The organism is Bacteroides ovatus (genome assembly GCF_001314995.1).
Taxonomy (GTDB): domain Bacteria; phylum Bacteroidota; class Bacteroidia; order Bacteroidales; family Bacteroidaceae; genus Bacteroides; species Bacteroides ovatus.
In genome coordinates this window covers 57,672-115,342 of sequence record NZ_CP012938.1, presented here as the reverse complement: position 1 = coordinate 115,342, position 57,671 = coordinate 57,672, and the positions used below count along the sequence as shown (strand labels likewise).

The 57,671-nt window shown below is 41.8% G+C and carries 46 protein-coding genes (2 of these 46 cut by a window edge); 21 read left to right on the top strand and 25 right to left on the bottom strand.

Features of this window, described 5'->3' with window-relative positions; all coding sequences use genetic code 11:
* From Bovatus_RS00400 to Bovatus_RS00390, 3 genes are all read right to left on the bottom strand, one after another.
* Positions 1-3,408: the 5' portion of a TonB-dependent receptor gene (locus Bovatus_RS00400; protein WP_004296921.1), read on the bottom strand. 36 nt of this gene lie to the left of the window's left edge; 3,408 of the gene's 3,444 nt are visible here — the first part of the coding sequence; it begins with the start codon at positions 3,406-3,408; the stop codon falls past the left edge of the window.
* A 208-nt stretch (positions 3,409-3,616) separates the two neighbouring features.
* Positions 3,617-4,606, bottom strand: coding sequence for a FecR family protein (locus Bovatus_RS00395; protein ID WP_004296923.1), 990 nt, complete (start codon positions 4,604-4,606; stop codon positions 3,617-3,619).
* A gap of 86 nt (positions 4,607-4,692) precedes the next feature.
* Positions 4,693-5,295: an RNA polymerase sigma-70 factor gene (locus Bovatus_RS00390; RefSeq protein ID WP_004319547.1), complete on the bottom strand. Its 603-nt coding sequence runs from the start codon at positions 5,293-5,295 to the stop codon at positions 4,693-4,695.
* A 195-nt stretch (positions 5,296-5,490) separates the two neighbouring features.
* On the opposite strand from Bovatus_RS00390, the gene Bovatus_RS00385 reads away from it, so the two are divergent.
* Positions 5,491-6,195, top strand: coding sequence for a pirin family protein (locus tag Bovatus_RS00385; protein WP_004296925.1), 705 nt, complete (start codon positions 5,491-5,493; stop codon positions 6,193-6,195).
* Positions 6,196-6,300: 105 nt separating this feature from the next.
* Here Bovatus_RS00385 and Bovatus_RS00380 read toward each other — a convergent pair whose 3' ends face one another.
* Together Bovatus_RS00380 and Bovatus_RS00375 are read right to left on the bottom strand one after the other, a co-directional pair.
* Positions 6,301-8,358: a protein-disulfide reductase DsbD family protein gene (locus tag Bovatus_RS00380; protein WP_004296926.1), complete on the bottom strand. Its 2,058-nt coding sequence runs from the start codon at positions 8,356-8,358 to the stop codon at positions 6,301-6,303.
* Positions 8,359-8,373: 15 nt separating this feature from the next.
* A complete protein-coding gene (locus Bovatus_RS00375; RefSeq protein WP_004296927.1) occupies positions 8,374-8,673 on the bottom strand; it encodes a Dabb family protein in 300 nt (99 codons plus the stop codon).
* 108 nt (positions 8,674-8,781) lie between these two features.
* On the opposite strand from Bovatus_RS00375, the gene udk reads away from it, so the two are divergent.
* The gene (udk, locus tag Bovatus_RS00370) at positions 8,782-9,393 is read left to right on the top strand and encodes a uridine kinase (protein WP_008648370.1); all 612 of its coding nucleotides are present in this window, start codon (positions 8,782-8,784) and stop codon (positions 9,391-9,393) included.
* A gap of 24 nt (positions 9,394-9,417) precedes the next feature.
* Positions 9,418-10,809, top strand: coding sequence for an MltF family protein (locus Bovatus_RS00365; protein ID WP_004305959.1), 1,392 nt, complete (start codon positions 9,418-9,420; stop codon positions 10,807-10,809).
* 36 nt (positions 10,810-10,845) lie between these two features.
* On the opposite strand, the gene Bovatus_RS00360 is transcribed toward Bovatus_RS00365, so the two are convergent.
* The 9 genes from Bovatus_RS00360 to Bovatus_RS00325 form a co-directional block, all read right to left on the bottom strand.
* Complete coding sequence (locus tag Bovatus_RS00360) at positions 10,846-12,393, bottom strand: sodium:solute symporter family protein (protein ID WP_004296930.1); 1,548 nt, start codon at positions 12,391-12,393, stop codon at positions 10,846-10,848.
* Entirely contained in the window at positions 12,390-12,515 is a 126-nt protein-coding gene (locus Bovatus_RS25590) for a symporter small accessory protein (RefSeq protein WP_004296931.1), read from the bottom strand. Before Bovatus_RS25590 ends, Bovatus_RS00360 begins: the two co-directional genes overlap by 4 nt.
* Before the next feature lie 71 nt (positions 12,516-12,586).
* Complete coding sequence (locus Bovatus_RS00355; protein WP_004296933.1) at positions 12,587-13,186, bottom strand: nitroreductase family protein; 600 nt, start codon at positions 13,184-13,186, stop codon at positions 12,587-12,589.
* Between the two features lie 11 nt (positions 13,187-13,197).
* On the bottom strand, positions 13,198-15,945 hold the full coding sequence (gene metH, locus Bovatus_RS00350) for a methionine synthase (RefSeq protein WP_004296934.1): 2,748 nt from the start codon (positions 15,943-15,945) through the stop codon (positions 13,198-13,200).
* Between the two features lie 89 nt (positions 15,946-16,034).
* Positions 16,035-16,487 carry an SsrA-binding protein gene (smpB, locus tag Bovatus_RS00345; RefSeq protein ID WP_004296935.1) on the bottom strand — a complete coding sequence of 151 codons (453 nt, stop codon included), beginning with the start codon at positions 16,485-16,487 and terminating at the stop codon, positions 16,035-16,037.
* A 9-nt stretch (positions 16,488-16,496) separates the two neighbouring features.
* Positions 16,497-17,042 carry a Yip1 family protein gene (locus Bovatus_RS00340; protein WP_004296936.1) on the bottom strand — a complete coding sequence of 182 codons (546 nt, stop codon included), beginning with the start codon at positions 17,040-17,042 and terminating at the stop codon, positions 16,497-16,499.
* Between the two features lie 32 nt (positions 17,043-17,074).
* The gene (locus Bovatus_RS00335) at positions 17,075-17,830 is read right to left on the bottom strand and encodes a hypothetical protein (RefSeq protein ID WP_004319551.1); all 756 of its coding nucleotides are present in this window, start codon (positions 17,828-17,830) and stop codon (positions 17,075-17,077) included.
* An 82-nt stretch (positions 17,831-17,912) separates the two neighbouring features.
* Complete coding sequence (locus tag Bovatus_RS00330) at positions 17,913-18,413, bottom strand: DMP19 family protein (RefSeq protein ID WP_004296938.1); 501 nt, start codon at positions 18,411-18,413, stop codon at positions 17,913-17,915.
* A gap of 601 nt (positions 18,414-19,014) precedes the next feature.
* Positions 19,015-19,419, bottom strand: a complete 405-nt coding sequence (locus tag Bovatus_RS00325) for an HsmA family protein (protein WP_004296941.1) — start codon at positions 19,417-19,419, stop codon at positions 19,015-19,017.
* 238 nt (positions 19,420-19,657) lie between these two features.
* Between Bovatus_RS00325 and Bovatus_RS00320 the strand changes: the two genes are divergently transcribed.
* The 5 genes from Bovatus_RS00320 to Bovatus_RS00300 all read left to right on the top strand — a co-directional run bounded on the left by Bovatus_RS00320 (position 19,658) and on the right by Bovatus_RS00300 (position 23,878).
* On the top strand, positions 19,658-20,359 hold the full coding sequence (locus tag Bovatus_RS00320; protein WP_004296942.1) for an iron-sulfur cluster assembly scaffold protein: 702 nt from the start codon (positions 19,658-19,660) through the stop codon (positions 20,357-20,359).
* Positions 20,360-20,379: 20 nt separating this feature from the next.
* Positions 20,380-21,390, top strand: coding sequence for a GGGtGRT protein (locus Bovatus_RS00315; protein WP_004296943.1), 1,011 nt, complete (start codon positions 20,380-20,382; stop codon positions 21,388-21,390).
* A 341-nt stretch (positions 21,391-21,731) separates the two neighbouring features.
* On the top strand, positions 21,732-22,085 hold the full coding sequence (locus Bovatus_RS00310) for a DUF1622 domain-containing protein (RefSeq protein WP_004296944.1): 354 nt from the start codon (positions 21,732-21,734) through the stop codon (positions 22,083-22,085).
* Positions 22,086-22,213: 128 nt separating this feature from the next.
* Entirely contained in the window at positions 22,214-23,326 is a 1,113-nt protein-coding gene (locus Bovatus_RS00305) for an AraC family transcriptional regulator (protein ID WP_004296945.1), read from the top strand.
* Between the two features lie 165 nt (positions 23,327-23,491).
* Complete coding sequence (locus Bovatus_RS00300) at positions 23,492-23,878, top strand: LytTR family transcriptional regulator DNA-binding domain-containing protein (protein ID WP_004296947.1); 387 nt, start codon at positions 23,492-23,494, stop codon at positions 23,876-23,878.
* A gap of 24 nt (positions 23,879-23,902) precedes the next feature.
* Here the strand turns inward: Bovatus_RS00300 and Bovatus_RS00295 are convergent, their stop codons facing one another.
* Positions 23,903-24,304 carry an FKBP-type peptidyl-prolyl cis-trans isomerase gene (locus Bovatus_RS00295; RefSeq protein WP_004296948.1) on the bottom strand — a complete coding sequence of 134 codons (402 nt, stop codon included), beginning with the start codon at positions 24,302-24,304 and terminating at the stop codon, positions 23,903-23,905.
* Between the two features lie 99 nt (positions 24,305-24,403).
* Here Bovatus_RS00295 and Bovatus_RS00290 point away from each other — a divergent pair, with 99 nt between their 5' ends.
* The 7 genes from Bovatus_RS00290 (at position 24,404) to Bovatus_RS00260 (ending at position 37,145) form a co-directional block, all read left to right on the top strand.
* A complete protein-coding gene (locus Bovatus_RS00290) occupies positions 24,404-30,034 on the top strand; it encodes an alpha-2-macroglobulin family protein (protein WP_004296949.1) in 5,631 nt (1,876 codons plus the stop codon).
* 14 nt (positions 30,035-30,048) lie between these two features.
* Entirely contained in the window at positions 30,049-32,472 is a 2,424-nt protein-coding gene (gene pbpC / locus Bovatus_RS00285; protein ID WP_004296950.1) for a penicillin-binding protein 1C, read from the top strand.
* A gap of 26 nt (positions 32,473-32,498) precedes the next feature.
* Positions 32,499-33,674 carry an MFS transporter gene (locus tag Bovatus_RS00280; RefSeq protein WP_004296951.1) on the top strand — a complete coding sequence of 392 codons (1,176 nt, stop codon included), beginning with the start codon at positions 32,499-32,501 and terminating at the stop codon, positions 33,672-33,674.
* Positions 33,675-33,720: 46 nt separating this feature from the next.
* A complete protein-coding gene (locus Bovatus_RS00275) occupies positions 33,721-34,155 on the top strand; it encodes a hypothetical protein (RefSeq protein ID WP_004296952.1) in 435 nt (144 codons plus the stop codon).
* Positions 34,156-34,311: 156 nt separating this feature from the next.
* Positions 34,312-35,739, top strand: a complete 1,428-nt coding sequence (nhaC, locus tag Bovatus_RS00270; RefSeq protein WP_004296953.1) for a Na+/H+ antiporter NhaC — start codon at positions 34,312-34,314, stop codon at positions 35,737-35,739.
* Positions 35,740-35,806: 67 nt separating this feature from the next.
* Positions 35,807-36,397 carry a DUF4251 domain-containing protein gene (locus Bovatus_RS00265; protein ID WP_004305931.1) on the top strand — a complete coding sequence of 197 codons (591 nt, stop codon included), beginning with the start codon at positions 35,807-35,809 and terminating at the stop codon, positions 36,395-36,397.
* 88 nt (positions 36,398-36,485) lie between these two features.
* Positions 36,486-37,145 carry a response regulator transcription factor gene (locus Bovatus_RS00260; protein ID WP_052587863.1) on the top strand — a complete coding sequence of 220 codons (660 nt, stop codon included), beginning with the start codon at positions 36,486-36,488 and terminating at the stop codon, positions 37,143-37,145.
* Between the two features lie 42 nt (positions 37,146-37,187).
* Here Bovatus_RS00260 and mnmA read toward each other — a convergent pair whose 3' ends face one another.
* Complete coding sequence (gene mnmA, locus Bovatus_RS00255; RefSeq protein ID WP_004296956.1) at positions 37,188-38,255, bottom strand: tRNA 2-thiouridine(34) synthase MnmA; 1,068 nt, start codon at positions 38,253-38,255, stop codon at positions 37,188-37,190.
* A 180-nt stretch (positions 38,256-38,435) separates the two neighbouring features.
* Between mnmA and Bovatus_RS00250 the strand changes: the two genes are divergently transcribed.
* Together Bovatus_RS00250 and Bovatus_RS00245 are read left to right on the top strand one after the other, a co-directional pair.
* Positions 38,436-39,872, top strand: a complete 1,437-nt coding sequence (locus tag Bovatus_RS00250) for a S41 family peptidase (protein ID WP_004296957.1) — start codon at positions 38,436-38,438, stop codon at positions 39,870-39,872.
* Positions 39,873-39,878: 6 nt separating this feature from the next.
* The gene (locus tag Bovatus_RS00245) at positions 39,879-40,673 is read left to right on the top strand and encodes a DUF4595 domain-containing protein (RefSeq protein WP_004296958.1); all 795 of its coding nucleotides are present in this window, start codon (positions 39,879-39,881) and stop codon (positions 40,671-40,673) included.
* Between the two features lie 408 nt (positions 40,674-41,081).
* Here Bovatus_RS00245 and Bovatus_RS00240 read toward each other — a convergent pair whose 3' ends face one another.
* Both Bovatus_RS00240 and Bovatus_RS00235 read right to left on the bottom strand, forming a co-directional pair.
* Entirely contained in the window at positions 41,082-41,900 is an 819-nt protein-coding gene (locus Bovatus_RS00240) for an alpha/beta hydrolase (RefSeq protein ID WP_004296959.1), read from the bottom strand.
* Between the two features lie 25 nt (positions 41,901-41,925).
* Positions 41,926-42,360 carry a putative signal transducing protein gene (locus Bovatus_RS00235; protein ID WP_004296960.1) on the bottom strand — a complete coding sequence of 145 codons (435 nt, stop codon included), beginning with the start codon at positions 42,358-42,360 and terminating at the stop codon, positions 41,926-41,928.
* A gap of 181 nt (positions 42,361-42,541) precedes the next feature.
* Here Bovatus_RS00235 and Bovatus_RS00230 point away from each other — a divergent pair, with 181 nt between their 5' ends.
* The 4 genes from Bovatus_RS00230 to Bovatus_RS00215 all read left to right on the top strand — a co-directional run bounded on the left by Bovatus_RS00230 (position 42,542) and on the right by Bovatus_RS00215 (position 47,817).
* Positions 42,542-44,920, top strand: coding sequence for a TonB-dependent receptor (locus tag Bovatus_RS00230; protein ID WP_004296961.1), 2,379 nt, complete (start codon positions 42,542-42,544; stop codon positions 44,918-44,920).
* 33 nt (positions 44,921-44,953) lie between these two features.
* A complete protein-coding gene (locus Bovatus_RS00225; protein ID WP_004296962.1) occupies positions 44,954-45,739 on the top strand; it encodes a M48 family metallopeptidase in 786 nt (261 codons plus the stop codon).
* Positions 45,740-45,990: 251 nt separating this feature from the next.
* On the top strand, positions 45,991-47,283 hold the full coding sequence (locus Bovatus_RS00220) for a hemolysin family protein (RefSeq protein WP_004296963.1): 1,293 nt from the start codon (positions 45,991-45,993) through the stop codon (positions 47,281-47,283).
* A 57-nt stretch (positions 47,284-47,340) separates the two neighbouring features.
* Positions 47,341-47,817, top strand: a complete 477-nt coding sequence (locus tag Bovatus_RS00215; protein WP_004296964.1) for a copper resistance protein NlpE N-terminal domain-containing protein — start codon at positions 47,341-47,343, stop codon at positions 47,815-47,817.
* An 88-nt stretch (positions 47,818-47,905) separates the two neighbouring features.
* On the opposite strand, the gene Bovatus_RS00210 is transcribed toward Bovatus_RS00215, so the two are convergent.
* The 7 genes from Bovatus_RS00210 to Bovatus_RS00180 all read right to left on the bottom strand — a co-directional run.
* Positions 47,906-48,463, bottom strand: coding sequence for a TlpA family protein disulfide reductase (locus Bovatus_RS00210; RefSeq protein WP_004296965.1), 558 nt, complete (start codon positions 48,461-48,463; stop codon positions 47,906-47,908).
* A gap of 64 nt (positions 48,464-48,527) precedes the next feature.
* Positions 48,528-49,748, bottom strand: a complete 1,221-nt coding sequence (locus Bovatus_RS00205; RefSeq protein WP_004296966.1) for a glycoside hydrolase family 88 protein — start codon at positions 49,746-49,748, stop codon at positions 48,528-48,530.
* Positions 49,749-49,836: 88 nt separating this feature from the next.
* Positions 49,837-51,486, bottom strand: a complete 1,650-nt coding sequence (locus Bovatus_RS00200; RefSeq protein WP_004296967.1) for a glycoside hydrolase family 43 protein — start codon at positions 51,484-51,486, stop codon at positions 49,837-49,839.
* A gap of 252 nt (positions 51,487-51,738) precedes the next feature.
* Positions 51,739-53,142: an alginate lyase family protein gene (locus Bovatus_RS00195; protein ID WP_004296968.1), complete on the bottom strand. Its 1,404-nt coding sequence runs from the start codon at positions 53,140-53,142 to the stop codon at positions 51,739-51,741.
* Positions 53,143-53,147: 5 nt separating this feature from the next.
* Positions 53,148-54,674 (bottom strand): Ig-like domain-containing protein, encoded by a 1,527-nt coding sequence (locus Bovatus_RS00190; RefSeq protein WP_004296969.1) that lies wholly within the window; start codon positions 54,672-54,674, stop codon positions 53,148-53,150.
* Positions 54,675-54,705: 31 nt separating this feature from the next.
* On the bottom strand, positions 54,706-56,439 hold the full coding sequence (locus Bovatus_RS00185; protein WP_004296970.1) for a RagB/SusD family nutrient uptake outer membrane protein: 1,734 nt from the start codon (positions 56,437-56,439) through the stop codon (positions 54,706-54,708).
* A 3-nt stretch (positions 56,440-56,442) separates the two neighbouring features.
* Positions 56,443-57,671, bottom strand: the 3' portion of a protein-coding gene (locus Bovatus_RS00180) for a SusC/RagA family TonB-linked outer membrane protein (RefSeq protein WP_004296971.1). Its footprint extends 2,071 nt past the window's final position; 1,229 of the gene's 3,300 nt are visible here — the last part of the coding sequence; the start codon falls outside the window, past its right edge; the stop codon is at positions 56,443-56,445.

Sequence of the window (57,671 nt, the reverse complement as noted above, 5' to 3'; positions counted from 1 at the left end):
AGCTAATGGATAAGTTCCATAATCCTCACCCGGTGAAAGAGAATTACTCGGACGTGCATTTACTTCCGGATTATATCCGCTATAATTAGTCGAAGTCCATAAATTTTGTCCGGAAACGTAAACTCTTAATTTTTCCACGAAAAAGCATTGAGTCAAGTTCTTCGGCAAAGTATATCCTAGTGTCACATTCTGCAGTCGCAGATAAGAACCATCTTCAAGATGCCAAGTTGAAGTACGACCATTATAACCCTTTGACTTACGATTGGCACGGTTCACCTGACCGTTTCCCGGATCTTCCGGACTTTTCCAACGATTCAAGGCTATAGTGGTGCCATTGGTATTACCTTCCAGATTATCAATGTAACGACGATTCAGATTCAGAATCTCATTGCCATATACTCCTTGAAAATTAAAATCAAGGTCAAATCCCTTAAACCAGACTTTACCACCAAACCCATAGGTAAAATCGGGCATATAGTTACCCACGATTGTACGATCTTTATCCAAATCCATCACTCCATCCCCGTCTACATCCACAAAGCGGAAATCTCCCGGCTGGGTATTGCTGAAATGAGGATACTTTTTTAATTCTTCTTCATTGGAGAAAATTCCATCCTGCACCAACAGATAATAACATCCGATGGGTTCACCGACTTTCGTTATGTAATAAGCATGATCTACGCTACCGGTAGATATGATAGGAGCATTACCCGGACCGAGTGCCTTCACTTCGTTCGTATTAGTGGCATAATTAGCATTAAACGAATAACCGAAATCTTTAGTTATATTCTTCTGTGAGGTCAAAGCAACTTCCCATCCCCTATTATTCACTTTACCGATATTCATCAATGCAGTGCTATATCCGGTCAGGTGGGGAACTGGTACATTCAACAACATATTAGAGGTATTGGTATTATAATAATCCACAGTTAATCCCAGCAATCCTTTGAACATCTGCAAATCAACACCCACATTCACCATCGCATTCTTTTCCCAACTCAAATCCTCATTCTTTATGGTACTAGGTTTATATCCATTCACCAACTGCCCATTGCCTGTACCGAGTATATAGTTATCGGAAGCCATCAGAGACAAATGATCATAATTGCCAATCTGGAAGTTACCGGTCACTCCATAACTCGCTCTTAACTTCAAATCATCAACAAACGACAGACACTTAGCCTTCATAAAGAAGTCTTCTCCGCTTATTCTCCACGCCAAAGAAGCTGAAGGAAAATATCCCCACCGGTTATTCTTGCCAAAACGGGAAGAACCGTCTGCACGAATAGCTGCCGAAGCCATATATTTACCTTTATAGCTATACTGCATACGCGCCAGATAAGAAGCAATCGTCCATTGGGTTTTATCAGATGCACCTTTCGTCACCGTACCTCCGGAAATTGTTTGTATATAGTCGTTCGGGAAATCGGTCGCCGTCACATTATCTCCTTTATATGTCTCTTTTTGAGCCGACTGTACTAAGACCACATTGATAGAATGAGCATCTTTAATCGTTGTGTTATAATTGATTTTATTCTCCACCAACCAGTTGAAATAAAAACCTGATGAACTGTAGGCTGTCGGATTTGACTTTACATCATAATACTTTTGTCCCAATAAAGGAAGTTCCGAAGAACGATATTGGTCATTATGCGAACCATAATAATCGCCACCAAAAGAAATGTTATAAGTAAGCCCCTTATACAACTCCAATTCAGCAAAAACTTTTCCGACAATCGCCATACGGTCTACGACATCCGATTGTAAGTTTGCCATGGCTACCGGGTTCAATACGGCATTATGCTGATAGTCATTCCCAATTCTCCAATAGCCATTTCCCTGATAATTATAGCTGCCATCCGCATTATACACCGGCCATACCGGAGGCATCATCAATGCCGATTGCACAATACCATTAGATCCGGAAGCATCTACCCGATTGGAAGTAGAATAGGAAGGAGAGAAATTCAGACCGAATTTCAGTCTTTTATATTTCCCGTCCAAATTCATACGCATACTATATTTCTTAAAGTCGGAATTAATTATAATACCTTCTTTATCATAATAGTTGGCTGAAATGAAATAGCCGACTGTCTTTCCTCTGCCGGAAATAGAAACATTGTGGCTGGTAGTAGCAGCAGTACGAAAAATAGCATCTTGCCAATCCGTATCCGTCAACCCCTTATCACCATTCAGATAGGGAAAGAGTTCGGTAGGAATACGTTCCCATGAATTCGGGCGCATTCCATTCGGGTCATCCGGTGAACCTCCGGGATTAGCATCCAGATAAGCGTTGTCATGACCATCCTTTGCAAATTCGGCAAACTGATATGCATTCATCATTGAAAGTTTCTTCGAAACACTCTGGATACCATAATATCCATCATACTGCACTTTCATCTTTTCCGACTGTCCCTGCTTGGTCGTGATAATAATTACACCGTTGGAACCGCGACTACCATAAATAGCTGCCGACGAAGCATCTTTCAAAACTTCCACAGATTCGACATCATTATTATTCAGATTGGCAAATCCACGTTCCACCGGCACGCCATCAATAATATAAAGAGGATCACTACCGGCATTAACCGTACTGATACCACGAACACGGATACTTACACTTCCCTCCGGATCACCACTTGGCTGTGTAACCTGTACCCCCGGCATCTTACCTGCCAACGCCTGACGAAAGTCTGAAGCAGAAACATCCGCAATTTGTTCAGCTTTCACGGAAGAAATAGAAGTAGAGACGTCTCTTTTTCTCTGAACTCCATATCCCACCACTACTACCTCATCAATCATCTTACTATCTTCTACCAACGTGATTTTCGCCGTATTTTTATCCTTTGCAGAGATATTTACCGTTTTATATCCAATATAAGAAATAGTCAATGTTGCAGACTCCGGTACATTCATTAATGAATAACGTCCGTCAATATCGGTAATCGTACCACTGCCTTCTCCCTTAATCTGCACACTGGCACCAATCACCGGTTCTCCTTTATCATCTGCAACTATTCCCTGGATAGTGCGTGCACGTTGAGCAGTTTCTTCTTTCTTAAGCGGCTGTTTGCTGACAGCAATTGTATGATCGGTCCTATTGAAATAAAGCTTGGCCTGGGAAGTAATTTCTCCCAGAATCTGTTTTAATGAAGCATTTTTAATGTCGAAAGAAACTCTCGGAGCCTTGTTCACCGTCTCCTGATCATAGAGAAACTTAAAATTAGTCTGTTTGCTGATTTTATTGAAAACACTCTCTACCGGCTCGTTTTGCACACGAAGCGTAATATCATGCTCTTTCAATGTCTGAGCAGCAGCCGGAGCTATTAAAATGAAGGTGAATAGTAAAAAAGCTAAAAACGAACAGCTATTTTTACTTATCCCTTTACAAATAAGAAGATTATTCATAAATTTGTGCGTTTTAGTAATTGACTAAAGTTATTAAAAACAAGCAATGCGCGATACGTTATTCATTTGGGTCGAAGCTTATGAATATCCGTCCGGATTGCGGATAGAGGCATTCCTTTGGAGTGCTTCTATCATTTTGGGGAGGTTCATGAAGGAGCTGTTTTCATCTATTATTTTTTAAAAGGTTGAACATTATCTATTATTCATCTCATTCTTTATAAAGAAGTACATTGATGCCCTCTTTCTTATATTTGATATCACCGCTGATAAATTCAATGGATTTAAGTACCGCTTCCAGACTCTTGTTATCATGTTCGCCGGTAATCAAGTTGTTGAAATCCTGACCGGGAGCAAAAGTAATCCGGCAATTATATACCCGTTCCAGTTCTTTTGCCACATCGCGGATAGGTGTACTGTAAAAGCGTAACCCACCTTTCATCCAGACAGCCACTCCCCTATCCTCTGTTTTCTTACTATATTCTCCGGAAACAGTATTGATAAGCACCTGTTCTTTAGCAGTCAACCTCATCATCGCTTCCGGCAAATCGACCTGCACCTTACCACTCTCCACACTCACAGACACTATTTCATCTGTTGAATAGGATTTTACATCAAACCGGGTACCTAACACCTGAACATCCAGTCGCTTCGTCCTCACAACAAATGGCATCTTTTCATTACGGGCAACACGGAAATATCCCTCTCCTTCAAGTTCCACTTCACGGAGATCTCCAACAAAACGATCCGGATAACGCACTTGCGAACAAGAGTTCAGAACCAAAAGAGTCCCGTCCGGCAAAGTCACTTGTCTTTTCTCACCAAAGGAAGTGGTAATTTCAGCCAATGTGACCTGTTGTTCATTCATATACCGGAAAAAGTTGACACTCCCTATGATAATGGCTATTACAGCCGCTGTACTGACTGCCACCACAGAAGCCCGGCGGAACCATGTACGTTTTTTGTGTTCAATACGCTTCAGTAATTGGCGTGCCTCTCTCTTATATTTTTCCCGCTCCAAATCATTACCAGGTTGCAGGTTCCCGGATTCTTCCCAAACCTCTGCTGCCAGTTCGTTCAATATATCTTGGTTTTCTGAATCCTTAATACTTTGCAACAACTGTGAAGCATCATCCCGGGTATAAAGATCATCCAGGTAACGATGCAATTTATCTTTTTCTGTTTTAGTATCTTTCATCATATATTCAATATAAGGATATTAATTTCCTTCCCTTTGTATAAGTAATACACAAAAGTAAGAAAGAGCTAGGGTGTGATTAACATTTATTATAAATTCAAGCACAATAGAATCAAAAGTACATCGGCTGATGTACTTGAATATTTAGTCAAATAGGAACGAATCACTTTTAGAGAAAGAGAAATATGTTCTTGCACTGTATGAACTGAAACGCCCAATGCTTCGGCTATTTCTTTATGAGACATCTGTAGTTCACGGCTCATTTTAAATACCTCACGCTGGCGGGGCGTTAATTGCTCCAATGCACGGGCAATAATCTCTTTCAAATCATTGAGCAGAATATGATTATTCGTTTCGTTCGCTGAATCGATCGCTTGAGAAAGAATCTGCTCTTTCAGCTGATCTTCATTAGCCATATCCCGCAACTGATTCAAAATACGATTACGTACAATAGTATAAAGATAGGAAGAAAAAGAGGCTTCGGGATTGATGAAACGACGGGTTTGCCAAACTACCGTAAACGCATCCTGAAATATATCCTCCGCAAATTCATGCGACTTGACGAATTTCAGGGCGAAGTAGAGCAAACGATTCTTATAAGCGGCATAAAGTTCGCAAAAGGCCTCTTCATCTCCGTCTATCAGACGGAGAACCACTTCCCGTTCATCCATTAGAGTGTCTGTTGCGTACATACTTTCTTTATTTTTGGCCACAAAGGTATTGTTATGATGTTACAAACGTATGTATTTTTTCTGAAATAAAAAAATAAAGCTCCCTTCTTATTAAATCTCCCGTTAAGAACTTTATCTACCTTTCCATTGTTATTAGTAATAGTAAAGTGCAAATAAGACGCACACCAAAGTTCTATTAAAAAAGAAAGGAAGATTATGAAAAAAGTAATCGACAGAGCTTCATCAAGAGGCTATTTCAATCACGGCTGGCTCAAGACCCATCACACATTCAGTTTTGCCAACTATTATAATCCGGAAAGAATTCATTTCGGAGCATTACGAGTGCTGAACGATGACAGTGTAGACCCGTCTATGGGATTCGATACACATCCGCATAAAAATATGGAAGTGATTTCCATCCCTCTGAAAGGTTACCTGAAACATGGTGACAGTGTACAAAACACAAAAACCATCACTCCGGGTGATATTCAGGTTATGAGTACAGGCAGCGGCATTTATCACAGTGAATACAATGGCAGTGATAAAGAACAACTGGAATTCCTGCAGATATGGGTATTTCCACGAGTTGAAAACACCAAACCGGAGTATAACAACTTCGATATTCGTCCGCTCCTGAAACCAAATGAACTGGCGCTAATCCTGTCTCCGAACGGGAAGACTCCAGCTTCTATCAAACAAGATGCATGGTTCTCTATGGGAAGTTTCGATACGGAAAAAACAATCGAATATAAGATGCATCAGGAAGGTAACGGAGTATATATCTTCGTACTTGAAGGAGAAATCACAGTGGCGGAAGAACGGCTGTCCAAACGTGATGGTATCGGTGTTTGGGATACAAAAGAATTCCCGATACATATATTAAAAGGAACCCAACTTCTATTAATAGAAGTACCCATGTAATTTTCGCTAAAATTTCAATTTATTCTATTCAAAAAGCGGCCTCATCGAAAAGATGAAACCGCTTTTTTATTCATTGTCCAAGATTGGTCATTATCGGAGAAATCGTTATTTTCCTTTCTTATAATTCTCCAATCCGGTCTGTAAGAATTCAATATACTTAGGAATATCTTCGTTATAAGCATACGACTTATTCAACGGTTTACCCTGATTGTCCAGCAATACATAGAAAGGCTGGGCATTAGCTCCGAATTTCACACGTTGCAGATAGCTCCATTTATCACCGACAGTACGCAAAGTACGTTCTGTACCGTTTTCGATAATCTTCACAGGTTCAGTCAACGGAGTTTTATTATCTACATAAAGTGTAATCAATACGTAGTCGTTATTAATCAAATCACTCACTTTCGGGTCAGTCCATACCGCTGCTTCCATCTTACGGCAGTTTACGCAACCATATCCGGTAAAGTCGAGCATAACCGGTTTTCCGTTCAGACGGGCATATTCCATTCCTAAATCATAGTCATCGAATTTCGCGTGTACATCATTCTTATGCAGATTGAAATCTTGCGTCTGCATAGGCGGAGCAAATGCAGATACGGCTTTCAATGGTGCTCCCCACAAACCGGGAACCATATATACGGCAAATGCTAAAGAGATTAACGCCATAAAGAAGCGGGTTACTCCCACCTTATTATCATCGTCATCGTGCGGGAATTTGATCTTGCCCAACAGGTAGAATCCAAGCAAAGCAAAGATGACAATCCATAAAGCCAGGAATGTTTCGCGGTCAAGCAATCTCCAACCATAAGCCAAATCAGCAACTGACAAGAATTTAAGTGCAAATGCTAATTCGAGGAAACCCAGCGTAACCTTGATAACATTCATCCATCCGCCGGATTTTGGCATCGATTTCAGCCAAGACGGGAACAGGGCGAAGAGTGTGAACGGCAATGCCAAAGCGATGGCAAATCCTAACATACCGATTGCCGGAGCAACTACGCTTCCTGTTGTAGATACCTGTACCAGCAAGAAGCCGATAATCGGACCTGTACAAGAGAAAGATACCAATGAAAGCGTGAAAGCCATCAGGAAAATACTTAGCAATCCGGTCGTAGATTCAGCTTTGCTATCTACTGCATTTCCCCACTTCGACGGCAGCCTGATTTCAAACGCTCCAAAGAATGAAGCAGCAAAAATCACCAGCATCAGGAAGAAGAGAATGTTGAAAATAGCATTGGTAGATAAAGCGTTTAATGCACTGGCTCCGAAAATCAAAGTAATAGCCAAGCCCAATGCCACATAAATCACTACAATAGATGCACCGTATGTCCACGCATCACGAATTCCTTTCTTTTTGTCTTTACTACGTTTTAAGAAGAAACTGACTGTCATCGGAATAATCGGCCATACACAAGGGGTAAACAATGCCAATAATCCACCCAGAAAACCAGTAATGAAAATATATATCCAGGACATATCTTCCTGACCATGTTCTTCTCCTAAAGCTTGTAAATCACTGATTACCGGTTTCCAAAGATCACCCGATGCAACAGCAGGCTGAATATCCGTAGCAACTTCGGTTGTAGTTGCAGGCACCAGTTCCATCATCGCAGAAGAATCTTTCGTAACAGCAGGAACGGGTTCTTCTTTTTGCTTATCCACTACCTTTTGTTCCGGTTGCTCTGTTTTTGTTGCAGCGGCATTTCCGGCTTTTGCTACTCCGGAATACTTAAACGGCACCTGAGTAGGAGGCAGACAACTCTCGTCATCACAAGCTCCATATTCCAGATAACCTTCGATTGCGTAAGCTCCACCCGTGAATTTTACTTTCTGCACAAACTTTGCTGTATTCTCGAAATAGCGTACCTTCATTTCGAACAATTTATCGAAAGTAGATACTTCTTTGCCTACAGGCTTCAGTTTGCCTACAAGCTCGACACCCGATTTATTATCAACATTGAATGTTGCGGAAATAGGGCCGCCATCTCCCAGATCGGTAGAATAAACATGCCAACCTTTATCCATGGTAGCTGTAAACACCACCTCTGCCTCCGTATCGGAGAGAGCTGTCAGCTCTGTTTTAAACTTTACCGGATCTTTGATCTGCGCTTGCAATGCATATACAACAAAGCTTAAAAGCAGGAAAGAAATTATTTTTCTCATCTTTATTTTTGGGGTTTATAATTCATAGTCTACGCACGCACGACTCTCCTTCGTTTCAGCCAGAATCTTTCCGGCAGCTACGTGATCGGGATGTGTTGCGTAGAATTTAACATCTTCTAGTGTATCAAACTCACTGTAAAGCGCAATATTCCATGTTTCACCAGGATTCATATTCAATCCGACCTCCACTTTGCGAATTACAGAAATTTTAGCAGGAAGAGCTTCTATCGCTTCCTTGAATTTAGTCATGACTTCCAGTTTCTCTTCAGCAGGAACTTCGTCTTTTAACTTAAATAATACAATGTGTTTTACCATTACGTTGTTATTTTAATGAATTGTTTCTATATTTGTCTTGTTAATGCGTTTACCACATTAATAGTAATGCAAAAATACTCTATTTGGTTCAAATATACATTTAAAGAGATGTTAATTATAGGAATAGCAGGCGGAACGGGCTCCGGAAAGACCACCGTCGTACGGAAAATTATAGAAAGCCTCCCCGCAGGAGAAGTAGTACTCTTACCACAGGATTCATACTACAAAGACAGTAGTCATGTCCCGGTTGAAGAACGCCAGAATATCAATTTTGACCATCCGGATGCTTTTGAATGGAGTCTGCTATCCAAGCATGTCATGACGCTGAAAGAAGGGAAGAGTATCGAACAGCCCACCTATTCTTATCTCACATGCACGCGCCAGCCCGAAACCATTCATATCGAACCTCGTGAGGTGGTTATCATTGAAGGAATCCTTGCCTTATGTGATAAAAAGCTGCGCAATATGATGGACCTCAAAATATTTGTTGATGCCGATCCCGACGAACGCCTGATTCGTGTCATTCAGAGAGATGTCATTGAGCGCGGACGTACTGCCGAAGCTGTAATGGAACGCTATACACGGGTTTTAAAACCTATGCACCTGCAATTTATCGAACCTTGCAAACGATATGCCGACCTTATTGTACCGGAAGGAGGCAGTAATAGGGTAGCTATTGATATACTGACTATGTACATCAAGAAGCACCTTAAGAATTAAAAATTGAAAATTAAAAATTAAGAAATGAATGTCAAGACACTGAGTATTCCTTTATTTCTTATTCTATTTTGTTGTATGCTCGGATGCCGGAATAAGCATCATAACAAGATGGATGAGACAGCGCGTGATCTTCCACAAATAAAAGATAGTGGCGAACTCGTTGTATTGACATTATATAGCTCTACTTCCTATTTCATTTACCGGGGACAAGAAATGGGGTTCCAATATGAACTTAGTGAACAGTTTGCCAAAAGCCTGGGACTAAAACTTAGGATTGAAGTAGCCAACAGCGTCGACGAAATGATCCAAAAATTATTGGCAGGTGAAGGAGACATGATTGCCTATAATCTGCCAATCACCAAAGAGTGGAAAGACAGTCTTCTTTATTGTGGCGAAGATGTAATTACTCACCAGGTAATTGTTCAGCAAGGAAGAGGAAAACAGAAGCCGTTGAAAGATGTAACCGAACTGGTAGGAAAAGATATATACGTAAAACCAGGGAAATATTATGACCGCCTCGTCAATCTGAATAGTGAATTAGGAGGAGGTATCCGGATTCATGAAGTCACCAATGACAGTATCACTATTGAGGACTTGATTACGCAAGTAGCGCAAGGAAAAATTCTGTATACGGTGGCCGACAATGATTTAGCCAGACTTAATAAGACCTATTATCCCAATTTAAATATCGGCCTGTCCATCAGTTTCGATCAACGTTCTTCGTGGGCGGTACGAAAAGACAGCCCCGAGCTCGCAGCCGCCGCTACCCAATGGCATCAGGAAAACATGACTTCTCCTGCTTACACAGCCAGTATGAAACGTTATTTTGAGAATAGTAAAATGATGCCGCACTCTCCTATCCTCTCCTTAAAAGAAGGAAAGATATCTCATTATGACCATTTATTCAAAAAGTATTCCAAAGACATCGGTTGGGACTGGCGTATGCTTGCATCATTAGCGTATACAGAATCCAATTTTGACACTACCGCTGTATCTTGGGCAGGTGCCAAAGGACTCATGCAGTTAATGCCTGCCACAGCACGTGCAATGGGAGTACCTCCCGGCAAAGAGCAGAATCCGGAGGAAAGTGTGAAAGCGGCTATCAAATATATTACTGCCACCGACCGGAGTTTCAGCATGATTCCCGATAAGCAGGAACGGCTCAATTTTATTCTGGCATCTTACAATGCCGGTTTGGGACATATATATGACGCAATGGCACTAGCCGAAAAATACGGGAAAAACAAATTAGTATGGAAAGATAATGTAGAAAACTTCATCTTGCTTAAAAGCAATCAAGAATACTTCAACGATCCTGTCTGCAAAAACGGATATTTCCGTGGCATCGAGACTTACAATTTCGTTCGAGATATTATGTCGCGCTACGAATCCTACAAAAAGAAAATAAAAGCATGAGATAAAGTATTAAGTATTAGGTGTAATACCTAATACTTATTTCCTATAGGTCATCAGACTGATTACGACAATAGCCAATACAGATAATGGTAAGGCAAATAATATCGGGTCAATCACAGGGAAAGGATAAGTGGTAATCAACACATCCCGTCCGAATAACGCTTTACAGATACCTAATGCTTCAGATTCTTTCTGATGAAGAAACACAAGAGCAAACAGACTGCCGATTGTTCCCACCCAAAGACTTGCCATGACACCTTGTTTAGTAGCTTTCTTCCAATATAAAGCACAGAAATAGGCCGGAAGAAAAGCGGCTGCACAAATTCCCATAAAGATAGAAGTTCCGCGGGCTATAATATCATGAGGCAACATATAACAAATAATATAGCTGACCAGGATAGAGAATAATACGCCCAGACGGATCACATTGGTAAGTTTATTCCGTGAACGGGGTTTATAAGTTCCGTAAATATCAGAGCCTACCGAAGCACCCATCGTATGGAACTGCGAACTTAACGTAGACATACTGGCTGAAAGGATGCACAACATAAAGAGTGCGGCAAACCAGTCGGGCATCGCTTTATTAATAAAATATGGAATTATCTTATCAATATCCTGCACAACTTCGGTAGCAACCGCTCCTTCTGTTTTCAGGAAGAAAAGATTACTCAAGGCTCCAGCATGATAGATAGCCCCTACTGTTATAATCAGAAAGAAACAACCGATAAATACACCGCGGTTCAACTGCTTGCTACTCTCCACGGTCATAAAGCGAACCACTAACTGCGGCTGTGCAAGACAGCCGATTCCTACTCCTAAAATGAGAGAAGTTACCAGCGAATACCATTGTGGAGAACCTGTGATGGGCATTGCAGTCCATCCTTGATGTCCTAGCGCTTTAAACTTTTCCGGAACTAGCGGAGCAATGGCAGTCAATTCTTTATTAGCTTCGATAAAGTTCATATCAAGCACCTGATACAAAGAAAACAACAGAAATAACATACAGCCAAACATGATAACTCCTTGCAAAGCATCTGTATACATTACTCCTTTCATTCCCCCTGCTATGACATAAGCAGCAATAACCAAGGTAAATATCAATAAGGAAACATTGAAATCAATCTGAAAGATTTGTTCGATGAATACGGCTCCACCTTTCATTACAACCGCTGCATAAAGCGGCATTCCGATGAAAATAACAGCAGCAATAAATACCTGTATATTACGGGAACGGAAATGACGGCCTAATAATTGAGGGAAAGTACTCACATTCAACTTCGCCCCCATACGCCGGGTACGCAAACCGAAAAAGATAAAAGCTATAACCACCCCAACAAACATATTGAGGAAACAGAGCCACTGAATACCCATTCCAAAAGCAGCCGCCACTCCTCCAAAACCTACAATAGCAGATGCAGAAATAAACGTAGCACCATAAGAAAGTGCCATTACGATAGGATTCATCTGACGTCCGCCTACCAAATAGTCACTGGTATTCGTTGTTTTCTTATATCCCAAAAAGCCGAGGTAGGCCAGTGACAGCAGATAAGCTACCACAATTAGTCCAAGAGTAAATGTATTCATCGGGTTTCGTCTTTTTCGTCGTCCTTATTCCAATATTTCAGCCCAAACCAGGCAGCAAAAATCACACATACCACCGAAAGCAGGTAAGGCAGAATAATAAAAGGGTCGTCTATTCCAAACATTTGCGTATCAGATTTTAATCAATTTAGACGCAAATGTAAGGAAATTATTGAAAAGACAAAACTTTTGTTTACTAATACTGATTATAATGTATCTTTTTCTCGTCAAATTTCTGTTTCGGGTTCTCTTTTGTAGCCGGATAGCCAAAAGGAATGACACAAAGCGGAAGAATATTATCGGGCAGGTTAGTATATTTACGCACTACTTGCATACGGTCTTCATAAGGATAGGCCGCTGTCCATACAGCACCCAATCCCAGACTTTCAGCAGCCAACAAAATATTCTGTGCTGCTGCAGAACAATCTAAATACCAATATGACGAGCGTACTGAATCTCCACAGACGATGATGGCGTTACGGGCCTGCGTCAGCATTTTGGCATAAGGAAGTGCTGCTGCCATTGAATCTAGTTTGGCACGATCAGATACTACCACAAATTCCCATGGACGGATATCCCTACCCGTAGGAGCAGCCATTCCGGCACGAAGCATCAAGTCGATTTTCTCTTTCTCTACTCCTTTATTCAGATAAGCACGCACACTTTTGCGCTCGAAAATATTATCCAACACAGCATTTCCGGTTCCGGATGTTCCTTTTTCTTCTTTTGCAGAAGAACAGGAGGTCATAGCAGTGACTGCTACAATCAGACATAAGAAAGAGAAAATCTTTTTCATTGTGACAATGTTTAAAACAGGTTCAACTTATTTTTCTGTGCTTCTTCCAACGAAACAGTTTCACGCTTCATCAGCCCACTCTTTTCACGGAGTGCTTCATATTCTGTTTCCAATTCATTCACCAGCTCGGCTTTTGCCTGCGGGTTGAGCAATTTGGAAGCGACACTTGCATTTTGGGAAGCATCTTTCAGGTGTACTACCGGAGCATGATAAACAGGAGCAATCTTTAATGCCGTATGCATCTTCGATGTAGTGGCTCCACCAATCAAAAGAGGAATATCCAAACCTGCTTTTTCAAGTTCAACAGCCACGTGAGCCATTTCTTCCAAAGATGGAGTAATCAGTCCACTCAACCCGATCATATCTACCTTTTCTTCAATAGCACGCTGAACGATGGTTTCTGCAGGAACCATTACTCCTAAATCTACAATATCATAACCATTGCAGGCCATCACTACAGCTACAATGTTTTTTCCGATGTCGTGCACATCCCCCTTTACAGTTGCCAGTAGCACTTTACCTGCCGAAGCACTTCCTTCCACTTTTTCCGATTCAATGATCGGTTGCAAGATAGCTACGGCTTTCTTCATGGTGCGGGCAGTCTTCACAACCTGGGGAAGAAACATCTTACCGGCACCAAACAGTTCACCAACATGGTTCATTCCATCCATCAGCGGTCCTTCAATTACATCAACTGCTTTATCATAAAGAGGCAATGCCTCTGCCAAGTCCTGTTCCAGAAAATCTCCGATTCCTTTCATCAAGGCATACTTCAAACGTTCCTGAACAGTTCCTTCTCTCCAGGCATCTTGCTTGACAGCCGGTTGTCCGGCAGTTTCGCTCATGTTTGCTTTCAGAGATTCCGCTAATTCGATAAGCCGTTCCGCCGCATCCGGACGACGGTTTAAGACAACATCTTCTATCTTTTCCAAGACATCAGCCGGAATATCAGTGTACAATACGGAAGTTCCCGGATTCACAATCCCCATGTCCATTCCTTGTTGGATGGCGTGATAAAGGAACACTGCATGCATGGCCTCACGGATATAATTGTTGCCACGGAAAGAGAAAGAGAGGTTGCTGACTCCTCCGCTGATGTGTGCACCAGGGAGATTTTTCTTTATCCAAGCGGTAGCTTCAATAAAATCTACAGCATAGTTATTATGTTCTTCAATCCCCGTAGCTACAGCAAGCACATTGGGGTCAAAAATAATATCGTGAGGATTAAAACCAATTTTGTCAACCAAAAGACGGTAAGCCCGTTGGCAAACTTCGATTTTACGGGCGGCTGTATCTGCCTGTCCTTTCTCGTCGAACGCCATGACCACAGCAGCGGCTCCATATTGCCGGATGATTCGGGCATGTTCAAGGAAAACTTCCTCTCCCTCTTTCAAAGAAATAGAATTGACGATTGATTTGCCCTGAAGACACTTCAGTCCGGCTTCAATAACTTCCCATTTGGAAGAATCGATCATAATCGGAACACGGGCTATTTCCGGTTCGGACATGATAAGATTCAGGAAAATAGTCATCTCTGTCTTTGCATCCAGCAATCCGTCATCCATATTGACATCGACCACTAAAGCACCGTCCTCCACTTGTTGGCGGGCGATAGAAAGAGCCTCATCGTATTTTTTTTCATTGATGAGACGAAGGAACTTGCGCGAACCGGCTACGTTGCAACGTTCGCCGACATTCACAAAGTTTATTTCCGGCTTCACCTCCAACAGTTCAAGTCCGGAGAGCCACATACAATCCGGCGCAGAGGCAGGAACGTGTGGTTTAGCTCCTTCTACAAGGGCGGGATATTCAGCAATATAAGCATCTGTCGTACCACAACAGCCACCAATAATATTGATTAATCCTTCTTCAATATATTCTCTCACTTCATGAGCCATATCCGCAGGTGTCTGGTCATACTTACCCAGATTATTCGGTAACCCGGCATTCGGATAGGCACTAATATAATAAGGTGCACGGGATGCCAGCTGTTCCAGGAACGGCTTCAACTGACGGGCACCGAATGAGCAATTCAAACCGACTGAAAATATATTGGCATGTTGCACAGAAGCCAGAAATGCATCCAATGTTTGTCCGGACAATGTTCGTCCGCCAATATCAGACACTGTTACAGATAACATGATCGGCACTTCTATGCCTGTCATTTTCATGGCTTGTTCGGCAGCAAAAATTGCAGCTTTGGCATTTAGGGTATCAAAGATTGTCTCAATCAGAATGGCGTCTACCCCACCTTCGAGCATTGCTTCCATTTGTTGCTGATAGGATGCAGCCAGTTCGTCGTAACTCAAAGCACGATAAGCCGGGTTGTTCACGTCCGGGCTCATAGAACAGGTTTTATTGGTAGGTCCTACGGAGCCGGCCACAAAACGTGGTTTATCTGGATTCTTGGCTGTATACTCGTCAGCAAGGTCACGAGCCAATTTTACGGCTGCAAGATTCATCTCACGTACGTATTCTTCTACGTGATAATCAGCCATAGAAACTGTGGTTGAGCTAAATGTATTGGTCTCGATGATATCCGCACCCACTTCCAGGTATTTACGATGAATATCCTGAATCACGTCGGGACGTGTCAGACACAACAAGTCATTATTCCCTTTCAGCTGTCCGGGAATATGCGCAAAACGTTCACCACGAAAATCTTCTTCTTTGAGATTATATTGTTGAATCATTGTACCCATTGCCCCATCCAGAATAAGGATGCGTTCGGATACGATCTGAGAAATTGTCTTTTTCATTACCCTATCACATTAATACCTAATTACCACTCTGCCAACATCTGCCAGACCTCTCGTAGTCCGGCGTTTTATCTTATAGCGTTTTTTACTTACCGCTTGAACATTCTTGCCATATCTCTACGGTCGTCTTTCTCCTTAATGGATTCCCGTTTATCATACTCTTTCTTACCTTTCGCCAAAGCTATGACCAGTTTCGCCAAACCTTTCTCATTGATAAACAAGCGTACAGGGACAATCGTAAAGCCGGGATTTTTCATCTCCCGCTGAAGTTTTTCCAATTCTTTTTTATTAAGCAACAACTTCCTCTCTCTACGTGCCGTATGATTATTGTACGATCCATAGAAATATTCGGCGATGTGCATATTCTTCACCCACAATTCGCCTTTCGTAAAATAGCAAAACGTATCTACCAGACTGGCTTTTCCCAAACGAATGGATTTTATTTCCGTACCGGTCAATACGATACCTGCTGTGTAGGTATCTATCAACTCGTAATCAAACGTAGCCCGTTTATTCTTTATATTTACAGGAGGTTGTTTCATCTTTACTCATTAATTAAGTATAGCCGTCAGTCTATTAAACACGATCTGTATCACCGCCGGACATAGTATTAACAATACAGACGACAAAAGGGTGTATTTTAATCGTTGTTTTTCTTCTACTCCCATCAGTACAGGAACTCCCTCCCATACCACATAGACGATGTAGAACTGCAGCAACCAAGCAATAATTCTAAAATCAGGTAACAGTCCGGTTACTATCTGAAGCAGGAAAGGCACAACCAATGCATATCCTGCAAACTGTTGTGTCAACGGCATATTACTATGCATACCAAACATTCTTGTTCCCATTTCATTAATGGCATAAGCTGCCAGAAAATAGCCACCGAACAGGGCTACAGCTACGGCACAACAATTGGTCATAGCTATCTGGAAACTTTGCGGACCTCCCCATCCATTCGTCAATAACGAACCGACGAATACGGACAGACCGCATAAACCAATCATAGGATAGACAAAAGCTATATATACTTTTCGCCTATCCTCTTCCATAGAAATTTCCTCCCAGGCCTTGGCCGGAGAGGAAATCAATTTCATTGCTATGTTAAATAGTTCTTTGTAGTTCAATGTTATTGTGAAATCTTTGAATAATCTATTTCAAATTTCTCTTCTCTTGTACTAGAATTATCCAATTTATTAGACGAAGTATTTACTTGAGCATGCACTATAATCTTTTTCAGATTTGTAAATTGATGTAATACTGATGACAAATCATAAGCCTGATAGCTTACTGTGTAAGATGTACGAGTTTCATCTTTATCTTCAGTAATAATATGATTCACATACAAATCTAATGTTTCACCACCTTCAGCGACTTTTTCCGCATCATATGAAAGAATAAATTTATGTTTCTTCAACTCTGCTTCTAATTCAGTTGATACTGATGAGTTTTTAAAATGAAACATTGCAGGAAGAATTAATGTATTCTTATCAAAGAAATAAGGATAATATGTATTCTCATAATTCAAAGCATACATTGTTGCATCGGCATCATCCGGTGTAGAAGTTACGCTCGGTCCATCAATATTGGTAGGAGTTGAAGTCAATGTAAAAGTTATAGAAGCTGCATTAACATTCACATCTTCTACATTATACTGACCATTAACAATGTACATTCCTGAATTCAAAAGCATAATGCTAGTCGGATCAGTAGGAACCAACTTAGTCCCATCTATCATTTTAAAATTACTACCATAAGAATCCAGTTTTGCAATGACACTCAAAGTTCGTGGTCCACTATTATCATCTCCATTCATACATGAAGTAACCGACACACCCATAACCACAGCCATCAAAGCCACCAAGAAAAATTTCATCTGTTTCATAAACATATTTTTTAGATTTTGCAAAGATATAAATTCTAATTCATAATTAATAAATGCAAGTACTTAAAAAATACTGCATCCTTTACTTTATTATTTTTGCAAAAAGTTCCAAATGTTCATCTACGTAACTCGCAATCAATGCTGTTACTTGCTCTTCTGTCTCCAAATAAGTCTCTTCCAATTCATCAAAAGCTTCATATTGCTCATACATAGCCATAAATTCATCATTCGTCCGTTCCTTTTCCAAGTCTTTCCGGTTGGAATCAAAGATTTTCTTAGCCTTATAAACTAATTTAGAGAATTCTTCCGCTCCCCACAAACGCATCACTTTCGCAAACGGATTATCAAAGATATAGCCACCATAGCCATTCTGAATTAATTGGCAAAATCCACCAACCATTATTTCATCACGAAAAATCTGATATGCCAGCAAAGAATGTTGTTCTCCTGTCAGCAGAGGCATTGTTTCGGCAGTTAGTTCGCCACCGACAATCTCTTTATATTTATCTGTAAACGCTTGGATAAATTCATCCATTCCTTCACCCGCAGCCTTCTGTAAAGCAGACTCTAAAACTTCGATCATATCTTCATTTAATATTTGAAGCAACAAAGTTACAACTTTAATCCCATATCTAATAATGATACGCCTACAATCTTACTAAAAACAATTATCAATCCGTTTCATTCCTTCCGGTACGGTTTTGAAGCAAATGATACTTTAGCAAACAAGTATTGAAACGGTAGCCCGTGAAATAATATTGAATTTACCTAACGTACAAACGTAGGTTATCTACCGTGTGAATGTCCGTTACCTACCGGGCGAGCATCAACAACCTACCAGACAAAAGTCGGTCATCTGCCGGACGAACAGTTCATGAGGGACACGGGAACAGAAACGGTACCGACGAAGTGATCCGAACCGACAACGGCAGCATCCAAAGCCATCTTCTCTGCCCAGTATTATTGCTGTTGTTTATAACAGAAATAATACTTTTACTTACTCTTCTTTACTCTTCTCTTCTCTACTCTACTGGTTTTCATTGGCTTTTCCCCCTTTACTGGTGGGCGTTTCAGCGCTTTGTACACCCCTCTCCGAACACCCTCATTTTTGTATCCTTTTGAACTAAATAACGTAAGCTTTTAGCGGAATAATCCCTCTCCCCCTATTTATCTGCTGCCTAATCCTATACGTGTAATCGCATCCCCAAATAAACCCCTATTAAATAAGGTATAAGCCAAATGCACCAAACTACAATGCTGAAACGATTAAAATGTCTCTTTTCTATAGGCGTTCCCTTCACATAGGTCCATATCGCCCATAACGCATGTACAAACATCAGAAGAATAGCAATTGCCCCTGTCACCGTATGCATTTCGTCATGCAGATGAGTCAGTTCGGCAATATGCTCCATCAGGCTTGTACCCACCGTATCAGCCAACAACCCGAGAAGAAAGAAAATGAGATGCCAAAACTTTAATTTCCTTTGAAGACGTTCTCCCCAAACACCTATCGTATAAAAAATAAGTGCAGATGAAATAACGCAAATTGCCGCTATTAAATAATGTATATCTACTTGATTCAGTTCCATAAATTTTCTTTTTCTAATAACAACAAAGCAAAGAATAGATAGTTCTCCCGGTCTCAATCTTTCACAAATGCAATCCCGACTTTACAAACGACAAAAAAACGTAAACAGATTTGTCACTTTTCACAAAAAAGTAATAAAAGGCGATTTGCAGAAACAAATAAATCGACTACCTTTGTGGGCGATTTAGAGAATCGTGACTACGTATTTTTAATTATATCACTTAAAAAAAGAGCTAATTATGACTTATTCACACGAAGTGGAACACATGTGTGTTGTAAAGAAGGGTCCTAACCATGGACCGGCTCCCATACCCGAAGAAGGCAAATGGGTAAAATCTAAAGAAATCGTTGATATTTCTGGTTTGACACACGGTATCGGTTGGTGCGCTCCTCAACAAGGTGCTTGTAAACTGACACTGAACGTTAAAGAAGGTATCATCCAGGAAGCCTTGATCGAAACAATCGGTTGCTCTGGTATGACTCACTCAGCTGCTATGGCTTCTGAAATCCTTCCGGGTAAAACAGTTCTTGAAGCATTAAACACTGACCTTGTTTGCGACGCTATCAACACTGCAATGCGCGAACTTTTCTTGCAAATCGTATACGGACGTACTCAATCAGCTTTCTCTGAAGGTGGCTTGATTATCGGTGCAGGTTTGGAAGACTTGGGTAAAGGTCTGCGTAGCCAGGTAGGTACTCTTTATGGTACTTTGGCTAAAGGTCCTCGTTACCTTGAAATGGCAGAAGGTTATATCAAACAAATCTTCTTGGACAAGAACGACGAAATCTGCGGATACGAATTCGTACACATGGGTAAGTTCATGGACGAAATCAAGAAAGGTACTGATGCTAACGAAGCTTTGAAGAAAGTTACAGGTACTTATGGACGCGTAACAGCAGAACAGGGAGCAGTTAAATCTATTGATCCACGTCACGAATAATATAAGGAGGAAAGAAAACTATGATTAGAGAAGTAAAATTCGAAAGCCAAGACCGTCGTATCAAAGGTATCATTGAAGCCTTGAACGCTAACGGCATCAAAGACATCGAAGAAGCTAACGCTATCTGCGAAGCTGCCGGACTTGATCCTTATAAAACGTGTGAAGAAACTCAGCCTATCTGTTTTGAAAACGCAAAATGGGCTTATGTAGTAGGTACTGCTATTGCTCTTAAGAAAAACTGCACAAACGCTGCTGAAGCTGCTGAAGCTATCGGTATCGGTCTGCAAGCATTCTGCATCCCGGGTTCTGTAGCTGACGACCGTAAGGTTGGTATCGGCCATGGTAACCTCGCTGCTATGTTGCTGCGCGAAGAAACTAAATGTTTCGCTTTCCTAGCAGGTCACGAATCTTTCGCTGCTGCTGAAGGTGCTATCAAAATCGCTGCAAAAGCAGACAAAGTACGTAAAGAACCGTTGCGTTGCATCCTGAACGGTCTTGGAAAAGACGCTGCTCAGATCATCTCTCGTATCAACGGCTTTACTTATGTTCAGACTCAATTCGATTATTTCACAGGTGAACTGAAAGTTGTTCGCGAAATCGCTTACTCTGACGGCCCTCGTGCAAAAGTAAAATGTTATGGTGCTGACGACGTTCGCGAAGGTGTAGCTATCATGTGGAAAGAAGGTGTAGACGTATCTATCACAGGTAACTCTACTAACCCGACTCGTTTCCAACACCCAGTTGCTGGTACTTACAAGAAAGAACGTGTTCTTGCTGGCAAACCTTATTTCTCTGTTGCTTCTGGTGGTGGTACAGGTCGTACTCTTCACCCGGATAACATGGCTGCCGGTCCTGCTTCTTATGGTATGACGGATACGATGGGTCGTATGCACTCTGATGCACAGTTCGCTGGTTCTTCATCAGTTCCTGCTCACGTAGAAATGATGGGATTCCTGGGAATTGGTAACAACCCGATGGTAGGATGTACAGTAGCTTGTGCGGTTGATGTTGCTCAGGCTTTAGGTAAGTAATTCAGGTTACTTTATATAGATAAAGAACTCCTGTAATCTTAACGATTACAGGAGTTCTTTTTATTTGTAATAATTTGATATGGATAAATTTATTCAGAAATGTATTACTTCATATAAACCATATCATCTTTTCTTTCTCCTTTGTACCAATCAGTGTTTGATTTACATCCACTTTCAACCCACTTTGAATACCCTCCAGACACTATTTAAACTGGACAAATAGGTAGCTTTTAACTTGAATATACAAATATAAACCTGTAAGAGCAAATAATGTAGCTAATTCGAGAACTTTTGTATGACTTCGCCTGTTTACATAACAGATACTAAAACATTATACAACAATGCTACTCACATTCTTAAATACACTTGCCACTATTATCAGTGTTATTAGTCTGCTAATTGTCACTTACGGAGTATTAGTCTGCTTCATCGCCTTTTTACGCAATGAAATAAAACGATTCAACGGAACATATACGGTTAACAATATACGGCAGTTGAGGGCGGATTTTGGCACTTACCTTTTGCTTGGATTGGAATTTCTAATTGCTTCCGACATACTAAAAACTGTGGTTGATCCAACGTTGGACGAATTGGCAATCCTGGGTGGAGTGGTTGTAGTAAGAACTGTGCTTTCTGTATTTTTGAATAAAGAGATCAAAGAATTGGCCGAAAATGATTCAGCGAAAGAAATATAGCATATCGCCGCACAACTAAGTTTCTCCAAAGCCATATCTTTTTTATTGCCTGATATTTCTATTTTGCCTACCTTTGTACGGGAAACATTTACACACTGACTGGCAAGGAATAGAAACACGTCAAAAAAATGGGAATTACACATCTATCTATTGAGCTTACACTTGATCTGATTGCGTTAATTATAGGAATCATCCTTATTATACGTGCTAAAGACAATTATCCGAAATTATATTGGGGAATTATAGCAACCGGCATCGGCATTATGTTTTCATGGGAAAATATCGGATGGTTGACAATTGTCACAGACACTCCGGAATACAACTTCACAGAATTGCTCAACATAGAGAAAATGCTCAAATGGTATGCTTTAGCAAATATTGTAGCCCTGTTCCCTATCGCTTCTTTATCACCGGGCTATCTGAACCATTTCAGAATATTTACTTTTCTATTATTACCCATCATTACGATAACTGTAGGAATCAGTTATTTAGGTTTCAATGGGAATATCACTCCCATCCACTCCATAGATGAAATTATTCCGAATATCCATCAAATAGATGTCAAGCTTAGGGTTTGCATATTCCTGTTATCCGTTTTTACCCCACTCGTTCTTCTTATTTATCCGATGATGAATAACAAGACCTACCGCAGGATAAATAATAACATGTATCTATTCATCGGTTTTCTATTCGTATTTTTAGGGATATACATTTTGTTCACTCTAAATATCAATGAATTTGTTTTCAATCTGTTCGGCATTATGGCAATCGTTTTTACGGTCTTATTCTCCATACAATATTTACGTTATGAGAATCCGTTTTCGAACCATATAAACATGATTCATAATGCAAAGAATACGGAAAGCACTATAATGCTACAAGCTGGAAAGCCATCTCCTACTCTCCCGCTCTTCTCAACGATTGAAGCCTATCTTCAGGAACAGCATCCCTATACCGATCAACGGTATAATATAGAACTTTTAGCCAAGTCCCTGAATAAACAGGAACATGATATTTCAGCAGCAATCAAAAGTCAGGGCTTTACAGGTTTCCGGGAATACATTAATTATCTTCGACTGGAATATTTCAGACAGTTAGCCGCCGAAAATCCAAAGAGTAATGTAAAAGAACTGATGTTTGCATGCGGTTTCACCTCCCGGGCAACTTTCTATCGTAACTTTTCAGAAAAGTATGGTGTATCACCCAGTAAATTCATTGAGAATCAAAGAGTAGAACAATAATTTCTTTTTTTAAAAGCACAATTCTTAATAGTAAAAAGTGTCTCATTTCAGGAATGAGACACTTTTTATTTTTATAGCTAAAAGCAATCCGTTACTTTTGATGCAAAATAAAACTACGACGTTGGCATCATCAACAGATTAATCGAATACTAAGATAAATAGAATATGAATATTGACAATTGTAATCACACCGACACAGAAAAACATCAAGAAGAAAAGATCTTTTTATATACTACCATTACTGGAAACTTGCAACTAATCCATTTAGAACAGATTGGCTATTTCCGGTATAACTCCAAGAGTAAACTATGGGAAGCTGTATTAAATAATAATCATACCCTGGCACTCAAAAGAAATACAAACTCACAAAAGATATTGAGTCTGCATCCCTATCTTATCCAGATTAGCCAGTCACACATTATCAATATAAGCTATCTGGTTTCGATTGAAGACAACAATTGCATATTGCTTCCTCCATTTAATGAGATGGAACTTTTACAAGTAAGCAAGTCTTTTATGAAAAAGCTAAAAGAAAAATATCCATGTATCTGATTGTATATAGCTCATCTTTATGCTCTATGCAACACCAAGCAATTCCACTTCGAAGATCAATGTCGAGTAGGCAGGAATAGAATCAAAAGATTTGATACCGTATCCCATTGCATAAGGAATATAAATAATCCATTTATCACCAACATGCATTTTCTGAAGTGCCACCTGCCACCCTTCTATTACATCACTAAGACGTAGGGCATCGGGACAAGTACGCTCATAAGAATTATCAAACACCTGGCCATCAATCAGACTTCCTTTGTAATGCACGGTAACAATGCTCCGTGCACCCGGAGAAATCGTACTTTCGCCAGTTTCCAAAACTTTGTAATAGATTCCACACGGCAACGCGAAAACACCTTCCTGAAAAGATAGTTTTTTCAAAAATCGCCGATTGGCCTCTTTGTATTCTTTCTTTTTCCCCATAAATAAATTGATTAAGAACTTGCAAAAATAATCAGAATAACAAAGGATTTAGCATAAAAACTGTATATTTGTTTGTTGAACTATAAAAAACTTCTCACTATGGGACAAACAAAGACTACACGTAGCATCAGTGCTACCGGACTATTCTTACTTATCATGATGACTGTGGGCCTATATTCATGCACACGCACTCAAAAAGACATCATTCCTTCTGCCGATTATGCACCGTATGTAAATGCGTATACGGGAGGAGTCATCTCGCAAAATTCGACCATACGTATAGAACTGACCCACGACCAACCCATGGTGGATATGAACAATGAGTTAAAAAGCAATCCGTTCAGTTTCTCACCTTCATTAAAAGGAAAAGCATATTGGGTTAGCAACAACACCATTGAATTTGTGCCCGAAGAAGGAGCGCTGAAACCGGGAACACTTTACGAAGGAACTTTCCGGCTCGGAGACTTCATCGAAGTGGACAAAAAGCTGAAAGAGTTCAACTTCTCATTCCGTGTACAGGAACGTAACTTCACCCTGCAACTGGAATCATTGCCGATTACAGCTACCCGACCGAATGAAATAAATATTAAAGGAGAGATACGTTTCAGCGACGTAGTGAAAAAGGAAGAGGTAGAAAAGATGCTGACTGCCAGTGACGGAAAAAAGAGTTATCCGGTGGAAGTCACCGCAACCGACAATCATACCCGGTATTTGTTTAGTATCAGACAAATCCCCAGAGAAGCTGATGATTACCCCTTGACTATCACAGCCAACGGCAACGCAGCCGGCATCGACCGTAAACAAAGCGAAGAAGTACTGATACCGGCGAAAGATTGTTTCCGTTTCATGTCTGCCGAACGCATCGACCAACCGGAAAATGGAATCGAGATTGTTTTCTCCGCTCCCTTATCCACTACTCAAGATTTAAAAGGACTGATTGAGATCCCGGAAATCTCCTCATCGATCTTCCAAATCAGTGAGAACAGAGTTTTTATCTATTTCGAAGCAAACACACAGAACAAACTGACGTTGAATATCCATGAAGGAGTCAAAGACTGTCAAGGTAAAGCATTGGGAACTTCTCATACGATCTCATTCAGTGAAGTAAGTCTGAAGCCACAAGTGGAAATGTCTACTACCGCCGCTATCCTGCCCGATTCGAAAAGTCTGATTATTCCTTTCAGGGCTGTCAACCTATACGCTGTGGATTTGAGCGTGATCCGCATTTTCGAGAACAATGTATTGATGTTTATGCAAACCAATTCACTGGCCTCGGCCAATGAGCTACGCCGTTCGGGAAGACTGGTTTACAAGAAAACATTATGGCTTGCCAAAGATGCTTCCAAAGACATTCATCATTGGGGAGATTACTCGATAGACCTTGCCGGATTAATCCACCAGGAACCGGGTGCCATCTATCGTGTCATACTTTCATTTCGTCAGGAATACTCCGCTTATCCTTGTGGAGGAGGCGAGAATCAGGATATGAAATTCGCCGACAGCAGCACCTCCGACGGGCTGACCAAAGTAAGTGGAAGTGTTTTGTCCGAAGAAGATGAAGCAATCTGGAATACCCCCGAAGCCTACTATTATTACAATGGCGGAACAATGGACTGGAGTGTGTACCGATGGACGGAACGCGACAACCCCTGCCATCCGTCTTATTATATGGATTCAGACCGGGCAGCTGCCTGCAACGTTTTTGCTTCCAACCTGGGAATGATTGTAAAACGGAACTCACTGAATAAACTGTGGATTGCCGTTAGTAATATTTTGGATACAAAACCGATAGGGAAAGCACAGGTAACAGCGTATAATTTCCAGTTACAACCCATAGGGAAAGGAGAAACCAATGGAGAAGGATTCGTTGAAATCACTCCGAACGGTGTGCCTTTCATTATCGTGGCAGAATCGGACAAGCAAAAAGCGTACGTCCGCGTTGTGGACGGTGAAGAACAGTCCGTCAGCAGATTCGACGTGGGAGGAAAAGATATTCAAAAGGGACTGAAAGGATTTATATATGGCGAAAGAGGAGTATGGCGCCCGGGAGACACGCTGCACATTTCCTTTATATTGGAAGACCGCGAAAAGAGAATCCCCGACAAGCATCCCGTAGCACTGGAGATTTACAATCCGAGAGGACAGTTCTACACAAAAATGATTTCAACACAAGGAATGAACGGATTCTATACATTCGACGTTCCGACACAGGCAACAGACCCGACCGGACTTTGGAATGCGTATATTAAGGTGGGAGGAACCACCTTCCACAAAGGTCTGCGTATCGAAACCATAAAGCCCAACCGCTTGAAAATAAATCTGGCATTGCCGAAGGTGCTTCAAGCCACGGACAAGAATTTCTATGCCCCACTCACTTCAACCTGGCTGACAGGAGCAACTGCCTCCAAACTGAAAGCCAAAGTAGAAATGTCTTTATCGAAAGTGAATACACAGTTTAAGAATTACGGACAATATATCTTTAACAATCCGGCTACGGATTTCACGACTATCAAAACAGATATATTTGACGGCACACTGGATGCAGAAGGAAAAGCAAATGTCATGCTGAAAGTTCCGACCGCAACGGAAGCGCCGGGTATGCTGAACGCCACTTTCACCACCCGCGTGTTCGAACCGGGAGGAGATGCCAGCATCTACACTCAAACAATTCCATTCTCACCATTCACCTCTTATGTCGGTATCAATCTGAACCAGCCAAAAGGCAAATATATTGAAACTGACAAAGATCATGTATTCGATATTGTAACTGTAAACACGCAGGGACAGTTAGTGAACAGTTCTAATCTGGAATACAAAATATACCGCATCGGCTGGAGTTGGTGGTGGGAAAACAGTGGTGAATCTTTCGGAACGTATATCAACAACAGTTCCATCACTCCTGTTGCCAGCGGCAATTTACAGACAAGAGGCGGAAAAGCATCTTTCAAATTCCGTATCGATTATCCGTCATGGGGACGCTACCTGGTTTACGTGAAAGATAAAGAGAGTGGACATGCCACCGGAGGTACAGTTTATGTTGACTGGCCGGAATGGCGGGGACGTTCGAGCAAGACTGATCCCAGCGGTATCAAGATGCTTGCTTTCTCGCTGAACAAAGATTCTTATGAAATAGGAGAAACAGCCACAGCAATCATTCCTGCAGCAGCGGGAGGACGTGCACTGGTATCCATAGAAAACGGTTCTACCGTATTACGACAAGAATGGATAGAGGTTTCCAACGGAGGAGATACGAAATATACATTCAAGATTACACCGGAGATGACTCCGAATGTATATCTGCATATCAGTCTGTTACAGCCTCACGCGCAAACAGTCAATGACCTGCCTATCCGTATGTATGGCGTCGTTCCGGTATTCGTGACTAACAGTCAGACGGTGTTGCAACCGCAGATACAGATGCCGGAAGTGTTACGCCCGGAAACCAACTTCAATGTGACCGTCAGCGAAAAGACCGGAAAACCGATGACTTATACATTAGCTATTGTAGACGACGGTTTGCTGGATCTTACCAATTTCAAAACCCCGGACCCATGGAATGATTTCTATTCACGCGAAGCACTCGGCATCCGGACATGGGATATGTATGATAATGTATTGGGAGCTTCCGCCGGAAGTTACAGTTCACTTTTCAGTACGGGTGGAGACGCCACATTAAAACCTGCCGATGCAAAAGCAAACCGCTTCAAACCGGTAGTCAAGTTTATAGGTCCTTTCTATCTGGGAAAAGGTAAGAGCCAGACGCATACGCTGAAACTTCCGATGTATGTAGGTTCGGTACGTGCCATGGTGGTTGCCGGACAAGAGGGAGCGTACGGCAATGCGGAAAAAACGGCTTTCGTGCGGACTCCGTTAATGATGTTGTCCACCTTGCCCCGTGTGCTTAGTATTCAGGAAGAAATCACCGTTCCGGTAAATATCTTTGCGATGGAAAATCAAGTGAAGAATGTAACCGTATCACTTCAGGCATCCGGTGGAGGAGTACAGATTGTAGGGGCCAACCAACAGTCGCTCAAATTTAGCCAACCGGGTGACCAGCTCGTGTTCTTTACCTTAAAAACAGGTAGTAAAACAGGAAAGGCTACCATCCATCTGACAGCCAATGGTGGCGGACAACAAACTAAAGAAACCATTGAAATAGAAGTACGCAACCCGAATCCGATAGTAACCCTGCGCAACAGTCAATGGGCAGAAGCCGGACAAAGCAAAGAACTTTCATACAATCTAAGCAGTTCTTCTGCAAATAACCAGATAAAGCTGGAAGTATCACGCATACCTTCGGTTGATATCAGCCGCCGGTTCGACTTCTTATACAACTATCAGCACCATTGTACGGAACAGTTGACTTCCAAGGCTTTGCCTCTTCTGTTTGTCGGTCAATTCAAAACAATAGATAAGATAGAAGCCGAAAAGATAAAGACAAATCTACAGGAAGCTATCCGGCAGATTTATGGTCGTCAACTCCCCAATGGCGGATTTGTATATTGGCCGGGAAATGCTGTTGCCGACGAATGGATCAGTTCTTATGCAGGAATGTTCCTGACACTGGCACAAGAAAAAGGATACGCCGTTCATTCGAACGTATTGAACAAGTGGAAGCGTTTCCAACGTGCTGCCGCACAGAACTGGCGGATGCCGCAGGATGCAAGCGGCTGGCAACAATGGCAGTCGGAATTGCAACAGGCTTTCCGTTTATATACGCTTGCATTGGCAGGAGCACCGGAATATGGGGCCATGAACCGGATGAAAGAACAGGCAGGATTATCCATTCAGGCTAAATGGAGACTGGCAGCAACCTATGCACTGACCGGAAAGATGAAACCGGCTGAAGAACTGGTGTATAATGCGGAAACAACAGTAAGCCCCTACTCTTCCATGAATCAGATTTACGGTTCCTCCGACCGTGATGAAGCTATGATTCTGGAAACACTGATCCTGATGAACCGGGAACGGGATGCTTTACAGCAGGCAAAAGTCGTTTCAAAGAATCTGTCACAAGAGGAGTGGTTCAGTACACAATCCACCGCTTTTGCTCTTATGGCAATGGGACGTCTGGCTGAAAAGCTGTCAGGCACATTGGATTTCGTATGGACATGGAACGACAAACAACAACCTGCCGTGAAATCGGCTAAAGCTGTGTTTGAAAAGGAAATCGCCACCACTCCCAAATCCGGTATGATTGCTGTGAAGAATCAAGGAAAAGGAGCGCTTAGCGTAGACCTTATCACACGCACACAGTTGTTGAACGATACATTACCGGCCATCAGCGACAATCTTCGCATGGATATAAGATATGCCAACCTGAACGGTACACCGATCTCTGTCAATGATATTATACAGGGAACTGACTTTATGGCTATCACCTCCATATCCAATATTAGCGGAACTTCCGATTACACCAATCTGGCACTGACGCATATCATACCGTCCGGTTGGGAAATATACAACGAAAGAATGGTTGCCCCCGAAACGGAAAGCGGAGCAGCCGACGGTTCCGGTAAATCCGTCAGCAAATATAATTATCTGGATATACGCGATGACAGGGTATTAACTTATTTCAATTTGCGTCGTGGTGAAACAAAAGTATTCACTGTCAGACTGCAAGCGACTTATGCAGGTAACTTTATTCTTCCTGCCGTTCAATGTGAAGCAATGTATGATGTAAACGTACAGGCACGCAGCAAAGCGGGAAGAACAACTGTCAGTCGATAGCTTTTAACATTTAAATGAATCCTATATATAAATTCTTCAAACGATTATCTGTTACTAAGAAAGTAATGACAATAAGCATTGCTCTTTTGATGATAGGATACATCTTTTGCCTTCCCCGGCAACTGTTTCATGTACCCTACTCCACCGTTGTGACTGATCGAAACGAAGAATTACTGGGAGCACGTATCGCTTCGGATGGTCAATGGCGGTTTCCTCCCCGAAAGACAACACCTGAAAAAATCAAGCAATGTCTTATTACCTTCGAAGATAAACACTTTTACCACCATTGGGGAGTTAATCCGCTATCTACCGGAAGAGCACTCTATCAGAATTTAAAGAATAAACGTGTTGTAAGCGGAGGCAGTACCCTTACCATGCAGACCATCCGTCTCGCCCGGAACAAACCCAGAACTATCGGAGAGAAAGTCATCGAAATGATCTGGGCTACCCGTTTGGAGTTTCGGACTTCCAAAGAGGAAATCTTATCCATGTATGTCTCCCATGCACCATTCGGAGGAAATGTAGTAGGACTGGATGCTGCTGCCTGGCGCTACTTCGGTCATTCTGCCGAAGATTTATCATGGGCGGAATCAGCCATGCTGGCCGTCCTGCCCAATGCCCCCGCCATGATTCATCTATCCAAAGGACGAAAAACACTACTTTCCAAACGCAACCGTTTATTGAAACAACTTTTTGAAGAAGAGATTATTGATGCGTCCACCTATGAATTGGCTATCAGCGAACCGTTACCCGACGAACCACATCCTCTTCCTCAAATAGCCCCCCACCTGGTTACCCGCTTTTATCAAGAAAGAAACGGATTATATACCCGCTCAACCATCGATAAAGGAATACAAACCCATATAGAGAGTTTGGCGGAACGGTGGAGCAATGAATTTAATCGAAGTGATATCCGTAACCTGGCTATCCTAATTATAGACATTCCCACCAATCAAGTGGTAGCATACTGCGGAAATGTACATTTCGACCGTAAGCAAGGGGGGAATCAAGTAGACGTGATTCAAGCTCCCAGAAGTACAGGCAGTATTTTAAAACCCTTTCTCTATGGTGCCATGCTACAGGAGGGAAGTCTATTACCGCAAATGCTGTTACCGGACGTACCCGTTAATATCAACGGCTTTACTCCACAAAACTTCAGCCTGCAGTTTGAAGGAGCCGTCCCCGCTTCCGAAGCTCTTGCCCGCTCATTGAATATCCCGGCTGTCACCATGTTACAAAGATATGGAGTACCCAAATTTCATCACATGCTGCAACAAATGGGGTTCAAGACTATCAACCGATCAGCCTCCCATTATGGATTATCACTCATTTTAGGAGGTGCCGAAGCTACTTTATGGGATGTGACGAATGCTTATGCACAAATGGGACGAAGCCTCTCCAACAGTCATTCCAACGACCTTCCCCAAGAAAAGGAAGTGCAGATACTACTGGGAACAGAAGAAAAGACAGTTTCGGAAAGAGATGGTTCAAGAAAAGTTACTTCAGGAAAGACCATTTCAAGAAAAACAACTTCGAGAAAGGATATATCAGAAGGAGTTATTTCAGAAGGAGTCATTTCGGCAGGAGCGGCCTGGCTCACCCTTTCCGCCTTAACAGAAGTCAACCGCCCTGAAGAAATTGACTGGAAATCAATCCCCTCGATGCAGACTATCGCATGGAAGACCGGAACGAGTTACGGATTCCGTGATGCCTGGGCCGTTGGCGTGACTCCCCGCTATGCAGTAGGCGTATGGGTAGGAAATGCAACCGGAGAAGGAAAACCCGGATTGGTCGGTGCACAGACAGCCGGTCCCGTATTATTCGATATATTCAATTATCTCCCATCTTCACCCTGGTTTGAACGTCCCACAGGAATTTTTGTTGATGCAGAGATATGCCGTCAATCCGGTCATCTGAAAGGACGTTTCTGTGAAGAAACCGACACCGTACTGATCCTTCCCGTCGGATTACGGACAGAGGCTTGTCCTTACCATCATCTCGTCACACTATCCGCCGACGAAAGCCACCGCATCTATGAAAACTGTGCAAACACGGAACCTACCATTCAGAAATCATGGTTTGCCCTGCCGCCCGTATGGGAATGGTACTATAAACAACACCATCCGGAATATAAACCGCTGCCACCTTTCAAAGCCGGCTGCGGAGAAGATTCTTTCCAACCCATGCAGTTCATCTACCCTCCGATGAACGCCCACATCAAGCTGCCCAAGCAACTGGATGGCAGCAAAGGCTTTATCACGGTGGAACTGGCACACAGCAATCCCAATGCCACTATCTTCTGGCATCTCGACGACACCTATCAGACACAGACACAGGATTTCCACAAAATTTCCCTGCAACCTGCTCCCGGCAAACATTCCCTGACGGCAGTAGACGGAGAAGGCAACACAGTTTCCACCACTTTCTTTATCGAATAAACATCTTATTTTATTATCTTTGCCGCATGAAACAGCCATTAAAAGAAAACGGTGGACTACCGGCATCTATCCTCTGGACACTTGCTATTGTGGCCGGTGTCTCGGTAGCCAACATCTATTATATTCAACCTCTATTAAATATGATACGCCATGAACTTGGCATATCAGAGTTCAGAACTAACCTGATTGCCATGGTCACGCAAATAGGCTATGCGGCAGGATTGTTGTTTATCACCCCTCTGGGAGATTTATATCAGCGTAAGAAAATCATCCTGGTCAACTTCACCGTTCTGATATTCTCTCTATTGACTATCGCCCTGACGCACTATTTTCATTTGATACTTATCGCTTCATTCCTCACGGGAGTTTGTTCGATGATTCCACAAATATTCATTCCGATAGCCGCCCAGTTCTCCCGTCCGGAAAATAAAGGCAGAAATGTAGGGATTGTCTTATCAGGACTATTGACCGGCATTCTGGCTTCACGTGTCGTCAGCGGATTTATCGGTGAACTGATTGGCTGGCGGGAAATGTATCACATCGCTGCAGGCATGATGTTTATCTGCGCAATCGTTGTATTAAAAGTCCTTCCTGACATTCAGACCAACTTTCAGGGAAAGTATAGCGGCCTGATGAAATCTCTGTTAGCCTTAGTGAAAGAATACCCGCAACTGCGCATTTATTCGATCCGGGCGGCACTGAATTTCGGTTCCCTCCTCGCCATGTGGTCCTGTCTGGCTTTTAAAATGGGACAAGCCCCGTTCTTCGCCAACAGCGACGTAATCGGTATGCTAGGACTTTGCGGAGTGGCCGGAGCATTGACTGCTTCTTTCGTAGGAAGATACGTAAAGCAAGTAGGTGTACGCCGCTTTAACTTTATCGGTTGCGGATTGATTCTCTTTGCCTGGTTACTGTTCTTCATCGGTGAAAACACTTTTATTGGTATCATTGCCGGAATCATCATCATTGACATAGGGATGCAATGTATCCAACTTAGCAACCAAACAAGTATCTTCGAACTAGACCCGCGCGCTTCGAACCGTATCAATACAGTTTTCATGACTACTTACTTTATTGGCGGTTCAATGGGAACATTTCTGGCGGGCAGCTTTTGGCAACTGTATGGTTGGCACGGAGTTATCGGTACCGGAGTCGTTTTAACCGGAATTTCTTTATTAATTACGACTTTCTACAAGAAGTGAGTCAACAAAACAGACGGTCAAACCGTTTATTACAATAAAAAAGCCAATGAAATACGGAGTTAACAGACAAATCTTACTTATCACAGCCGGCACCGTCTGGATTATAGCCGGTGCCAATATTCTGCGAATAGGAATTGTAACCTGGTTAAACACCTCCCAAGATTGGATGTTCAAAATAGGAGAAGCTACCGTCGTTTTCTTGTTATTCTTCGTTCTGGTGTTCAGAAGGCTTTATTATAAACATACCCAGCGAATCGAACAAAAGAAAGAACACAGAAATTGCCCGTTCTCCTTTTTCGATGTGAAAAGTTGGATTACAATGATCTTCATGATTTCTCTGGGAATTACCATACGTAGCTTCCATCTTCTGCCCGAAACGTTCATTTCTGTTTTCTATACCGGATTATCCATTGCCCTCATCCTGACAGGGGTACTTTTCATCCGTTACTGGTGGATAAGGCGTAAGACTTTCGCTAATTGAGCCGGTCTTATACATATTCCAATCAAATACAAACTTATAATAATTTTTATTGCCTGACGTTTTGAAGCAAAAGATTTCATTCTTTTTTGTTGTATCTTTGCGCGGCTATAAACAAAACAGTAGCCGGAAAACAAATAAAAGGTTATAAGAATCAACATGAAGAAAGCCCCCTCTCCCATTGTATCATTGATACCGATCATTGTACTGGTGTTATTATTGTTTGCCACTATCCGCACATTTGGCAGTGATGCCCTAAGCGGCGGAAGCCAAGTGTCACTACTCACCACTACAGCTATTTGTATCCTTATCGGTATGGTGTTCTATAAAATTCCCTGGAAAGATTATGAGCTCGCCATCACCAACAATATTGCCGGAGTGGCAACAGCCATTATTATTCTATTGATAATCGGTGCGTTGAGCGGGATCTGGATGATTAGTGGAGTAGTGCCTACGCTAATCTACTACGGGATGCAAATTATCCATCCCAGTTTCTTCCTGGCATCTACCTGCATCATCTGCGCATTGATTTCCGTTATGACCGGAAGTTCGTGGACTACCATTGCTACCATCGGTATCGCCCTGATGGGTATCGGAAAGGCGCAAGGTTTTGAAGACGGTTGGATTGCCGGAGCCATTATTTCAGGAGCATACTTCGGAGATAAAATATCTCCTTTATCCGAAACCACCATCCTGGCCTCTTCTATCACAGACACTCCCTTGTTCCGTCACATCCGTTATATGATGATTACTACGGTTCCATCTCTTGTCATTACGCTAATTATTTTCACCGTAGCAGGATTCTCTCATGATGCCAACAATACACAACACATCGCAGAAGTGGCAACAGCTCTGAATGAAAAGTTTCATATCACTCCGTGGCTACTGATAGTTCCCGTAGCAACCGGGATATTGATAGCGAAGAAAGTGCCGTCTATCGTTACGCTGTTCCTGTCTACCCTGCTGGCTGCTGTTTTTGCTTTGATCTTTCAGCCGGATTTGTTGGAAGAAATTTCAGGAATTGCCGCTTCCGGATTCGATTCACTGTTTAAAGGACTAATGATGACTATCTACGGAGAGACAAATTTACACACGGATAATGCCGTTCTGACAGATTTAATTGCCACACGTGGCATGTCAGGAATGATGAATACGATTTGGTTGATACTATGTGCCATGTGTTTCGGCGGAGCAATGACAGCAAGCGGCATGGTGGGAAGTATCACTTCCATCTTTGTGCGCTTTATGAAGAAAACAGTCAGCGTGGTCAGTGCGACGGTTTGTTCCGGTCTGTTTCTTAATCTGACCACTGCCGATCAATATATCAGTATTATTCTGACGGGAAATATGTTTCGCGATATTTATGCCAAGAAAGGGTATGAAAGTTGCTTACTAAGCCGTACCACGGAAGATGCAGTAACCGTTACATCCGTATTGATCCCGTGGAACAGCTGTGGAATGACTCAAGCCACTATCTTGAGTGTACCCACACTTGTGTATCTCCCTTATTGTTTTTTCAACATTATCAGTCCTTTAATGAGTATCACCGTGGCAGCCATCGGATATAAAATTGCACGACGTTCGTGAACAATCTGGCATACACTTTGTTTTTGCAATAAACGAACAACATATTAAACCTAAACAAAAAAAAGTTATGAAAAAGTTTATTGCATTAGTAGCATTAGTATTAGTGAGTGCAAGCACAATGATGTATGCACAAGAAAGTAACGCAGCAGCACGCCGCGCAGAAAGAAAAGCTCAAAGAGATGCAGAGAGAGCGAAACTCCGTGCCGAAGAAGAGGTGCAGGACATGGCAGCCTATCAACAAGCTGTACAGGCTTTGAAAAACAAGCAATTTGTATTGGAAGCTAATCAGGTTGTCTTCCGCAACGGTATGAGTGCTTTTGTTACTTCAAATACCAACTTCGTCCTGATGAACGGCAACAGAGCTACCGTACAGACTGCTTTCAACACTCCTTACCCAGGTCCTAACGGAATCGGTGGTGTTACAGTAGATGGTAATTCTTCGGATATGAAGATGAATATCGACAAAAAAGGAAATGTGAACTGTTCATTCAGTGTTCAGGGTATCGGCATCTCCGCTCAAGTATTTATTAATATGAGCAGTGGAAACAATACAGCTTCGGTTAGTATCAGCCCGAACTTCAGCAACAACAACCTGACATTGAACGGAAATATCGTTCCGCTTGACCAGTCAAATATCTTCAAGGGACGTTCCTGGTAATCCGGATACAAGAATCTTATCATAACTCCGCTACAAATCGCGCAAAATGCGTACATTTGTAGCGGAGTTTTTTTATTCATCATTGCTTATGAGAGAATTTATCATCGCAGACAATCAGGATATCAGTAAGGCGGGAATGATGTTTCTGCTAAGTAAACAGAAGGAAGTATCCCTCCTTTTAGAAGCTGATAGTAAGGCTGAACTGATTCAGCAGTTACGATTGCATCCGCAAGCGGTGATTGTATTGGATTATACATTGTTCAATTTTGCCGGGGCGGATGAGTTGATTGTCTTGCAGGAAAGATTCAAGGAAGCTGACTGGATTCTATTCTCTGACGAACTAAGCCTGAACTTTCTCCGTCAGGTATTATTCAGCAGCATGGCTTTCGGAGTAGTGATGAAAGATAACTCAAAAGAAGAAATCATGACTGCCATTCAATGCGCCACCCGCAAACAACGGTATATATGCAACCATGTCAGCAATCTGCTGCTTTCGGGAGCTTCTTCTCCGCTGGCAATGTCAAGCATGGACGACCATTTGCTGACGCAGACAGAAAAGAATATCCTAAAAGAAATTGCATTAGGGAAAACGACGAAAGAGATTGCTGCAGAGAAAAATCTTAGTTTCCATACGATCAACAGCCATCGTAAGAATATCTTTCGCAAATTGGGGGTGAATAATGTGCACGAGGCTACTAAATATGCGATGAGGGCAGGAATTGTGGATTTAGCGGAATATTACATCTGATATATTGCTATTCACCGATCTCTACCACCCTAAGGAAACAAGTTAGCAGATGATCTCACCGCTTCCCACGCAAACTTTCGCCTCTTCATCATAAATCACCCCAAACTGTCCCGGAGCAATGCCTTGTAGCTTTTCAGAGGACAAAATATAGAATTGCTTCTCCCCTTCCTGTATCAGTTTTCCTTTGGTAAAGTCGGGAGTGTGGCGAATCTTGAAAGTGATGTCTATCTCCTTCTCCTGCCCTTTCCAGGGATTATCAGTAATGAAATGGAAATCATGCATCCGGAATTCATTGCCGTACTGTGTTTCCACACCGTAGCCACGAGATACATAGATGGTATTTTCCTCAATATCCTTCTTGACTACAAACCAGGGACCACCACTCAATCCGAGCCCTTTACGCTGGCCGATTGTGTGAAACCAATAGCCGCGATGTGTACCCAATTTCTTTCCAGTTTCCAATTCAATAATCGCCCCTTCCTTTTCTCCTAAAAAGCGACGGACAAAATCATTGTAGTTTATCTTTCCGAGAAAACAGATACCCTGACTATCTTTCCTTCTGGCACTCGGCAATCCGGCTTTATTGGCAATCTCACGTACTTCCTGTTTCATCAAACCTCCAATGGGAAACATGAGTTTGGAAACTTGCAGATAATCAATCTGTGCAAGAAAATCTGTCTGGTCTTTCACAAGGTCTTTCGCTGTACCCAACCAAGTTTTACCGTTGCGTTGCAAGGTGGTGGCATAATGACCGGTTGCCGTAAAGTCGAAGTCTTTCCCGACTCGCTGTTCAAAGCAGCCGAATTTGATAAGCTTATTACACATCACATCCGGATTAGGCGTCAGTCCCTGCCGGATTTTATCAATGGCATAGGCCGCTACATTCTCCCAATACTCCTGATGCAAATCCACTACCTCCAAAGACAGGCCGTACTTACGTGCCGTAGCAGTAGATAATTCAATATCTTCCTCTGCCGAACAGTCCATATATTCCGCTCCGTCCATGCCTATCTTAATATAAAAAAGAGTGGGCTTATATCCTTGCTCACAAAGGAGATGTACAACAACCGAACTGTCGACACCTCCTGATAATAATGCAGCTATATCCATGAATAATGATTCGTCTATTAATAACGTTCTATATGTAAGCTAATACCTATTAAAAAATTCTATGCTACAAAGATAAGGCAAGAATCTCTAGCAGCCAATCACATATTGAAGGCATTTTTATACCATAAATGTGGTAGATAAGCAAAGTATTTCCTACATTTGCACAGTAAAAAGCTTTTTATGATGACGAAATTAAGAAAGATAATCCTCATACCTGCCCTGAGCATCGTATTTATCAGTGGCTTTTTCTCCTGTGGTGTCGACCGCTGGCCGGAGTATGCCCATCAGACCGCACTGGATACATGGATGTACGACATCATGCAGCAGAACTATCTGTGGTATCAAAATCTACCTTCCTACGATGATGTGAATCTGTTTCTGGAACCTGCCTCGTTTTTATCTAAAGTAAAATCAAAAAACGACAGCTATTCGTTTGTGGACTCTGTGATGGAGACTCCGCTGCCTACCTATGGATTTGATTATTCACTGGTTCGAAATGCGGATATCGATACAGCATATAATGCATTAATTACTTACGTCATCCCCGGTTCACCGGCAGAAGCAGCCGGACTGGAACGTGGAAACTGGATTATGAAAGTCGATACTTCTTACATCAGCAAGAAATACGAGACTCAATTACTGCAAGGAACCCAAGCCCGGGATTTGGTGATGGGAGTATGGAAAGAAGTTCCTGTTGAGCCGGAAGAAGGAGAAGAAGAATTTGTATACAAGGTAGTACCTAATGACATAACATTAAAACTACCTGCGGCACGATCCGTTGAGGATAATCCAGTGCATAAGACCAAAATACTTACGGTAAAAGAAAACAATAGAGATATTAAAGTAGGGTATCTCATGTACAATAGCTTCACAGCCGGAACCAATAGTGATCCGGACAAATACAATAACGAACTGCGACAAATCTCACAAGAGTTCAAGACAGCTGGCGTGAAATATGTTATACTTGACCTACGTTACAACACCGGTGGTTCATTGGATTGTGTTCAGTTATTAGGTACAATTCTGACTTCAGAGGCACGATTAAATAAGCCGATGGCCTATCTGGAATATAATAATAAAAACAGAGACAAGGATGCTACCATCAACTTTGATAGTGAGATATTAAAGAGCGGTGTTAATTTAGACCTGCCCGCTCTGTTTGCTATTACAAGCAGTACAACAGCCGGAGCACCGGAAATGTTAATTAGGAGTCTTTCACTGAAAGACAGTTATCCTGTCGTAACCATCGGTGGTGTCACTAAAGGACAAAATGTAGCAACAGAACAATTCATTAATGAAGAATTTCTGTGGTCAATCAACCCGGTAGTATGCACTGTCTATGATTCCAACCACGATGCCGGAGGAGCTATCTCCCCTACAACAGATCTTAAAATCAGTGAAACTACTATTGATGGAGTTACTAATTATAGTGAATTTTTACCATTCGGTGATCCTAACGAAAGAATGTTAAAAGTAGCCATCGGTGTTATTGACGGAAGTTATCCACCAAAGGATGAAGAAACCGAAGAGACCACAAAAGCGCAATTCAAAATAGAGAAAAGCGTAATAAGTCCGGCAAGTAGACGTTTTAGTAGTAACGGATTACGATTAAAATAAGAAAGGATGAAAAAAATAGCTATTTTATTGCTGGCAATACTGATATTCAGTTGTTCGGATGATGACGAAAAGGGCACAGTAGAGAATAAAGGGCAATGGGCTATGATTTTCAATGAATCCGTCAAGAACGATTCAAACCCTGTAGATAAGACAGAGAAATTTATGTTCGATGGTGAGCGCCTGATTCAACATATTATAAAACAACGTTATTTCGAAGAAGAAATCAGCAACGAAGTAAACTTGAGCTACTCTGATAATCAGGTAACAGTTACCACTGACTATCTCACTTTAGTATATACATTAAATAGCGAAGGCTATGCCAGTCAATGTGTATACAGTTTGTCTTCACAAAATCGTATTTATCAATTTTCTTACTCTGCAGAAGGATACTTAACCGGAATTGTCGAGAATATTGACAATACAGAATACTCATCAACATCACTTACATACGAGAACGGAGATATAACCTCTATCAGTTCCAAGATGAACGGCCTTGAAAACAAGTTCATTTATGAACCGGGAGAAGAAAGTTCGACATACCATTTACCCTGCCTCGGTTTATTAGAAATACACCCTCTGACATTCCATATTGAAGCTCTTTACGCTGGGTTATTGGGTAAGGACCCGCGCCATTTCACCATACGCAGTTGTCCTGCAGGAAGTAACGATGAAAAGACAATCTATTCGTATGAGTTTGATAAAAAAGGGAATCCATCCAGGATGATTTGTCAAACGACCTATGCCGGAGGACAGGCCAACTATTATCCATACACACGCAACATTTCGGTTTCTTTCGAATAATCTTTCATTCCGAACATCGCATTCTCTTTTAAAGTAGCACAATCACTCTATTTCTGTCAAGAGCAGAATTATAGATTCTTAACCTATAAAGCCCCTTTTCATACCTCAACTTTGTTTATTCCGAAACAAAGGCTCTGATTTTACCTAACAAAGGCTTCAACTTCTCCTAACGCAGCGTTTAATGAGTCGTAACGCACCGTCTAATTTTTATAAAGCTGCGGTATAAAACACGTTAATCTCTGGTTTCATCCCTTTTATAAGCCGGGATAAAGCTCACGCCTCCCAAGGATACAACAAAAAAGGAGAAAGCTTCCACTCCCTCCTTCTATCGTAGTTTAACCTCAATCTATTTTATGATTCTGTACCAAAGATACAACATTGAAAAGCCAAAGTCAAGTATTCCCGGTTTTATTTCTTGAAAAACTTATCAAAGAACAGAATCTGATAATCAATGGAGTTATTCCAATACTGCCCTGTATGTCCTCCCGGACGGGTAATAAAATCATGATCGATTTTTTTTTCTAACAGGCGGTTATGCAAATCCTTGTTCACATTCAAGAAGAAATCTCCTTCTCCACAATCGACAATGATAGCCAAATCGCCATTCTCTATCTTATCAATCTGATTGATAACGGTATGATTATCCCATACTTCCTTGTTAGATTCATATTCTCCCAACTGCTTGGACATGTCCCAGTTTTTCGGGAACGGGCGAATATCCATCCCTCCGCTTGTACTTCCACTGGCACCAAACGTATCTTTATGACGGATTGCATTCCACATCGCTCCGTGTCCACCCATACTTAATCCGGTGATGGCACGTCCTTTTCTGTCGGCAATCGTCTTGTAATGTTCGTCGATATACTTCACCAGTTCCGATGAAATAAAAGTTTCATAACGATAAGACGGATTGAGCGGACTATCCCAGTACCAGCTATTCTTTCCGTCCGGACAAACGAATATAATTCCTTTTTCGTCCGCAATTTGAGGAAGATTCGGTTTAATTCCAATCCATGTTTTAGCATTTCCACCGTAACCGTGCAACAAATAAATGGCGGGACAAGCTACCGCTTTCTTCCCCAGCGCAGCATCCGGCGTTACCACCACCACTTGCACATCCTTATTCATGGAAGGACTTTTAATTAATAAAGTATCTACTTTGGCAGCAAACGAAGGAGCCACCCATACTAAAAGAAGAGCAATTAATAGAAGTTTTTTCTTTTTCATTGTGTGTTATAATAGTTAGATATAGTTATTCCTCTGTCTCTGCAGAAGGATTAAATTTAGAAACCGGCATTTCAAAGGTTTTATGACACTGTTTACAGGTATAGTTCCAGTGGTTATCTCCCGGAGGAGTGACCATCAATGCAGAAATGATAGCGGCACCCAAAGCGCGCCACCGCTTTCCTTTTCTTAGAACCAACTGAATGTCCGATGAACCGCAATACGGACAAAGCGTTAATTCTTCCGGCCAACTATCGTTATCCCTCAACACTTGGACAGCATTTTCATAGTCCTCATCCGCCACCAATATATCCACTCCTGCTATATTGCTCACACAACTCTTATACAAAGTAGAGAAATTCTCATTGTGCAGAATAGACTCAATGCCTTCATTCTCCAACGCTCCCTGAAGGATATGTGCCTTCATCGCATCATTACAAGTTATCAATTTTACAGTCTTCATAAGGAATCTGTTTTAATATGTCCCACAAAAATAAGATATAAAAATGAAATGTGAAACAAAATCCGGCTAAGTTTATCAGTAGGTAAAACGAACCAAACAGGAAGTGATTCTGTTTTTATTCACGGAAGGTATCATTCTTTAATACTTTTTTCGTACTTTCGCAGCAATAATTCGCAATCACATGAAAAGACTGTTGACTCTGCTACTATTTTCAAACCTTCTACTTTCCCTGCTACAGGCACAACCTGTACATCAAATCAGGGGAACGGTTATTGAGAAAAACAGCCGTCAACCATTAGAGTTCATTAACGTAATGGTTCTCGGGCTGAACAAAGGTGGCGTCACCAATGCGGAAGGCCATTTCACCATCGAACAAGTACCTCCCGGCATCTACCGCCTGCAAGCAACTGCCATCGGCTACAAAAGTGTCACTACTCCCGAATATATTGTATCTACCAAAGATCTGAATATCTCGATAGAGATGGAAGAGAACCTGACCGAACTCGCAGGAGTAACCGTCACCGCTTCTCCTTTCCGACGTGATTTGGAAAGCCCCGTCAGCCTGCGCATTATCGGATTGCAGGAAATAGAAAAAAGTCCGGGAGCTAATCGGGACATTTCACGTATTGTTCAGTCTTATCCGGGAGTTGCCTTCTCACCGATTGGATACCGCAACGACTTGATTGTGCGCGGTGGTTCTCCTTCTGAAAACCGTTTCTACCTGGATGGAGTGGAAATTCCCAATATCAATCACTTCAGTACGCAAGGAGCCTCCGGTGGTCCGGTGGGAATCCTCAATGCCGACCTGATACGTGAAGTCAATTTCTACACCGGTGCTTTCCCCACTGATAGAGGAAACGCACTTAGTTCCGTTCTTGATTTCAAGTTGCGCGACGGAGATATGGAGCACAACTCTGTAAAGGCTACCCTCGGAGCATCCGAAGTCTCGCTCGCCTCCAACGGGCATATCGGGAAAAAGACCTCTTATCTGGTATCTATACGTCAATCTTATCTGCAATTCCTGTTTGATATGCTCGACCTCCCTTTCCTGCCGACTTTCACCGATGCGCAGTTCAAATTGAAAACCCGGTTTAACGAACAGAACGAGTTGACAGTGCTGGGACTCGGAGGAATCGACAATATGCGATTGAACACGAAAGCGGATAGCGAAGACAACGAATATATTCTTAGTTACCTGCCGAAAATCAAGCAGGAGACATTTACATTGGGAGCCGTTTATCGTCATTATGCAGGCGCACATGTGCAGTCAGTGGTAGTCAGTCACAGCTATCTGAACAACCGCAACACCAAATACCGGCAGAATGATGAAAGCATTCCGGAAAATCTGATGCTCCGCCTCCGTTCTACCGAACAGGAAACGAAGTTCCGCTTCGAAAACAATTCTTCTTTCCGCAACTGGAAAGTCAATCTCGGAGTGAATCTGGATTATAGTCAATATACCAACACCACCTTTCAAAAGGCATATACCAATCAGGCACAAACGTTTGATTACCACACCTATTTGGGAATGATGCGTTGGGGACTTTTCGGCACTATCAGCTACTCTTCGATGGACGAACGTTTCACAGCTTCCTTGGGATTGAGAGCTGATGCCAACAATTATTCGTCGGCCATGAAGTCACTCTCCGACCAGCTTTCTCCCCGCATATCGCTTTCCTACCAACTTGCCGAGCACTGGTTCGTAAGCGGAAATGCAGGACTTTATTATCAGTTGCCTCCTTACACGGCACTCGGTTTTAAAGATAATAACGGAATGTATGTCAACAAATACAATCTGCGCTATATGAAAGTCAGCCAGGAAAGTCTGGGCATTAGTTGGCGCAAAGGGGATACGTTCGAAGTCTCCGTCGAAGGATTCTACAAAGACTATGATAAAATTCCGCTCTCCGTTGTAGACGGAATTCCTCTTACCTGCAAAGGAAATGACTATGGAGTGATTGGCAATGAATTGCTGACTTCTACCGCTCAAGGACGTTCGTATGGCACGGAGATTCTGGTAAAGTGGCTGATCGCCAAGAAACTGAATCTGGCTTCCTCCTTCACCATCTTTAAAAGTGAATACCGTAACGACAAAGAGAGCGAATACATCGCATCCGCATGGGACAACCGATATATTTTCAATTTGCGGGGAACTTACAATCTGCCCCACCAATGGAGTGTTGGCATGAAAGTCAGTTGCATCGGCGGTGCTCCTTATACCCCATACGATGAAGAAAAGTCATCTTTGGTATCCGCCTGGGATGCACAAGGCAAAGCATATTACGACTATTCAAAATATAATAAGGAACGTCTTCCGGCCTTTGCACAGGTAGACCTCCGTATCGACAAGACATTTTATCTGAAACATTGCATGCTAGGATTCTATCTTGATTTGCAGAATATCACGGCCAGCAAACTGAAACAGCAGGATGTGCTGATGAGCACCGGCATCATCGAGAATCCGGAAGCTCCTGCCAACAGCCAACACTATAAAATGAAACGCCTCAAACAATCGAGCGGGACTTTGCTCCCCACATTAGGAATAACATTTGAGTATTAATTTATGCATAGAACATTAAACTAGAAAAAGAGTATGAAAAGAGAAATCGCTATGATTGCCTTCGTATTATTAGGCATGGGAATGACAGCTTCTGCACAATTCGGCAAGAAGATTAATTTAGGAAAAGCTTTGCAAGCAGGTAAAGATGTAGTATCAGCCGTTACGTTATCTGATGCGGACATTGCTAATATGAGTAAGGAATATATGGCATGGATGGACACTCATAATCCATTGACAAAACCTGATACCGAATACGGCAAACGTCTGGAGAAACTGACGGGACATATCAAAGAAGTGGACGGACTGAAACTTAACTTTGGCGTATATGAAGTAATAGACGTAAACGCCTTTGCCTGCGGTGACGGTAGTGTACGTATCTGCGCCGGTTTGATGGATGTTATGACGGACGAAGAAGTAATGGCAGTGGTAGGTCATGAAATCGGTCATGTGGTTCACACAGATTCCAAAGACGCTATGAAAAATGCCTACCTACGTTCAGCTGTGAAAAACGCGGCAGGTGCAGCCAACGACAAAGTAGCCAAACTGACAGACTCCGAACTGGGAGCCATGGCAGAAGCTCTTGCCGGTGCACAATTCTCACAAAAGCAAGAAAATGAAGCCGATGATTATGGTGTTGAATTCTGCGTAAAAAACGGCATCGACCCTTATGCAATGGCAAATGCCTTGAGTAAATTGGCAGAACTTGCAAAAGATGCTCCTAAAGCATCCTATGCACAAAGAATGTTCTCTTCACATCCGGACACTCAAAAACGCATTGAACGTACAAAAGCCAAAGCAGACAGCTACGCTAAGAAGTAAAGAGTTTATCTAATATATAAGGAAGTGTTCAAAACTTCCTGTTGATTTTTATTAAGGCACGGATTACACGGATTAACACAGTTCTTATTTAATTGAAACTGTGAAATCAGCGTAATCCGTGCCTCAATTATATTATTATGATTACACAAAAAAGACAACACGATTATTAAATTTTCATTAATATATTACACATATTTGCATAGTGTCCCGATTTCTTGTAATTTCGACCCTATAACCATTTAAATCCATTTATGGAATTTCTTATCATACTTTTCTTACTTATACTGAATGGCATTTTTGCCATGTATGAAATTGCGTTGGTATCATCCAGCAAAGCACGTCTTGAAACACTTGTCGCAAAAGGTAACAAATCAGCCCGAGGAGTTTTAAAACAATTGGAAGAACCGGAAAAGTTCTTGTCTACCATTCAGATTGGTATCACGCTGATCGGTATCGTATCCGGTGCGTATGGTGGTGTGGCTATTGCCGACGACCTCGTACCTTTCTTTTCTCTCATTCCGGGCGCAGAAGCATACGCACGCAACCTGGCAATGATTACTACCGTAGCAATCATCACCTATCTTTCTCTGATTATCGGAGAGCTGGTTCCTAAATCCATTGCTCTTAGTAATCCGGAGCGGTACGCCACTTTGTTCAGCCCGGTCATGATTCTGCTGACGAAGGTTTCTTATCCTTTTGTGTGGTTGCTAAGCGTCTCTACCCGGTTACTGAACAAACTTATCGGTCTGAAAAGCGAAGAACGCCCCATGACACAGGAGGAAATCAAAATGATTCTGCATCAAAGTTCGGAGCAGGGTGTGATTGACAAAGAGGAAACGGAAATGATACGCGACGTATTCCGTTTCTCTGATAAACGCGCCAACGAACTGATGACACATCGCAGAGATCTTATTATCCTTCATCCCGATGATACACAGGAAAAGGTGATGAAGATTATTGAAGAAGAACATTACAGTAAATATCTATTGGTAGACGAACGGAAAGATGAGATTATCGGTGTGGTTTCCGTAAAGGATATTATCCTAATGGTAGGCAACAAAAAGGTGTTTAACCTGCGCGAAATTGCCCGTCCTCCCCTCTTTATTCCGGAAAGTTTGTATGCAAATAAAGTTTTAGAGCTATTTAAGAAGAACAAAAACAAGTTCGGAGTTGTTGTTAACGAGTATGGCAGCACAGAAGGCATTATCACACTGCACGACCTGACCGAAAGTATCTTCGGAGACATCCTTGAAGAGGATGAAATGGAAGAAGAAGAAATCGTCACTAGGCAGGATGGTTCAATGCTGGTGGAAGCTTCAATGAATATCGACGACTTCATGGAGGAAATGGGTATCCTATCCTACGAAGATCTGGAATCGGAAGACTTCACCACTCTGGGTGGATTGGCCATGTTCCTGATTGGTCGCATCCCGAAAGCAGGAGACATCTTCACCTACAAGAATCTGCAATTCGAAGTGGTGGACATGGACCGCGGACGAGTAGACAAACTGCTTGTCATCAAACGGGACGATGAACAGGAATAGGATAGCAAAAAACGAGCAATAGCTCACTATATTTATATTAACTTAAAGCACTTAACGATGAAAAAAGTAATTATGTTAGCAGCAGTCGTAGCTGCTTTGGCATCATGCCAATCAAAAGCAAACAAAGCCGCAGAGGCACAAGCAGACAGTCTAGCTCTTGCGATGACTCCGATTACCGAATTAACTGAAGTTTATGAAGGTACTCTTCCTGCTGCCGACGGTCCGGGTATTGACTATGTACTGACCCTGAACGCTGCAACTGACGGTGTGGATACTGCGTATACACTGGATATGACTTACCTCGATGCTGAAGGTCAAGGACAAAACAAGACTTTCACTTCAAAAGGAAAACAACAAACAGTACACAAGGTTGTGAACAAAAAACCTGTTACTGCTGTTAAGTTAACTCCGAAGGATGGTGAAGCTCCGATGTATTTCGTGATTGTAAATGACACCACTCTTCGTCTGGTGAACGATAGCTTGCAAGAAGCTGTCAGCGATCTGAATTATGACATCATCAAGGTAAAACAATAAAATAAACCTAACCCTAACCAGTAAAAAAAGCTCTGCACGGAACCTTCGTTCTTGCAGAGCTTTTCGTTTTTGGGAGTCTTTCCTCATATTATTCCAAGTATTGTTTCAACTGATTCTTCAATTCCTCCGGATTGCTTGGTCTTTGTGCCTTATATTCTACAATAGTTCCCTCCCTATTAACAATAATAAACTGAGGAACTGAAAGCCCGGCGAAATTACCTTTCTCATCATAAGTGACAAACAACTTCTCCACTTCAACAGAAAATTTATTATTCTCAACACTATTCTCTGGTCGATGATAGGTGACAAAATACCCATTTAATAATCTTTCATCCAATCTTTTCAAACAGGCATTCCAATCCTTGGGTTCATCTATTGAAATAAAAAGTCTTACAATATCATTCTTTTTGAAAAAATCATCTGTTTTTTCATATTCTTTGAGTTCTGCCAGACAGGGTTTACACCAAGATGCCATTACATCAATATATACAATTTTTCCTTTAAAATGCCGAAGCAATAACTCAAACGAACTAGGATAATTCAAGCATTTGATATTAGACTGCACTGATTGCTCCTGTGCAGTAATGATTAATGATATCAAACAAAAAAAGAATAAAACTCCATTTGTTTTAATGCACTGTTTCATACAACATAGATTTATTGTTAAATAACTGTGATAAAGATAGTGTTTTATTCGATATAAATCTTCTTTATTTAATTACATTCTTTCCTTCTTGCAGACGTTTCAACCGAAGCAATGCTTCAATGTAGTAATAATCTGCATAAATAATAGAGGCATCTATCTCTGAATGAGCCGGCCAATGTCCTACGCTATGAAGCAGAAAGGACGGTTTGCTCTTGCCACTCTGATAACTGTCAGAGTTCAGGCTTGCCAGCATTTCAATAGCTGCATCTTTATAACGTTTTCCGGTTCCATTCGGGAGGTAAGTAGATAGTTCAAGCAAAGCAGAGGCCACTACTGCCGCAGCCGAAGCGTCACGCGGAGCATCCGGTATTCCCGGGGCACTGAAATCCCAATAAGGAACCTTATCTTCCGGCAGACGTTCGAGATAAACATCTGTCACTTTCTGTGCGAAATCAAGATATTTAGGATCTTTCGTCTCCCGATAGACTACAGTATATCCGTAGATTGCCCATGCTTGACCACGCGCCCACATGGTACTGTCTGCATAGCCCTGATGGGTTACTCCTTTTATCAGATTACCAGTGATGGTATCATAGACTGCTACATGGTAGGATGTATAATCGGGACGGAACTGACATTTCATTGTTTTATCAGCATGAGAAACGGCAACATCATACAAATAAGGATTTCCACCATTCTTTGCTGCCCAGAAAAGCATTTCGAGATTAATCATGTTATCCATGATTGTGTTGTGAGGCCAGTTGCGTGGTTCCACTTCACGAGGCCACGAAAGCATTGTTCCTACAACCGGATTGAATAAAGTAGCCAGCGAATCGGCCGTATCCAGAATCACTTTCTTATAAGCAGGATCTTTCGTCAAGCGATAGCCGTTTCCATAACTGCAGAATACGAGAAATCCCAAATCATGGTCATAAGCTGGTATTCGAGAAAGGAATTCCAATGAGTTCGTAAACTTCTTCGCTTCTTCCAGAATATGCTTATCCTGTGTATATTCGTAATCATACCAGAGCACACCCGGCCAGAAACCGGCACACCATTCTTCTTTCGTTGCCTTACGACAGTTCCAGTGGTGTTCGTCAGCCATAATGTTACGTGGCATCATCGTATAGTCAATGCCGGAATCTGTTTTCAGTTCCGTAAGCGTACGTTGTGTCTGCTCTGCACAATAGTCTAATGCCTTATTCACATCCAATGTACCGGAAGGCTTGTGAGTGCACATACAAAAACCTAACATCACAGCCAGACCTACTACAATCTTTTTCATCTTAGTTCAAATATATTCGCGTTAATTCTTAATCTTTATTTCTCTTTGTCAGTTACTTGAGCGGTCAGTTACTTAGTCACTCCATCAGTTACTTAGTCATCCGGAACCAGTCTACATCTGCCCATCCACGATTGCCCTCATTCGGAGTTACGCAAAATACTCCAACTTTGGCTCCAATCCATTTGCCTTGTCGGGCTGTGAAAGGCTCTCCCACTGTCGTGTATTTCTTTCCATCCAGACTATAAGCGAATGTACAAACGGCTCCTTTACGAACCTTTACTTGCAAATAAACTGTTTGCCACTCATTATCTGCTACTCCCGGCATCTTCAGATGTTCCACCGGAATGTTTGCCAATTCTTTTATCTGTTCGAGATTTTGCTGTTCCGCATCCTTGCAGACTGCTTGTTGCAGAATAAACTGATCTCCCTCCTTACGAATGGAGAGATAGCTATAATCCCATCCCATTACAATGATTCCGGTTTGTTCCCCATCCTGCTTGGCAGTAAATGTCAATTTGGTTGTAGCCGTAAACTCTTCAGCCGGAAACTTTTGCATCAACAAGTTAGGAACTTCCCAGAAGTTCACAAATTCTTTTGAGAGACTGCCTGCATAAAGACGAATATACCCCAAGTCGGTCGTGAACCCGTAAGTGTCTTTTTTATTGGCATGCCATTGCCATTGTAACCCTAAATGACGGGTATTGAATTCATCACTCTCCGGCGGAGTGGCTATCAGATATGTCTTTCCTACATTCGGTTTCTTATAGGTCGTTACCGGTTCACCGCAACCATCTTTATCCTTGTCTACTCCGATTACAGGCCAATCATTTACCCAAGTCATCGGATTCAGATGAATCACGCGTCCGTAAGCTCCTTTATCTTGAAAATGAATGAACCAGGATTCTCCTGTGTTGGTGTCTACCCAGCCACCTTGATGAGGCCCGTTGATATTTGTCTTTCCTTGTGCCATTACGATCTTCGATTCGTAGGGGCCGTAAATGTTCTTCGAACGAAGTACTAATTGCCAACCGGTTGCTACTCCACCTGCCGGAGCAAAAATATAGTAGTATCCATTGCGTTTGTAAAGCTTCGGTCCTTCTACCGTATGGTTCTTTCCATCATTTCCATCAAATACCATCACCGGATCGGAAATTACTTCTGTTCCCTCAGCATTCAGTTCGCAAATAACTACGATGCTATTCACTCCGCTACGGCTACCAGCGTATGCATGTACAAGATAAACTTTTCCATCTTCATCCCAAAGTGGTGTCGGGTCAATCATTCCTTTCCCTGCTTTTACCAATACAGGTTTGCTCCATTTTCCTTTCGGGTCTTTGGTTTTAATCATATAGATTCCATAATCCGGATCCCCCCAGTAAATATAAAATTCTCCGTTATGAAAACGAATGGCCGGTGCCCATACGCCTTTACCATGCTGTGCCTTATCGAAGAAAGGTTCCGGCTCCTGAACCGATAACGCATAGTTTACTAACGACCAATTAACCAAATCATTGGAATGAAGAATAGGAATTCCGGGAATACAATTAAAGCTGGATGCTGTCATATAGAAATCATCTCCGGCCGCACAGATATCCGGGTCTGAATAGTCAGCATGAAGAACCGGGTTCTGATAAGTTCCATTCCCCTTATCAGCCACCCAGGTCTTAGAAATTTCTTGTGCGCCTGCCAATGAACTGCAAGCCATCATTCCTGCTAAAAACAGAATCTTTTTACGCATATACCTTACTAATCAATTTCATTCAAAACTAGATTCGTTATTCCTAAAAACAGGTTCTTTCTACCTTATATAAAAACCAAGCACTTTTAAAACTGAATCCTATCATCTCTGATTTCAAAACAATCTATTTACTGACCTATTTACTTATATATACGAAAGGGATTAGGTAAATACCTAATCCCTTTCCAACTTTTTTCTATTTATCCAAGATTATTGTAAAACAATCATGCTATATTACCAACAGCTTTTTCTTTACTCTTTTGCAAACATCAGGGTTCCGAAACCTAATTGGTCATAACCACCGCTATTAGGTCCATAGTCACCTGCTCCACCATCAGAATTGCCACGAGACGCATTCTCACGCATTTTATCAACCCACATCTTAGCATAGATGCTTGATTTACCATAATCCTGCGCCAAACGATTCACCAGCTCCCACGCAGGACGCACTTCACCACGTGAATCCTTTCCCTCTCTTCTTTCCTGTGCAGAAATGGTATCCCAGCTTCCACTACAATTTGTATAAGTAGTATAAGGCAGATCATTATCTGTATATCTGAAACCGGTCATCTTCCAACTGGCACTTGAACTACCGGTTTCAGCACTACCGATATTGTATTTAGCTACATATTCACACATAGCCAATGCACGTCCGTCATCAAAGATGAAAAGGTCTTCACCTACATTCTTTGCCATCTGACAGAAAGCACCCAGCAGACTGACACACAAGGTAGCATGTCCCTGATCACGGCCTGATTCCTGACATTGTCCCAGCATTTCATTACTATCCAGATCTAAATGTATGAAAGGAACGCCATTTCCTATATTTCCCGAACCAATACCGAATTTGAAATATTGGATAGCTTCATTGATTTTAAAGTTATCATCCGCCAAAATACCGATAGAAAGTAAAGCTGTCATCGCAGATAAATCCCAATTGAGCCAATAATGAAGCGCACATTCATTTCCATTGTGCGTAGACAGGAATTTTGTGATATGAGGATAAAAGACATCTGCAATCCATGCCTTAAACTTAACGAAATCAGCCTCCTGCCATCCTGAATAAGAACGCATAATCTCCGCTGCATTTGCTATTTGATGTACCTGAATAAAAATCAAGAACTCGTTCGGATCTATAAATTCACCTTTATCATTCACGATAAATCCTGTACATGTTTTAGCCCAGTCATTCAAAATAGCAACAGCAGCATCTGCATACTGTGCACCGTCAGTCTCCGACAATTTCCATCGAAGGGCCAATTGATAGGCTGCGGCAGCGTCCTTCATCAACTTCGTGTAGTTATTCCAGTCATTGGGATATTTGCCTGCCCAATTATTTTGATCGAGACGCGCCAATAATTTCACCGGAGAAGCCTTATAATTTGATTGTGACAAGCTATTCCCACCACGACTTAAATGATCGAACGCATTTTTCCAAGGTTGCGCACCGGCTTGCACTTTTCCTTTTACAAACTCAAAATCCGTTTCTGTATGAAGCATACAAGGATGCTCCAAAGTCGTAACATAATCCTTCACTTCCGGCCAACTACTCATATCATTAGAGCCGTCTTCTATTTCGCTACATGCTAAAAGCGTGGTAGAAGTCAGGGCAAAAAGCCCTGCTCCTATTATTGTATATAATTTCATCTTATTCATGGTAGTTATTCGTTAGTATTGTTTTCACTATCTACAAAAGCTTGAAGTTCCTCTATGGATTTGAAAGAACGAATCCAGTAAAGATCATAAGTCTGAGCTGTTTCCGGGAAATCAGCAATTACAAACTTACATTGCGACAAATCAAAGACCTGATTCCAATCTGTAGGAGTCACAGTTTTATATTTTGACTGTAAGTCGTAATACAAGACATTTGGCTCCGTAGTCGAAATCTCACTTGCACCCAGAATCTCGTATCTATTATTAGCATCTCCGCCTGTTCCAAAATATTCAGGACCGATTTTCTTAATACCATCATCAAAGATCTCTAATTTAATACAACCATTGGGTTTGTTCTTTCCTGGAACCAATTGAGATTTAAATCCTACCTTAATGGCAAAATATCTATAATCAGCAGGAGTTACATTTACAATTTTTCCTTTACCACTTCTTGCAAGCCATAAGTCACCACGGTATCCGGAGCCCATCTGAACAGTGGTCTTATTTCCATCAGATGAAACAACAGACGCATTGTTGCCATCCAAATACCAATTATTATCCAGTCCATTACCCAAACCATTACCTAATGAATACCAGAAACGTCCATCGGCAACTGTGACAGTTACATTTTGTACAACAGGGCCATAAGAAGCTGTTATCACAGCAGAAGCGGCCTTAGTAGTATGTACTTTCAATTTTCCTGTTTTATCTACACTAATCATATCAGGGTTATCACTTGTCCAAGTCAGTAAAGATGCAGTAGCATCTACAGGATCCAATGTATATTTGATCTGGTATTCCTGTCCGTATCCTAATTGATTGAGTTCTTTATCTTCAGTAAATGTCATTCCAGTAATTGGAGTCACTATTTTAACTCCTATGTTGCAACTTGCAAATACAGGAGTCGAACTAAAATCATCAGCAGTCACCGTAATAGTTGCATTACCTTTACTGATTCCAGTTACCAATCCCGTCTTTTCATCTACGATAGCTACCTCCGGATTACTGCTTGCCCACTTATATCGTTTAAATGTAACATTTGACGGTTCTGACACAACTTCCAACTGATATTCATCCCCAGCTGCAATCTCTTCCACTGGTTCGTTCTTTATATTAATAGATGACATGTAGGTATATTCCTCCAAGACCTCAACAGTTCTGGTTACGATCGTAGCTTCCGGACCGAAACCGATTTCCGGCGTTAATGTAATAATAGCTTTTCCTGCTTTATCCTTAGTCACGACCTTACCTTCCCGTGTAACAGCAACAATAGATTCATCCGACGAAGTCCATTGCACATTAGCATCGGTTGCATTTTCAGGTGCAATACTCCAAGAGAGTTGCAGTTCTTTGTTCTTCAGCAGACAAATTGTTTTATTCCCTGCATCATATTGAGTTTCGTTAAGAGTAATGGTGGACACTGTAATCATTTCGTCCATCTTTCCTCCTAAATCCTTATCATCATCACATGAAGTCAGACCTAAAAACGAACAAGCCGCCAGTCCAACAAAATATTTTATATAATCTCTTTTCATGATTCTTATTCTTTAAGTTATTCAGACTTGATTATTGCCATCCCGGATTCTGTCCCAAGTTCGGATTCAACTGACACTGATCTACCGGAAGCGGATACAGGTCATTTTTACTACCCCAGCGCCGACTATTTTCCAAGATCAAACAGCCATCGGAATCTTTTGCCATATTAGAAGCGCCAGCCCATGAAGTCGCAAAATCAGTTCCTGTCCATTTCACTCCTAGAATAGGTTTAGGCATCTCTACAATAGCAGTATTCCAACGTTTCAAATCATCAACTCGGAAACCTTCATTGTACAATTCGATGGTACGTTCACGACGGATCTCTTCTCGCATATTCAAACTGTTTTCTGAAGCAAAAGACGTAGTCAGTTTAGGCATATCCGGGTTTACACGAAGACGAACCAAATTCAACGAGATATTCAAGGCATCATCCAAAGCTTTGCCGGTGGTTCCCAACTCATACATAGCTTCGGCATAATTCAATAAAACTTCTGCATAACGAATAATCGGGAAGTCGTAACCTTCAAATGTATCGGCCACCTTACGTTCCGTACCCCATTTTTGGTTTTGATAACCGGAACCTTGGAATACATTACATGTAATGGCATTGGCCGCATCTTCCCCATCCATACCTTTCCAATCAATACGCGGTTTGTCGTTATCCCAATATTTAGTGCCATGAGCCAGAAGACAGTTCTTCATGCGATTATCACGATTTTCAAATTCCGTAGTCAGACCTCCATAACCTTTAAAGACGTCAGCACTCTTGGCATGGTCAATAGGTAGCCCATTGCTACAAAGATACATATTCACAAATTTACGATTAATATATTGCACGTTCGCTACACAACCATGTGTGATATTAGTCCCGATCGGAGCAATCGTTTCATCATGACGACGATAGAATATATATTCTTTATTGGCACTCTTAGTCAGATTCGCAGGATTAGACTGTACATTCTCTAAAATGAACAGGTATTTATAAGCCATCTCTCCCAATGCTGCCGGTTTGAATAGCTCGAATTGCTTACTGTCGATAACTTTTTTCGCCGCATCCGCTGCAATACTCAACAATGCTTTGCCACGTTCTTCATTATTGCGGTTTTGTTGCCATGTGCCTTCATATAAAGCGACACGTGAAAGGAATGCATAAGCTCCCCATTTTGAAATACGCCCTTCATCGTCTGTCGTAATTGTTTCCGGCAATACTTCAGCCGCATCCTTCAAATCCTGAATCACGAAGTCAATCACTTCGCTACGGTCATTGCGGCTCATGCGTAACTCGGGTGAAGTAATATCCAACGGTTCTTTAGTGATAATCACATTGCCAAACAATTGCACCAAATCAAAGTAAGAATAAGCACGGAAAAACTTGGCTTCCGCTACATAGCGGCTGATATCACCGTTACCGGAAAAAGACGCTGCTTTTTGCAGCAACAAATTGCAACGGCGGATATGGGCATAATTACTCGTATAGTTACCGTCTGAAGTAGGAATCGGATTACTACCATTACTGTACATATTTACAGAACTGGAAGTCATCAAGTCCGAACGCCAGTCAGAATGTGCACCATCAGAAATAACAGACTTGAAATCACGGGTCCAACCATAGAAATTAGTTGCAAAATATTTAAAATCATCTGCTGCCCCCCATAAGTTGCCATCTGCCAGTTGGTCCTGCGGATCAAGATCCAGACACGAATTCAGTGTCAGACCAAGCGATAAAATTAAAAGAGCTTTCTTATATAGTTTCATATTCTTCATACATTAAAAAGTTAGATTTAATCCGAAAGTCACTGTACGGACAAAGGGGAAACGTCCTGCTGCTGATACCTTACGGCTAGCCTCCGGATCCCATCCGTCGTTAATTTTAGAATATTCCCAAAGATCAGCACCTGCTACATATACACGACAAGAGCTAATAGCCTTCGTTTTAGCTAAAAAGGCAGAAGGTACATTATATCCCAATGTCACATTTTTCAGACGAATGTAAGAACCATCTTCCACTGACCAGGAAGAAGCCTGATAGTTGTAGTCATTGATTTCATTCTTATTACTATATGTCGGATAATAAGCACCCCGGTTCTCCGGACTCCACGTGTTACCTACCGATTGATTCGAAGTGTTCAGATATAATGCTTTCATCGGTATACGCCAAATCTCATTACCATTATTATCTCCCGTACGGAAGATTGTACGTTGAGCAGCACCCTGGAAAACCAATGATAAATCAAATCCCTTCCATTCTGCTCCTACATTAAAAGAGAAAGAGATTTTCGGATCATCTGTACCTAAATAAACAATATCATTCTGATCCAGTTTGCCGTCATTATTTACGTCAGCATACATATTATCTCCCAAACGGAAGTTTTGTTCTGTCAGTCCGATAGTATTACCAGTCAGGAAGCGATATAGATATTTTTGACGTTCTTCTTCTGTCTGTGCTTTGCCGGCATAACGCAAACCAAAAATACTATTCAACGGATAACCTTGCTGTTTATCAACAAAACCGGATTTCAGAACTGAAACTGCACCAATATCCGTCAGTTTATTCGTATTAAAAGAATAAGTACCTCCTACATGATAAGTGAAGTCTTTTCCAATCTTATCAGACCAGTTTACCATGACTTCCCATCCATGTGATCTGAATTTTCCATTGTTTGACATACCTGCGTTATCACCCAGAACTCCCGGATAAGAAACATTAATCAACATATTATCATTACGTTTCATGTATACTTCGGCAGTACCTGTCAGACGGGAATTGAACAAGGAAAAATCCAATCCTAAATTATAGTTCTTAATGCGTTCCCATTCACGTCCCAGAGAAGCGATTTTACCATTCGTATCTATGATAGTGCCTTTGTTAGGACCGATATAAGCTCCGCTTTGAGATTCAAATTTATAGAATTGTGTACCATCATATCGATCAATACCACTCTGGTTACCAACTTCACCATAAGAAAGACGGATTTTCAAATCGTTCAACCATTTGA

What these genes read in the sequence shown, in the direction of transcription:
- Bovatus_RS00390 (WP_004319547.1), bottom strand. Translation starts at nt 5,295, where the DNA reads ATGTACGCAACAGACACTCTAATGGATGAACGGGAAGTGGTTCTCCGT.
- Bovatus_RS00225 (WP_004296962.1), top strand. Translation starts at nt 44,954, where the DNA reads ATGAAAAGAGAAATCGCTATGATTGCCTTCGTATTATTAGGCATGGGA.
- Bovatus_RS00245 (WP_004296958.1), top strand. Translation starts at nt 39,879, where the DNA reads ATGAAAAAAATAGCTATTTTATTGCTGGCAATACTGATATTCAGTTGT.
- Bovatus_RS00275 (WP_004296952.1), top strand. Translation starts at nt 33,721, where the DNA reads ATGAAATACGGAGTTAACAGACAAATCTTACTTATCACAGCCGGCACC.
- Bovatus_RS00235 (WP_004296960.1), bottom strand. Translation starts at nt 42,360, where the DNA reads ATGAAGACTGTAAAATTGATAACTTGTAATGATGCGATGAAGGCACAT.
- Bovatus_RS00215 (WP_004296964.1), top strand. Translation starts at nt 47,341, where the DNA reads ATGAAAAAAGTAATTATGTTAGCAGCAGTCGTAGCTGCTTTGGCATCA.
- Bovatus_RS00290 (WP_004296949.1), top strand. Translation starts at nt 24,404, where the DNA reads ATGGGACAAACAAAGACTACACGTAGCATCAGTGCTACCGGACTATTC.
- Bovatus_RS00300 (WP_004296947.1), top strand. Translation starts at nt 23,492, where the DNA reads ATGAATATTGACAATTGTAATCACACCGACACAGAAAAACATCAAGAA.
- Bovatus_RS00320 (WP_004296942.1), top strand. Translation starts at nt 19,658, where the DNA reads ATGACTTATTCACACGAAGTGGAACACATGTGTGTTGTAAAGAAGGGT.
- Bovatus_RS00220 (WP_004296963.1), top strand. Translation starts at nt 45,991, where the DNA reads ATGGAATTTCTTATCATACTTTTCTTACTTATACTGAATGGCATTTTT.
- pbpC (WP_004296950.1), top strand. Translation starts at nt 30,049, where the DNA reads ATGAATCCTATATATAAATTCTTCAAACGATTATCTGTTACTAAGAAA.
- smpB (WP_004296935.1), bottom strand. Translation starts at nt 16,487, where the DNA reads ATGAAACAACCTCCTGTAAATATAAAGAATAAACGGGCTACGTTTGAT.
- Bovatus_RS00240 (WP_004296959.1), bottom strand. Translation starts at nt 41,900, where the DNA reads ATGAAAAAGAAAAAACTTCTATTAATTGCTCTTCTTTTAGTATGGGTG.
- mnmA (WP_004296956.1), bottom strand. Translation starts at nt 38,255, where the DNA reads ATGGATATAGCTGCATTATTATCAGGAGGTGTCGACAGTTCGGTTGTT.
- Bovatus_RS00185 (WP_004296970.1), bottom strand. Translation starts at nt 56,439, where the DNA reads ATGAAGAATATGAAACTATATAAGAAAGCTCTTTTAATTTTATCGCTT.
- nhaC (WP_004296953.1), top strand. Translation starts at nt 34,312, where the DNA reads ATGAAGAAAGCCCCCTCTCCCATTGTATCATTGATACCGATCATTGTA.
- Bovatus_RS00385 (WP_004296925.1), top strand. Translation starts at nt 5,491, where the DNA reads ATGAAAAAAGTAATCGACAGAGCTTCATCAAGAGGCTATTTCAATCAC.
- Bovatus_RS00305 (WP_004296945.1), top strand. Translation starts at nt 22,214, where the DNA reads ATGGGAATTACACATCTATCTATTGAGCTTACACTTGATCTGATTGCG.
- Bovatus_RS00195 (WP_004296968.1), bottom strand. Translation starts at nt 53,142, where the DNA reads ATGAATAAGATGAAATTATATACAATAATAGGAGCAGGGCTTTTTGCC.
- Bovatus_RS00335 (WP_004319551.1), bottom strand. Translation starts at nt 17,830, where the DNA reads ATGAAACAGATGAAATTTTTCTTGGTGGCTTTGATGGCTGTGGTTATG.
- Bovatus_RS00265 (WP_004305931.1), top strand. Translation starts at nt 35,807, where the DNA reads ATGAAAAAGTTTATTGCATTAGTAGCATTAGTATTAGTGAGTGCAAGC.
- Bovatus_RS00375 (WP_004296927.1), bottom strand. Translation starts at nt 8,673, where the DNA reads ATGGTAAAACACATTGTATTATTTAAGTTAAAAGACGAAGTTCCTGCT.
- Bovatus_RS00395 (WP_004296923.1), bottom strand. Translation starts at nt 4,606, where the DNA reads ATGATGAAAGATACTAAAACAGAAAAAGATAAATTGCATCGTTACCTG.
- metH (WP_004296934.1), bottom strand. Translation starts at nt 15,945, where the DNA reads ATGAAAAAGACAATTTCTCAGATCGTATCCGAACGCATCCTTATTCTG.
- Bovatus_RS00325 (WP_004296941.1), bottom strand. Translation starts at nt 19,419, where the DNA reads ATGGAACTGAATCAAGTAGATATACATTATTTAATAGCGGCAATTTGC.
- Bovatus_RS00310 (WP_004296944.1), top strand. Translation starts at nt 21,732, where the DNA reads ATGCTACTCACATTCTTAAATACACTTGCCACTATTATCAGTGTTATT.
- Bovatus_RS00330 (WP_004296938.1), bottom strand. Translation starts at nt 18,413, where the DNA reads ATGATCGAAGTTTTAGAGTCTGCTTTACAGAAGGCTGCGGGTGAAGGA.
- Bovatus_RS00380 (WP_004296926.1), bottom strand. Translation starts at nt 8,358, where the DNA reads ATGAGAAAAATAATTTCTTTCCTGCTTTTAAGCTTTGTTGTATATGCA.
- Bovatus_RS25590 (WP_004296931.1), bottom strand. Translation starts at nt 12,515, where the DNA reads ATGTTTGGAATAGACGACCCTTTTATTATTCTGCCTTACCTGCTTTCG.
- Bovatus_RS00340 (WP_004296936.1), bottom strand. Translation starts at nt 17,042, where the DNA reads ATGAAATTGATTTCCTCTCCGGCCAAGGCCTGGGAGGAAATTTCTATG.
- Bovatus_RS00200 (WP_004296967.1), bottom strand. Translation starts at nt 51,486, where the DNA reads ATGCGTAAAAAGATTCTGTTTTTAGCAGGAATGATGGCTTGCAGTTCA.
- Bovatus_RS00315 (WP_004296943.1), top strand. Translation starts at nt 20,380, where the DNA reads ATGATTAGAGAAGTAAAATTCGAAAGCCAAGACCGTCGTATCAAAGGT.
- Bovatus_RS00365 (WP_004305959.1), top strand. Translation starts at nt 9,418, where the DNA reads ATGAATGTCAAGACACTGAGTATTCCTTTATTTCTTATTCTATTTTGT.
- Bovatus_RS00250 (WP_004296957.1), top strand. Translation starts at nt 38,436, where the DNA reads ATGATGACGAAATTAAGAAAGATAATCCTCATACCTGCCCTGAGCATC.
- Bovatus_RS00360 (WP_004296930.1), bottom strand. Translation starts at nt 12,393, where the DNA reads ATGAATACATTTACTCTTGGACTAATTGTGGTAGCTTATCTGCTGTCA.
- Bovatus_RS00260 (WP_052587863.1), top strand. Translation starts at nt 36,486, where the DNA reads ATGAGAGAATTTATCATCGCAGACAATCAGGATATCAGTAAGGCGGGA.
- udk (WP_008648370.1), top strand. Translation starts at nt 8,782, where the DNA reads ATGTTAATTATAGGAATAGCAGGCGGAACGGGCTCCGGAAAGACCACC.
- Bovatus_RS00355 (WP_004296933.1), bottom strand. Translation starts at nt 13,186, where the DNA reads ATGAAAAAGATTTTCTCTTTCTTATGTCTGATTGTAGCAGTCACTGCT.
- Bovatus_RS00280 (WP_004296951.1), top strand. Translation starts at nt 32,499, where the DNA reads ATGAAACAGCCATTAAAAGAAAACGGTGGACTACCGGCATCTATCCTC.
- Bovatus_RS00295 (WP_004296948.1), bottom strand. Translation starts at nt 24,304, where the DNA reads ATGGGGAAAAAGAAAGAATACAAAGAGGCCAATCGGCGATTTTTGAAA.
- Bovatus_RS00205 (WP_004296966.1), bottom strand. Translation starts at nt 49,748, where the DNA reads ATGAAAAAGATTGTAGTAGGTCTGGCTGTGATGTTAGGTTTTTGTATG.
- Bovatus_RS00190 (WP_004296969.1), bottom strand. Translation starts at nt 54,674, where the DNA reads ATGAAAAGAGATTATATAAAATATTTTGTTGGACTGGCGGCTTGTTCG.
- Bovatus_RS00230 (WP_004296961.1), top strand. Translation starts at nt 42,542, where the DNA reads ATGAAAAGACTGTTGACTCTGCTACTATTTTCAAACCTTCTACTTTCC.
- Bovatus_RS00210 (WP_004296965.1), bottom strand. Translation starts at nt 48,463, where the DNA reads ATGAAACAGTGCATTAAAACAAATGGAGTTTTATTCTTTTTTTGTTTG.